This is a genomic window from Burkholderia pulmonis (assembly GCF_984667975.1).
In genome coordinates this window covers 1,414,573-1,472,243 of the sequence record NZ_OZ480186.1, presented here as the reverse complement: position 1 = coordinate 1,472,243, position 57,671 = coordinate 1,414,573, and the positions used below count along the sequence as shown (strand labels likewise).

Below are 57,671 nucleotides of genomic sequence, written 5' to 3'. Positions count from 1 at the left end.
CGGCTGCGCCGGCGCGGCCGCCAGCGCCAGCGACGGCACGCCGAACGCGAGCACCAGCCCGCCGGACGCGAAGCCGAGCAGCAGCGCGCGACGGCTTGCGTTGTGGACGGAGAATTCGGGCGTGCTCATGCGGCACCTCCGCGGCGCACGGCCAGCCGGATCGCCGCGCGAATGCGCGTATAGGTGCCGCAGCGGCAGATGTTGCCGGACATCGCGTCGTCGATGTCGGCGTCGGTCGGATGGGGGTTCGTCTTCAGCAGCGACGCGGCCTGCATGATCTGCCCGGACTGGCAGTAGCCGCATTGCGCGACGTTCAGTTCCTGCCACGCCTGCTGCAGCGGATGCGTCAGGTCCGTCGACAGTCCCTCGATCGTCGTCACGCGCTTGCCGGAAGCCGCCGCGACGGGCGTGATGCACGAGCGGATCGCCACCCCGTCGAGATGCACGGTGCACGCACCGCACAGCGCCATGCCGCAGCCGAACTTGGTGCCGGTGTGGCCGAGGACATCGCGCAGATACCAGAGCAACGGCATGTCGGGATTGCCGTCGAAGTGCTGCTCGCTACCGTTGATGGTCAGCGTGATCATCGTTCACCTCCTGATCGAGGCGCCCGCGTCGCACCACGGGTGCCATGTGGGGATTCGAACGGTGCCGGGTACGTTCGACTGCGCCGCCCCGGCACCGCCTGGTGGACTGCTTCGCCGGCCGAACCGGCGATCAATGCGTTATCGATGCTGCCAACGGCCGGGAGTTGCCGCGCGCCCGGCGCGCCATACCGATCGAAAGCGGAAGCCTGCCGGTCCGGATTCTGCCCCACGAAACCATCACTCAGGCAACGCGACCCTGTCCAGACTGCCAGACACGACGCGCGGATCATCGGCGCCCGGGCGCGACGTCCCGCCCGGGCAGCGTCGGCAGCGCCCGCGACAAGCGGATTCGTGTGGTGAATGACCCGGGATCCAACTTTAACTGATGCGCGGCGGTTTTGCGCCGGACGCGTCCCGACACAAGATCTCGCGCGAGCCGGCGGCTCCCGCTATCCGGCGAGCACCACCGGTTTGCCCGAGAACCGCCGATCCCTGAGCCCTTCCAGTTGCGCTGGCAAGGTCTCGAAGTCGCCCGTGACGCGCGCTTCGGGTTGCATCCGGCCGTTGGCGATGCAGGCCAGCAGCATGCTTCCCGCCGCGGTCGTCTCGAGCCATGCCGCGTCGTCGCCGTACGTGTGCAGCGCGTTCAGCGCGACCTCGTGAAGCGACACGCTCGACGTGAACGGCGGCAGCGGCGGCGCGTCGAAGCGCCCCTGGATACACACGATGTGTCCGTTGGCAGACACCGCGGGTGCCCAACGGGCGGCGTGTTGCGCATCGACGCTGTCGAACACCGCGTGGAAGCGCCGCGCCAGCTCGTGCGTCGCGCCGATGGCTTCGTCGCCCGGGCCGGTCAGGAAACGGCTTGCCCCTCGCTCGCGCAGGCGCTCCCAATGCAGCTCGTGACTCGACACCGACACCACGAATCCGCGCTCGACGGCGATCTGCACCAGATAGTTGCCGACCGCGCCCCCTGCGCCGCTGACGAGGATTTCCCGCGACAGGCGACACGGCACCTTCTCGAGCGCCTGCCACGCAGTCAGCGCCGGACACGGAACGCTCGCCGCCGTTTCGAAATCGAGCGTTTCGGGCACCGTCAATAGCGTGGAAGCGGCAACGGGCGTGTATTCCGCGAAACTCCCGTGTTCGCCGAGCGCCTGATGATAGGCAACGCGTCGGCCCAGCAGGTGACGCATCGTGTCGTCCGCGACAGCGACCACCGTGCCCGCACCGTCGACGCCGGGCACATGGCCGGGACGCCAGTTCACCAGCGCGCCGCCCAGCACTTTCCAGTCGACCGGATTGAGGCCGACTGCATGGTTGCGGACCAGCGCCTGGCCGGGCTTCAGTACCGGCATCTCCCGTTGTTCGAGACGCAACTGCGCAGGATGCTCGCTGCCCTGCCAGGTCCACGCCCGATAGCGGGCCGGCAACGATGCTTGATGATTGGATTGAGTCATGGTGATTGGCATGGTGTGAGACGCGACAGCCGGCAACGACGAGGCTGTGCCGCATGCGTCGCGACGGACGATCGGCGATCGCGTGCAAGGCGTTCCCCGCATCGCGAATCCGGACGTCGATGCGATGCCCGGAAGATGCGGGGTGGATATCCGCTGAAGTATCCGTGCACGACGCTACACCGGGAAAGGGACTTTCCGCGAAAACACTTTTGAATGCGTCGGAAAAATGCGATCCGGTAACACGACTGCCAGGATCCGGCCGGCCTCGCGGCCGGACCGGATCCTGGTGCGTCGGTCTCGAGCGTCCCGGAAGGTGTTATCGCGCCATCCTGCTCACGGCGACCGCAACGCCTGCAACCCCAGCGTGAGCGCGTTGAACGGCATCTCCGTTGCCCCCATCGAGAAACTCGTCGTCTTCGTGGTCACCCCGGGCGTCCGCATCAACGCATGAACGATCCGCTCGCTCGCATGGCCATCGCCGTACGGATTGCTCGCGCGCGCCATTTCCTCGTACGCGCTATCGCTGTCGAACAGCCGCGACGCTTCCCACACGATCCGCTCCTGATCGGTGCCGACGAGCCGCGCGGTGCCGGCCTGGATCGCTTCGGGCCGCTCGGTCGTGTCGCGCGTGACGAGCACCGGCTTGCCCAGTGCCGGCCCCTCTTCCTGAATGCCGCCCGAATCCGTGATGATGAAATGCGCGCGTGACATCAGGAATACGAACGACAGGTATTCCTGCGGCTCGATCAGGTAGATGTTCGGCACGCCGCCGAGCCGCGCCCGGGCCGGCTCCCTCACGTTCGGATTCATGTGCAGCGGATAGACGAACTGCGCGTCGCGATAGCGGCTCGCCAGCGTGCACAGCGCCTCGCAGAAATGCTGGAACGGTTCGCCGAAACTTTCGCGCCGATGGCCGGTGATCAGCACCACGCGCCGCGATGGTTCGAGAAACGGGAAATACGCGGCCACCTTGTCCGAGAGCGCGGTGTTTCGATCGAGCATCTGCCTGACCTCGTGCAACGCATCGATTACCGTGTTGCCCGTCAGCGAGACGCCACCGCCCGGCACCCCCTCGCTCAGCAGGTTGTCGCGAGCCTGCCCGGTCGGCGCGAAATGCCATGACGACACTGCGTCGGTCACACGGCGATTCAGCTCTTCCGGCCACGGCGACCAGATGTCGCCGCTGCGCAAGCCGGCCTCCACATGCCCGACCGGAAGATAGCGGTAAAACGCCGCGAGACTGACCGCGAGCGTGGTCGTCGTATCGCCGTGTACCAGCACGACGTCCGGACGCAGTTCGTCGAAGACCAGACCGATCGCCTGAAGAATGCCTGTCGTGACATCGGTCAGCGTCTGGCTTTGCCGCATCACGTTGAGATCGTAGTCGGGCTTGATGTCGAACAGCGTCAGCACCTGATCGAGCATTTCACGATGCTGCGCCGTCACGCATACCCGGGCGTCGACATCCGCCTGTGCCTTCAGCGCACGGACGAGCGGTGCCATCTTGATGGCCTCCGGCCGAGTCCCGAACACAAGCAAAATCTTCTTCATCGTTATCCTCGTTTAGCCGCTTCGCGCCGAATGACCCCGCTCGTCGCGCGAAGCATGTATTCAGGCGGCGCCTCCCGTACTCGCATGCGGTCGACACGTAGCCGTGTCGCGAAGCGAGCACACCGTCCTGTCCCCGCGGTCTCCGCCGCGCGAATCGTCGTACTACCGGCGTCCCGTTACGCTTGATCAGTCATGTCATGAGCGGTTCCTCGCCGTGTCGGGCGCGACGTCCGTTCGTCGCATCACCTTCACTACAGCAATATTCAAACCAGCCGCCCTGCGGCCGCATCCGGTTCGCGCGATGCACGCGACACACATGCCGCATGTGACGGAATGTTTCACAACTGCTACGAGCGTCGCATCGCCGATGGAGCACGTACAGGCAAACGTCCGGCCGGTTGCGCGATCCATCCGGCGACCACGTCCGATCAATCGCGATTTCATATCGCCCGTGCGCCGCGCACCGAATCGAGCGCATCTCTCGAAGCGCTTTTCGTCGCCTCGATTCGCACCTTTTGTCTGTGCAGCGCGACGCGCGCAGTCGCCGTCCGGCCACGCGCGCGCAGGCGGATTTTCCGGACACGCCATGCTGTTCACGTCGCACGAATCGACGGGCCGGAAATGTTGCGAATGTGTAACGCCTGCCCGGAACCGACGGTTGCATCGAAGTCCGCCCATCCCGTGCGCACCGCCGAACGAACGGCATGCACGCTATATAGATGCGTACACAACCATCAAGGCCACGCGACCATTCAATCGAAGTCCCGCCCGGCAAGGCATTTCAGGTTTGGCAGACAAATCGTTCACCGCATGATGCGTGCGGAGTTCGACATCGACCGGACGCGCTCGCCGCTTGCGCTCACGCTGATTCTTCGGTGAATCAAAACGTGCCGTCGCCACCCGCAACGCGCGCACAACCAACCTCGCGCTCCTTGCTGCGTACGGTATCGCGGCCGATGGCTCGCGCCTTGCTTGATTCAGGGCAGGTGCGTCCCTGAACGCTCGCGCGACAGACGAGCGCAGGACACACCCACGCATCGAGGCCGGGACGCGACGTATCCGGGCGGACGAAATGACCGCACCGCGACACGCACGTACTGCCGCTTCACGTTGACACAAGCGCAATCGAGGGGCCGTCTTCACGTTCTCATGTGAAGAACGGACGCGGGATCGCAAATAACGGCACCAGCCTCGGTTTCAGCGGCGCCACGATGAAACCGAGCCACCACGTCGACACGCTCGCCGGGCGCGACGCGGCCAACGCCGCGCCCGGCGATGATTGCGCAGGAGCCCACGATGATGAACCGGCCCGCGCTGCGCCCGACCGCACGCTCACGCGTCGCCGCCGTGCTGCTGCGTCGCCTGTCGCGCGTTGCCTGCTGGATCGCCGCGTGCGGCTTCATGCTGCACGCGGATGCTGCCGAACTCCGGATCGGCGGGCGGTACCAGCGCCCCGACGGGGCCATTACCGTTCGCATGAACGGCGCAGGCGTCGATCCGTATGTCGCGGCGAAGGCGCTGCTCGCCGCGGACGACACGCGACTCGACGCCCATCAGGCTGCGCTCGCGTGGATTGCGTGGTTGTTGTCGCGCCAGCGCCATGACGGCGGCTTCGATCGGTACTGCTTGAAGCACGACCGGTACAGCGCATGCGCGGACGCCGACACCGACGATGCGATGATGGCGACCTGGATCGAACTGCTCGCCCGCTTCGCGCCGCCCGACGGCCTGCCCGCCGCATGGGAGCTCAGCCTGAACCGCGCGGGCATGCATCTGGACACCCTGCTCGACAAGACCGCCGGCGTCTATCAGGCCTCGTCGTCGCTGCACGTCGCGCTGCTGATGGACAACGTCGAGGTGCACAGCGCGTTCCAGGCGCTCTCGACGTACTACGTCCGGCACGCCGACTACACGCACGCGGGCCCCTGGAGCCAGCGCGCCGACCGGCTCGCGGCGGCCATCGTGAAGGTGTTCTGGCGCGGCGCGCAATCCGGCTTTCGCGCCAGCACGCAACAGATCAGCGATGCGAGCTTTTATCCGGCGAAGATCGCGCAAATCATTCCGCTCCTGTCCGACATCCAGGTGCCCGAACAATCGGGCGAAACGATCTATGCGCAATGGATGCAGAAATATGGAAAGACCTGGCAACAACTCGCCGGCAGCGACTATCCGTGGGGTTTGATCGCGCTGGTTGCGGCCAGGATGAACGACTGGAGCACGATCGCCTGCTGGCAGATTCGATCCGGTCCGTACCGTCACGGCCCGCACTGGAACGTCCTGGACGAGTCGCTGTATCAGGCATTCGAAAGCCGGACGGTCGACCCCGTCGCGCCCGCTCGATGCGGATTCACGACGGCGGCGGCAACGGCACCGCGCTGGCGCAAGGGCCTGCGCGGTCCATGATCACCCTTGGAGAAGGAGACGTGTCATGTGTGGCATCGTCGGCGCGGTCGCGCAACGGGACATCATCCCGATTCTGATTGAAGGTCTGCGTCGCCTCGAATATCGCGGCTACGATTCGTGCGGGGTCGCGACGGTCGTCGACGGCCAGGCGCGCCGCGAGCGCAGCGTCTCGCGCGTTGCCGATCTCGACGCACATGTCCGCAGTGCCGGCCTGACCGGCAGCACCGGCATCGCGCATACACGCTGGGCAACCCATGGCGCGCCGGCGACCTGCAACGCGCATCCGATCTTCTCGCGCGACGAAATCGCGCTCGTTCACAACGGCATCATCGAAAACCACGAAACGTTGCGCAAGCAACTTTCTGACGAACACTACGAATTCGACGGGCAGACCGACACGGAAGTCGTCGCCCACCTGATTCACAGCAAGTATCGCGGCGACCTGCTCGCCGCCGTGCGCGATGCGACGTCGCAGCTTCACGGCGCCTACGCGATCGCGGTATTCAGCAAGCACGAGCCGCAGCGGCTGATCGGCGCGCGGGCGGGCTCCCCGCTCGTCGTCGGCGTGAAGGACGGCGAATGCTTTCTTGCATCCGACGCACTCGCGCTTGCCGGCATCACGGATCGCTTCATCTTTCTCGAGGAAGGCGACATCGTCGAACTGACGCCCGGCGGCGTACGCGTGCTCGACCACGGCGGCAAGCCGGTCGAGCGCGCGATACAGACCGTCTCCTCCACTCAGGGCGTGGTCGAACTCGGAGCGTACCGGCACTTCATGCAAAAGGAGATCTTCGAGCAGCCGCAGGCCGTGGCCGCGACCATCCCGGACGCCGGGCTGTTCGATCCGGCCGTATTCGGCCCGGACGCCGCGCGGGCCTTCGAACAGATCGACAACGTGCTGATTCTCGCGTGCGGCACGAGCCACTACTCCGGCCTGACCGCGCGTCGCTGGCTCGAAACGATCGCACGCGTGCCCGCGCAGGTCGAAATCGCGAGCGAATACCGTTACAGCGACGCGCTCGCGACGCCGAACACGCTGGTGGTGAGCGTGTCGCAATCCGGCGAGACGGCCGACACGCTCGCCGCGCTGAAATATGCGCAGGCACTCGGCCACGTCGACACGCTGGCGATCTGCAACGTGCCGACCAGCGCGATGATGCGCCAGACCGGCCTGCGCTTCCTGACGCGGGCAGGCCCGGAAATCGGCGTCGCGTCGACCAAGGCATTCACGACGCAGCTCGTCGCATTGTTCATTCTCGCCGTCACGCTCGGGCGGCTGCGCGGCTACGTCGACGATGCTCAGCTCGCGCGCTACACGATGCAGTTGCGGCGCCTGCCCGGCGCGCTCGAGGACGTGCTCGGGCTGGAGCCGCAGATCGAACGCTGGGCGGCGGAATTCTCGCAGCACGAAAACGCGCTGTTTCTCGGGCGCGGGCTGCACTACCCGATCGCGCTCGAAGGTGCGCTGAAACTGAAGGAGATTTCGTACATCCACGCGGAAGCGTATCCGGCGGGCGAGCTGAAACACGGGCCGCTCGCGCTCGTGACGCACACGATGCCGGTCGCGACGATCGCGCCGAACGACGCGCTGCTCGAAAAGCTGAAGTCGAACATGCAGGAAGTGCGCGCGCGCGGCGGCCAGCTTTATGTATTCGCCGACGCCGATACGCGCATCGACAACAGTGAAGGCGTGTCGGTGCTGCGGATGCCGGATTACTACGGGCTGTTGTCGCCGATCCTGCACGTCGTGCCGTTGCAGTTGCTCGCGTATCACGCGGCGTGTTTGCGCGGTGCGGATATCGACAAGCCGAGAAACCTCGCGAAATCGGTGACGGTCGAGTGACGTACTTCCCGGGCAACGCCGCTTCAGTGCTCCGGAGCGGCGGGCCCGGCCGCGGGCGCCGTGGCCTTCCAGGTTGCAAGCGCGTGGACGAGATCGTCCGATACGTAATGTGGACCATCGAACAGGTAGGCCGGGTAGCCGCGATAGGCGAGTAGCTGCCTGCTCAACTCCTCGGCGCTGGCCGAGCGGAATCCTCCATGCTCGGACGGCCGGAAGGCCTCCGCGATGACGCGCACGCGCCGCTTGCCCAGCCGTGAAGCCAGCTCGTCCAGATAGGTGCGCGCGACATAGGGCTCGCGCGCATAGACACCACAGCCGTCCTGGAAGAACACACCGACGTCCGACGGCAGCCACGACGCGAGCCAGTCCGCGAGTGCCTTCCCGCCGATATTGGTCTGGTCGTACACGCTCACCCACAGCGGACGGGGCAACCGCTGCAGGACCGCGGCAAGCTTCGGCGCATCCTGCCAGGTCGGATCGATTTCGACCGGAAAGTAGTAGCCGGTGACATGCAGCGGAACCGCCGCGCGCACGACCGCGTCGGACTGGTCTGCCAGTGTCGACAAATGAGTGCGCGCACGCTTTTCGTCCTGGTAGCCGGCCAGGCCCAGGATGACGTTGCGGGCCCATGGCTCGCGGTCGATGCGCGCCCAGTCGGGAAGGTGCGCCGCGGGACGGAGATGCGTGCCGGCAACGTACGCGGTATCGTCGACGACGGTCCACTGGATCAGCAGATCGTGCACGCCGAGCTGCTGCCAGTTTCCGACGGGGTTCGTCGTCGCGTTGTCGATCTGCCAGACGATGCCGTCAGCATGCACGTCGTGGGCCGTCCAGCTGCAAGCGGCCAGCGCGAACGATGCACCGACCGCCGCGAGCATCGTCGCCCGGGACGAACGCGGCGCAGGCTTGCGCCGGCACGGCAGGCAGGCCTGCCGGAACCGGCCCATGCGCTGTCGAAGGCGGCGCAAGGCCCGGACGGCGTACGTGGTCATCGCTGCCTCCCCGGAAGCATTCCCGCGCTTCATCGTAGCCGATCAAACGCAAACGTGCGACCCGCGTTGCCCATGCGGGTCGCACAAGACGGCTTCCGGCTCGCGTCACTGTCACTTGGCCGTCGTGCCGTCTACCCACGTGTAGCCGAGATTCGTGATGCCGGTCACGAGGCTCTGGAAGTCCTGGTAAGCCGGCAATCCGAGTTCCGGTTCAAGCCAGTACGGGTGGAAGAAGAACGACGCGAAGCCGTCCCGCACCGCGAGGCCATATTGCGCATTGGTGACGATCTGCTGCCACGTGTACGTGATGCACGAGAACGGGTCGATATTGCAGATGTCGTACTGGACGCTGCCCAGGTTCTCCGGAACGATCCGCTCCCCGTAGTAATCGGAGTTGATGATGTACGGGAAGAACTGCCCGGCCGAAAAGTCCTGGTTGGCTGCCCCCGTTCCGAGTTGCGGATTCGTCGACGTGTAGTAGACGGCCCGCTGGAACGTCGTCGGGAACGTCAGGGCCGTGGCTGCCGCTGCGTTCGGCGACATCTGGTACTGCGGCGCGGCCCAGCCGACGATCTTGTAGCCGTTGGTCGTAAATTCGAGGAGGCCATCGGCCATTCTGCCTTCCGCCCATTGCACGGAATCCTCGTCGACCGGACGATTCTGCACCGCGAACCAGAACTCGTAGTCGCTGCCGCTGACTGCGTTCTCGAGATTCGGCGTCGAATCGTACTGGTGCGTGTACCCGTGCATCACGATCGAACCGCCGTGCGTGATTGCATAGTTCAGCGCACTCTTGAGGCCCGTCGCTTGCGCGAGGTGAATCGTCTCCGGAACACCGCCGTTGTAATAGCCGTTCGGATCCGTGTACAACGGAATGGTGGCCATCGTGAACGGGATCTTCTTCGAGTACAGGTAATTCGTCAGCGTCTTCATCGAAATCGTCGTCGTATAGGCATCCAGATCTTCGAGGCGGACAAGCGCACGGTGATTCACCGGCGCATTGGTCTTCAGGATGTCGTGCAGGATGTCGCAGATCACCAGGTATCGATCCGTCGGGCCGATGTACGAGAACGGCATGTCCGCGAAGTACCAGAAATTGCCCGAGCGAATGATGTACGGCGTGGTTGCACCGCTCTGGCTGTTCTTGATGGTGACGAGCGTCTGCGCCTTGGTCGTGTCGAGAACCTGCGTCAGGCCGACATCCGGATCCGCGTTGATCGCACCGGTCGACGCGTTGTACGCGTAGTACTTGACCATCGACAGGTTCTTGTACGTGACGGTGTCGTAGAAACCGGGATTCGGATTGCTCGATGAAGGTGTCGCATTCATCCCGGCAAGGCCCAGGAAACTGAACCCGAAGGTCTGGTTGAACGTATAGGCCGTATTCCATGCAAGCTGCCACAGGTTGTACTTGAACCAGACGACGGTCTTCGTGGTGGCCATCACGTCGCTCATGAACGCCGCCGGAATCGGGTTGTTGTAGTAGTCACCGATGTAGAACGTGACGTCGTGGCTCCCGACCATGCCCGACGTGTAGTTCTGTATCGGCACCATGTCGACCGTCGTATTGAAGTGGCCGAGCAGGTTTCTCAGCATGATGCTGTACATCAGGCCCAGCTTCGAATACGGATCGTTGGCCGGGTTGTCGTACAGCACGAGCGTATGGGCGGTCGTGGCCTGCGCATGCGCGGTGCCCGGCAGGGTCATTTGCGCGAGTCCGGCCAGCAGGGCGATGACGATCAAGATCTTTTTCATGGCCGTTTCTCCCTAGTCACGTTCCACGTTGCCGTTGGTTTTCTTCACGGATTTCCTGTCGAACTTGGGACGCCCCGTTTCCTTGTAGGCCTTGTCCCAATCCTCGTCCGACATGCCCGCCTTCACGTTGACCTGGGCCGAGCCGTTCGGCAACGGCGGCGGCTTGATCTTGCCGGAAGACGACTTGTTCGTCTGCTGCGCACTCGCATCCTGGATCGCGCCGGTGACGACGAGCGCTGGCATCAATGCGAGGAGTAGCCCGACGGTGCTCAACCCGTTTCGAAAAGATTGATTGCGATGCGAAGGCATGATGTTCATCCTTTGATATGCAAATTGAGTTCATCTCGTTCACGAAACGAGCATGGCGAAGTGCCATTCAGAATCGGGGCGTCATGTTGTTTTTTTCGCGCCTGATACCGGATAAAAACCTGCAACCGGATAGTTTTCATTTCAAGCTAGATCCGTACCATCCACGGCAGACGGGCACGTGGCCGACGCATCGGATTCGATTCGTCTTGGCAGTCCTGAATTGATTCGATAAACGTTTCAGGCATGCAACGCGGCCCCGGCTGCGAGTTTGGTCCGGCCCATGCATCGGGCTTGTTCGGACGATTCAGGGAAAACTCGCGATACACCTCACCCGACAGTCGGCCATGCCGCCGACCGGCTCGAGTAACGCGCACGTGCAATGCAGATCGACGCGCCGGATGTGCGGGTTCGACACCACCCTTCCCACCTGTGACCACGGAATTCGCGTGACGTGTGTCCGATGACGGCAACCGAAGCTCACGGAACGATCCACCTGCGTCGCTTCATCCGGGCAGTCGACCGCACGTTTCAGCACTGAAACATTTGGCCGGGATTCGATCGACCGATCCCGCGCGGCCCGTCTCGACGCGCCGAAGGTCAAGGGTCACGCGATGATGGCGCACGACTTGCTTGATGATCGATGCACCGGGCGCGTTGCAATTCTGGTGACGTTGCGTGGTCGTATCAATCGCGCCCGAGGCCTGACGGAACCTCTGGGCGCGAAAGAAATACGTGTGGCGCCAGCCACCGAGTGGACGTGACGGGGTCGACGGGGACGGGGAGCGTTCGTCTTGCGTTGGTACGAGGGGGAAGTAACACGGACAAGAGAAAATCGCGGAAAAAATGATGGATAATATGATATGGAGTGCGTATCTATATGCACTCGACATTGTCGCCATTGTCACCGCAATCGTCATCCTGGTGAGCACGCTGGACGACCTTACGCTGGACGCCTGTTATTGGTCGTTTGAAATCGGGCGGATCTTGCGTCGCGAGAAATCGCAGACCATCGACATCGGCATGCTGCGCACACTGGAAGAACGCCATCTGGCGCTCATGGTGCCGGCCTGGAAAGAGTATGACGTAATCGCCAAAATGATCGAGAACACGTTGGCGACCATCGAGTACGAGCGCTACGTCATCTTCGTCGGAACCTATCACAACGATGCAGAAACCACCGCCGAAGTCGAGCGGATGGTTCGCCGGTATCCCGGCCGGGTGACGCGCGCAACGGTCATGAACGACGGGCCGACCTGCAAGGCCGACTGCCTGAACTGGATCATCGAAGCGATCCTGCGCTACGAAGCGGTCCATCGCATTCAGTTCGCAGGTGTCGTCATGCACGACTGCGAAGACGTCATTCACCCGATTGAACTCAAGTACCTCAACCATGCGGTGGCGGACAGCGACCTGGTCCAGCTCCCGGTGCTGTCGTTGCCGCGCAAATGGAACGAGTTCGTGGCGGGCTGCTATCTCGATGATTTCAGCGAAACGCACCAGAAGGACGTGCCGGTGCGGGCCCGCCTGACCGGCGTCGTCCCGGGCGCGGGCGTTGCGTCGTGCTACAGCCGGCGCTCGATCGAGGCGGCGATGAAAGAGCGCGACGGATGTCCGTTCAACACCAGTTCGTTGACCGAGGACTATGACTTCAGCTTCCGGCTGAGAGACCTCGGCATGAAGGAAACCTTCGCGCGCTTTCCGCTTTCGGATATCGCGCACGACGCCGGCAGCGCGCGAACAGGAGGCAGGGTCGCCCATCGAAACCTGCTGGCCACGCGCGAGTATTTTCCCAAGACGTTTCGCACCGCGTACCGGCAACGCGCGCGCTGGATCCTCGGCATCGCCTTCCAGGGCTGGGAGCAACTCGGCTGGAAAGGCAGCCTCCTCACCCGCTACATGTTCTTCCACGATCGCAAGGGCATCGTGACGTCGCTGTTTTCGGTGATTGCCTATGGCGTGCTGCTCAACTTCATTCTGCTCGCCGCCCTTCATCGAGCCGGCTACGTCATCCCCGCCAGCGCGCCGCTCGCCGCGGCCGGCGCATGGGTCGCGCCGCTGCTTTGGGTCAACACCGTCATGCTGCTCGCCCGCGCCGGGCAGCGTTATCACTTCGTCAGCAGACTGAACGGACCGGTCCAGGGGCTGCTCTCGATTCCGAGGATGTTCGTCAACAACCTGATCAATTTCTGCGCGGTGAGCCGCGCGTGGCGCATCTATCTCGGCCACCTGGCGAGCGGCAAGCCGATCGCATGGGACAAGACCAGTCATACCTACCTGTCGAACGAAGAGCTCGGCAAGGCACGCCTCAAGATCGGCGAGATCCTGGTCGGCTGGGGCGTGGTCACGCTGGAGCAACTGCAGGTCAGCCTCGAGAAGCAACTGACCTGCGGCAGGCGGTTGGGCGAACTGCTGATCGAAGGCAGCGCGCTGTCGTCGGAGTCGCTGGCCGACGCGCTCGCCGAGCAGGCTGACCTGCCCCGGGTCAGCCTGGGCAACGTCGCGGTGGGCCACTTTGCGGACTCGCTCGCCTTCGAGCTGCAGTACGCGTACCGGGCCGTCCCGTTTTCGACCGCGGACGACGGGACACTGAATATTGCGGTCGGACGCCCGCTCACGCAGGACGAACAGGATGTCGTGCGGCGCGGAGCGAGGTCGAACGTTGCGTATTTCATTGCGTGCGATGCGGAGATCGCTGCCGAACTCGCCCGGCACTCGCGCTTCGTCGACATCGCCCGGGTACGTGACGGCGATGACGGGGCGCCGCACGCAGCTGCGGCAAGGAAGCCGTCGGGAGAACAGGCATGAAACGCTCGACACGACCGATCGCGACTGCCCTCAAGCGCTGCGTGAGGTTGAGCGCGCTGGCAATCGCCCTGTCACTCGCCTGGCAGGCGCCCGCATTCGCCACCCAGCATCTGACGCCGAAGGCCTATCGACTCGCCGACGGCGCATACAAGGCAATCAGCGCAGGCGACCTGCCCCGCGCTGAATACTATGCATCGCGCGCCATCAAGGTTCAGCCTGGAAGCGAACAGCTCGGGCTGCTGCTCGTGGACGTGTACCGGCGAGAAGGAAAAGTCGACGAAGCGGATGCGATGACCGAATCGCTGCTCGTCCGCTTTCCGAAAAGCGCGGCCGTGCTGGCGCAGCATGGTTATCTGGCACAGCGGCAGATGCGGTACGACGTCGCGTGCCGCGACTTCTCGGAGGCCGTCGCGACCGGAAAATGGAGCGCGGACCAGCAGCGCAACCTGCGTCTCGCGTGGTCGGACAGTGCGCTCGCGGCGAATCGTCCGCATGAAGCCGGCGTTGCGCTGGCGCCGCTGGCCGACGAGAAGTCGACCGTGATCCAGGTACGCATCGCGCAACTCAGCCTGCAGGCCGGCGACCGCGACAGCGCGATCCGCATGGCGGACCTGGCGGCCAGCGACGCGGCGACGGATGCCGAGCGGAACATGGCAGCGTCGATCGCGGCGCAGGCGCGGCAAGTCGATCCCCCGCCCCAGGCGCCCGTCGACGATACCGCGCAACAAAAGCTGCAACAGGCCTACGACCTTCTGCGCGAACACAAGGATCGCGAGGCGCTCGACGCATTCCAGGAAGGTTTCGCCGGCGGCGCCGGCAACGCGATGAACTACGCGGACGCAGGCTATGCCGCCAAGCGGATCGGATTGAACGAGCAGTCCGTCCAGCTGTTCGAACACAGCCTCGACGCCGACGAGAACGAACACACGTTCGATGCGCAGCGCAAGTTCGGCTATCGGCGAGAGGTCGAGCAACTCGAGCGCACCTGGGGCTTCGTGCTGAGCGCGCCGTACCAGTCGGCCGCATTCGGCCCGCAAGGCACCATCAGCGTGCTCCAGCCGGGTATCGAGGTGTACTGGCAACCACCGAAGATCGGCTATCAGAACGGCAGGATCCTCCAGTTCTTCGTGCGCGGATACGGTACGGCCTACGACGGCACGGGCAACGTGACCGGCATGCCGACCGTGCAGGGGTCGGTGGGCGCGCGTTACAAGCCGATACCCGACCAGAACGTCGTGGTGACCGCCGAGCGGCTGTTCCATATCGGCAGCCTGTCGACGACGGACTGGCTGATGCGCCTGGGCTATTCGTCGGAAGCAGGCACCGACCTGCGGGTCACCGAGCCGAGCTGGCGCAGCTGGCAGGCTTATGTCGAAGGCGCGTACTTCATCAAGGCAGGCCGCTACATCATCTATTCCGAACTGCGTTACGGGCACACGTGGCGGTTGCCGACGATCAGCGATCGGCTGACCGTCTACCCGCACGTGGCGGTCGCGGGCGATCACGACAATCGTCAGCCGGACGAGACGGCGATCGGCGCAGGGCCGGGTGTGCAGATCAGGTACTGGTTTCGCGAAGGCAGGTATACCGCGCCGGCAAGCTATCTCGACGTGACGGTGCAGTACCGGTTCCCACTCACGTCAGCGGCCCGCGCACGTGGTCTCGTGGTGCGCGCGACATTGTGGTTCTGAGGGGCTTCGCTGACGCCTGGATTACCCGTGGACGGGGTGATCAGTTGGGCGATTTGAGGGTGATGATCGTTTGACGCAGCAACTGGAAATAGCTGCTCGTCGAGTACGGGAGCATTTGCTCGACGTAATTCCACCAGAAGAAGCCGCCGATGAAGCGCGGATCGGTCATGCTGTTGACCATCGGGTAATAGGTTTTGATCAGGTTCTGCTGCACCGACGCCGGCGCGGACGTTTCCGACGTCCCGATTTCACCGAAGCCGACCTTCGCGTTCGGGAAGATGCTTTCCAGCGCCGCGAAATCGCTGTTCCACGACGGATTGAGCCCCGGGCAATCCTGATACGGGTAGTAGCTGAACAGCGCGTAGTCGGCCTGCTGGCGAACCGTCGACGGCAGGAAGGCGGCCGGCCACGTCTTCCAGTAATCCTGCGGCTTCTCCCAGCAGTTGTTGCCCTTGCTGTCGTCGTTGTAGTACAGCGTGATGGCCGTCTTGCCGCCGTTCGATTTGACGATGGTATTGGCTGCCGCGACCATCTGGCCGATCTGCTGCTCTTCCGAATTGACCACGGCGTTCGTGCCGCTCGGGTCGTTACGCAGCCATTCGCCGTTGATTTCGTTCGCGATCTCCCACACGTCGACGGTGTTCTTCAGCTGAGACACCAGTTCTTGCGTGCGCGCCTTGTACGTCGCGAGATCGGTCGGAAAATAGTACGAATCGTAGACTTCGCCCATCACGTACGCGACGGCGTGCAGGCGCAGCAGCGGCGCATAGTAGTCGGCGGCCGACGTACCCGGATCGAACACGACACGCACGGTCGGCCGGTACGGCAGGTTCTGCAGCGACGCGATGATCGCATCCAGTTTGGTCAGGTCGTCGAGCGTCACGCCGTAGACCGGATTCTTCAGAGGCTCGACCTGGGCCTCGGCCGGCCGGGATAAAGGCATCAGCCCGGCATAAGCAACGCATGCGGCGATGGCTGTACGCGAGATACATTTCGTCAGGTTAATCAAAACGTCTTTCCGTCCAAAAGTAAGAAGAAGCGCGATTTTAGACGAAAATAAATGTGAATTATCTGACGATATGTGAACCGCGCCGCGAGCACCGGAGGCTGGTAGCGCGTACGCACCGCGCCGGCAAACGTGTGCGTCACACTGTCGGCGAGCAGATGCAGGTCGTCGCCATTCTTTCCTCGTGACATGGAAATTTGGCCAACCCGTTCGCATTGCACATCAACTCAGGGGATATCGTCGCGTGGCTGCACAGCGCCTCGACACGCCTACGATCGGCATGGCTGCCGGATGGGAGCGGCGCAACAGAATCGCCGGATGTTCGTTCGGATATCCAACGATGCGCGTTGCAATGGACGCCGGCTCCCGCGCCGATCGAGTCGCGTGACTTGCGGCTGCAGGAAGCAGCACCGAAGAACCCGCTATCGACGGGAAACCCTGGAAAGGCTCGATGACGTGGAGCCGCCCTGCTCGACCGCCAGGTCTGGGACCGAAGCGGCGCGGCAGCAGCGGCCAGGGGTACGCTGCCAGGCCCAAGAACGGACCGGAGCTTAAAAGCTGACGGCCCTCACCTGAATTTTGGCCCGGAGTGGGCGACCGGCTATGAGCGCGGTGTCACGATGCAGCCAACACCGGTCGTTTGTTCGGATGGCACCGAAACACAGGTGAATGCTCCGCCGCGATTGAATGCTGAAACCGGCTGCCCGATGGACGCGTCGGTATCGCCCCTCGTCAGGCTTAGAGACGCGAGGAAGTCCGTTTTCGCTTTTTCATCCAGGCCCGGGTTCAGCATGTTATTGACGATGCCCACGGCACCGATAAAGGTCATGAGATTGACGGGATCGGATCGGTCGCCCACCACACCAATTCTTGTAATCCTGTCAGCACTGTCGACAAAGAGATGAATTCCAAGATCGCTCTCGAAATGCCCATTCGCCAAATCGAGCTTCTTCAGTTCGGCCACCCCTCGCTGAAAATGCTTGTCATTGAACGTTACTTGAATTCCATCCTTCGTCTTGCTCATCCGCCTGATCGTGTCACTCCCATTGCTCGTTGCCAGCTCGTCGTACTGCTTTCGGAATGTGTCCGGTTTCAGGTCAGCCCAAACGTCCACTGACTGCGGCTGCGCGCCAACTTCCGAAACGGTTGCCGCATTAGGGCCGGACGCTCGCGATTCCGCAGTCGTTTGATCGGATTCACTGCACGCAGCAAGAGCAACTACAGCCGAACATGCCAAAATCAACGCTTTCAAGATTCCCCCGTCGTGTGGTTTAGAATTATCTGCTCACAGTTTGACTCAATTGCTCAACATATTGCAACGCCCAATTCAAGCTCAAGCTGCTCCCAGGCAAGGCAGCAGAAGATATCGCATTTGCATACCGAAAAATTCGGGCATTCCACACGGAATTGGTCATTGCGCTTGCCGATTGTGAACAGATGAACGGCGACGAGATTAAGCGACGGCTTGCGGAATGCCTTGAGGCGATAAATAGAGGAAACCAGCGTATTCAAGAACCGGCAGCAAATCTGAAGACGCTCACCGATCGGCGGCACTTGAATGCCAGAACGAATCGACTGCGCGCAATGTTCTCGTCAATAGGCTGACTTTGGTCTGCGGTATGCAACGTCACGATCAAGCCGGATTGCGAGCACACGCTGAGCACTGTGAGTGCCGCGTCGCATGCTGATCATGCGCGCAACCAAGCCATGCGCTCGATCGCCACTCGTCGATCTTTCATGGAAGTCTGGCCCGCCCTACTGGATTCGAACCAGTGACCTACGGCTTAGAAGGCCGTTGCTCTATCCAACTGAGCTAAGGGCGGTCGTGGAGAAAAGACACGGCCTGCCACGGACCGCATTTGGCGTCGGACTTTCGAGTCACGGGCAGCAGCAACTGCCCACCGCCAAACTCGAAGCCCTGAAACAAAACGGGCCCGGTACGAAACCGAGCCCGAAATTATACCCGATCATCGCGCCAGATCACGCGACGCGAGCCATCACCGCGTCAAACCGGCTGCGGATGCAGCATGAACCAGCCGAGGCAGAACACGCCGGCGATCACGCAGTACAGGCCAAACGAAGCGAGCCGGCCGCGCCCTTCGAAATAGCGCATCAGGAACCGCACGCTCAGGTACGCGGCGATCGCCGTCAGCACGCCGCCGAGCAGCGCATCGGCGAGCTGGCCACCCGCATGGAACAGCTTCGGCAGTTCGAGTACGCCCGCCGCGAAGATGATCGGCGTGCCGAGCAGGAACGAGAATTCCGCCGCCTTCTCCGCCGTCAGCCCTGCCGCGTTGCCGGCGATCATCGTCAGCCCGCTGCGCGAGAAACCCGGAATCAGCGCACCGATCTGCGCGAGACCCACGAAAAACGCCTGCTTGAACGTCATCTTCTCGGGCGCCTGGTGTGCGCGGCTGCGCTGGATGCGATCGCCGAGCCACAGCAGCACGCCGTTCACGATCAGCGCGATCGCAACGATCCGCAGGTCGTGAAACACGCGTTCGATGCGCTTCTCGAGCAGCAGCCCGACGAGGCCGGTCGGGATCGTGCCGATGATGAGCGCCCACATCAGGTGCCCGTCGTCGTTCTTGCGGCCGCCGAGCTGCGCGAAGAAACCGCGGATCAGCGCGATCCAGCGTGCGCGGAAGTACCACAGCAGCGCCAGCGCGGTGCCGAGGTGAAGTGCGACCAGGAACGGCAGCAATTGCGGCGCGTGCTTGTCGATGTGCATGCCGAACAACGCCGGCACGAGCAGCGTATGGCCAAGACTGCTGACGGGGAAGAGTTCGGTGACGCCCTGCAGGACGCTCAGGAATACCAGAAACCAGAGACTCACGCGTCGGTCCTTTTAGTCGAGATTGAGCGGAAAGAAAGACGGACGACGCGATGCGCGTCCGAAAAAACGCGCCCCGATTATGCCGAGCCAGCATTACTGCGCCAAGGCATTTGGCAGGTTATTGCGGCAATGCACACAAACGCTTGCAATTTGTAAGCACACAGAAAGCAAAAGGCCCGCCATTTGCATGGCGGGCCTGTCGACTTCGGCAGGAATTGCCGTCAGCGGCCGAGCTGATAGAAAAATAATACCGTGCTTCCGGTAAACATCCCGAACAGAGCGATACCCATTGCCATTGCCAGATCCATGGCCCCTCCACGAAGTGTCATGACCCGGCAACTTCACCGGTTCAGAGGCATTATCCGGACGGTTGGCAATCTGTAAAACTCGCGATTTCCCCGAGAAGGGTTTTCCCCGACCGGCTGCGGCCCGATAATGGAACGCGCTGTGCTCCGTCCACCTGCCCAACCCGATTCGCCATGCCGATCTTCCAGCAACACGACATTCACGAACTTCACGCCGGCCCGTCGCTCGTTCGGGTCGCCCCGCAATTCGGCGGCCGCCTGCTGTCCTGGCACGTCGACGGCGAACCGGTGATCTTCTGGCCGGAAGCGGCCGACTGGAGCAACCTCGCACGCGTGCGCGGCGGCAATCCGCTGCTGTTCCCGTTCCTCGGCCGCCACCGCGTCGACGGCGAACTCGGCCGCTGGCGCGACGCGGCCGGCGTGGTCCGCGACCTGCCGATGCACGGCTTCGCGCGCGACCTGCCGTTCGACGCGCACCCTTCGGCCGACGGCGCCGCGCTGTCGATGACGCTCGACGCGAACGACGCACTGCGCGCGAGCTACCCGTTCGACTTCCGGTTCGAAACGACCTACCGGCTGGCCGACGCGCACACGCTCGACGTCGCGCTGACGACGACCAATCGCGGCGACACCCCGCTGCCCTACTACGCCGGCCACCATTTCTATTTCGCGCTGCCGCACGGCGAACGGGCCGAAACCACGCTCGAGCTGCCGCCGACCCGCAGCTGCCAGCAGCGCGCCGACGGTTCGATCAGCCCGCTCGAACCGGGCGAAGCGCGCTACCGCCTCGACGATCCGGCCATCCTCGACCGCTTCCATTGCCTCGACGGTGAACCGTCGGCGCCCGTGCGTATCGTGATGCCGGGCCGCCGCCGCACGATCGAGATCGCACTGGACGTGCCGGGCTCGATCCCGTGGTATGCGGTCACGACCTGGACGGAAAAGCCGGATTCCGACTTCTATTGCGTGGAGCCGTGGCTCGGCCTGCCCGATGCGATCCACAACGGCCTCGGGCTGCGCATGCTCGCGCCGGGCGCGACCGAAACGGCCACGCTGCGGATTCGCGTGACCCCGCTCGCGGGCTGATTCGGCGTGCACCGATCGGGGGCGCGACGGCCCTGTCGCGACCGAAACTGCGGTGCACGGGTCGAACCCGTTAAAATCGGACGTTTTGTGTTGCCTGCCGCGTCACGCGCGGCGGGGTTTTGCGAGGTTCAATGTTCGGAACAACAACGAAGCGACTCTTCGCAGCCGCCTGCGCCGCCCTGCTCGTCGCGTGCGGCTCCGCGCCCGTCGGCCCCGGGTTCTATCGCGTCGAGCGTGGCGACACGCTCTACAAGATCGCGCGCGACAACCGCACGTCGGTACAGAACGTCGTGCGCTGGAACCAGATGACGAACCCCGATGCGATCGAAGTCGGCCAGGTGCTGCGCGTCGCGCCGCCGCCCGGCACGACCACCGCGTCGACGCCGTCGACCACCGGCACCGGCAGCGCCGGTCGCGCACGCCCGGCCCCTTCCGCGCCGGTCGAATCGGCCGTCAAGCCGGCCACGAGCATTGCGCTGATCTGGCCGGCGGCCGGCAATGTGGTCCGCACGTTCGACGGCTCGAAATCGAAGGGCATCGACATCGCGAACTCGCCGGGCACGCCGGTGGTCGCGGCCGCGCCGGGGGTGGTGGTCTATGCGGGTAACGGGCTGCGCGGCTACGGCAACCTGATCATCCTGAAACACAACGCCGATTACCTGACCGCCTACGCGCACAACCGCGCGCTGCTCGTGAAGGAAGGCCAGTCGGTCACGCAGGGGCAATCGATCGCGGAGATGGGCAACAGCGACAGCGATCGCGTCGCGCTGCATTTCGAATTGCGCTACGGCGGCCGCTCGATCGATCCGTCACGCTACCTGCCGGCGCGCTGAGCAGCCGACAGTCGACACGCGATGCCGGCGCGCATCGCGTGCCGTCGCGGCGAAAAACGGGAAAGGTAGAGTCAGCGCTTGCGCAGACGTCCGGTGAACCGGCCGGACAACGGATCGACGTGACGAGCAAACGCCACCAGCACACCGATACCGATCAGGCTGAACCCCGCAGCTATCAGAAGCAAATCCATGGTCACATCACTGTTTTGTTGTGATCTTATGCGTCATTGTGGAATCGTGCACTGAGCCTTGGCTATTGGACGAGTCCGAACATTCCCTATCAGCAGACGCCATTGTGGATTCGTCTGCGTGAAACGCTGATGTAAGCCGCGCGACCGACGCGACGTTCGACACCAGGAGACAACGCGATGCTGCCCGACGCCGACCGCTACGACGACCTGCTCTCCCGCTTCCGGTGGGACATTCCGGCGCGCTACAACATCGGCGTGGACGTCTGCGACAAATGGGCCGACGGCAGCGGACGCCTCGCGCTGATCCACGAAACGGCGCAAGGCGACGTTTTTCGCATCACGTTCGACGATCTGAAGAATGCTTCTAACCGACTCGCGAACAGCTTTGCGCGTGCCGGCCTGCGACGCGGCGACCGGATCGGCATCTTTCTCGCGCAAGGCCCCGAAACGGCCATCGCGCACCTCGCCGCCTACAAGCTCGGCGCGATCGCGGTGCCGCTCTTCACGCTGTTCGGCGTCGATGCGCTCGAGTACCGGCTCGCGAACAGCGAGGCCGCCGCGCTCGTGACCGACGCGGCCGGCTACGCGAAGATCGCGCCGCTGCGCGCGCAACTGCCAGCCCTGCATACCGTCTACTGCATCGGCGACGATGCACCCGACGCGCCGGGCGTACTGCGATACGACGCGGCGCTCGCCGCCGAAGCGCCGGATTTCGTGCCGGTCGATACGGCTGCCGACGATCCGGCGGTGATCATCTACACGTCCGGCACGACGGGCAAACCGAAGGGCGCACTGCACGCCCATCGCGTGCTGCTCGGCCACCTGCCGGGCGTCGAGATGTCGCAGCAGTGCTTCCCGCGCGACGCACGCCTGTTCTGGACGCCTGCCGACTGGGCATGGATCGGCGGCCTGCTCGACGTGCTGCTGCCGTCATGGCATCACGGCGTGCCCGTGCTCGCCCGCCGCTTCGAGAAATTCGACGGCGACGCGGCGTTCGCGCTGATGGCGCGGCACGGCGTGACCCACGCCTTCCTGCCACCCACCGCGCTGAAGCTGATGCGCGCCGTCGCGGCACCACGCGAGCGCTACGCGCTGTCGCTGAAATCGGTCGCGAGCGGCGGCGAATCGCTCGGCACCGAGCTGACCGCCTGGGGCCGCGACGCGCTCGGCGTGACGATCAACGAGTTCTACGGGCAAACCGAATGCAACATGGTGCTGTCCTCGTGCGCGGCATTGTTCGATGCGCAGCCCGGCGCGATCGGCAAGGCGGTGCCCGGCCACGCGGTCGCGATCGTCGATGCGGACGGCACGCCGCTGCCGCCCGGCGTCGAAGGCCGCATCGCGGTGCGCCGCCCGGACCCGGTGATGTTCCTCGAATACTGGCGCAATGCCGACGCGACGCGCGACAAGTTCGCGGGCGACTACCTGCTCACCGGCGATACGGGCACGATCGACGCCGACGGCTTCGTGCGCTTCGTCGGCCGCGACGACGACGTGATCACGAGCGCCGGTTACCGGATCGGCCCGGGCCCGATCGAAGACTGTCTGCTCACGCATCCGGCCGTACGGATGGCCGCCGTCGTCGGCGTGCCCGACGCGACGCGCACCGAGATCGTCAAGGCGTTCGTCGTGCTGAATCCCGGCCACGTCGGCGACGATGCGCTCGTCAGCGCGCTGCAGGCACATGTGCGCACGCGGCTCGCCGCGCACGAGTATCCGCGCGCGATCGCGTTCGTCGACAGCCTGCCGATGACCGCGACCGGCAAGATCGTGCGCCGCGCGCTGCGCGACGCGTGAGCGGCCTGCCGCACGCTCGGCCTGCCCGGCCGGATGGTTTATAGTGGCGCCACGCAGTCTTTCCAAGAATCCGATGTCCTCCGAACACCACTCCTCCGCGGGCGCGTCGCACAGCCCGCTCTACGCCAAACTCCTCGGCGAGACCGCCAAGATCGACTGGTGCGATCTCGAACGCTTCTTCGCGCAGGGCAAACTGCTGTCCGTCGCGCGCGACCTCGATCTCGTCAGCGTCGCGGAAGCGGTCGCCAGCGACGATGCCGAACAGGTCACGCGCTGGCTGTCGGCCGGCCTCGTTGCCCGCATGCCGGCCGAAACTGCCACCGACTACGCGGCGCGCAACCCGGAGCTGTGGGCGGTCGTCGTCTCGCCGTGGGTCTGCGTGCAGGAACGCGCCTGACGCGTCCGCCATGTCCGAATCCGCGTTACCGCACGGGGCCGGCACCGGCTCGGCCACCGTCACGCACCGGCGCGTCCTCGCGCTCGCGTTCCCGATCGTTCTCGCGAACCTGACCCAGCCGATCCTCGGCGCGGTCGACACGACCGTCGCGGGCCACCTCGACGGCGCGCAGTATCTCGGCGGCGTCGCGCTCGGCGGGCTGTTCTTCAATTTCGTGTTCTGGGGGTTCGGTTTCCTGCGGATGGGGACGACCGGCCTCGTCGCACAGGCGCACGGCGCCGGCGATGCCGCCGGGATCCGGCTGAACCTGCTGCGCGCGCTGATCGTCGCGTTCGCGCTCGGCGCCGCGGTGCTTGCACTGCAGGTGCCGCTGCTGTCGTTCGCGCTGTCCGCGCTCGGCGGCAGCGAGGCCGTCCGCGCGACGGCGCTCGCGTACAGTCACGCACGAATCTGGAGCGCGCCGTTCGCGCTCGCGAACTACGTCGTGCTCGGCTACCTGCTCGGCATGCAACGCGTGAGGCTCGCACTCGTCGCGCAGGTGTTCATCAATGCGGTGAACATCGGCGCCGTGCTGCTCTACGTGTACGGCTTCGGCTGGGGCATCGCCGGCATCGGCGCCGCGACCGCCACCGCGGACGCGTGCGGCTTCGCTCTCGGCGCGTGGATACTGTGGCGGCTGCGCCCGCGCGGCCTGGCGCCGCTCGCGGTGCGCGCGCTCGCCGACCGCGTCGCGCTCAAGCGGCTGATCGCGCTCAATCGCGACATCTTCCTGCGCACGCTGTGCCTGCTCGGCGCCTTTGGCTGGTTCGCGCACCTCGGTGCAAAGCAAGGCGACGCGACGCTTGCCGCGAACGCGCTGCTGCTGAATTTCCAGACCTTCATGGCATATGGCCTCGACGGGTTCGCTCACGCAGCCGAGGCGCTCGTCGGCGCGGCGGCCGGTGCGCGCGACCGCCGCGCATTCCGGCAGGCCGTGCGCGTCACGCTGTTCTGGTCGGCACTCGGCGCGCTGCTGTTCGCGCTCGTCTACTGGGCCGCGGGCGGCTGGATCATCGCGCGCCTGACCGACCAGGCGGAGATCCGTACCGTCGCACTGCGCTACCTGCCGTGGGCCGCGCTCTCGCCGATCGTGTCGGTCTGGGGCTTCCTGCTCGATGGCGTCTTCATCGGCGCGACGCAAACGCAATCACTGATGCGTGCGATGGTCGCGTCGTTCTCGATCTTCATCGTGGCCACGCTCGCCGCCGTCGGCACGTTCGGCAATCACGGCCTCTGGTTCGCGCTGCTGCTGTTCATGGCCGCGCGCGGCGCGACGCTTGCGCGCTACCTGCCGGGGCTGTTGCGGCACATCGGCGCCGACGCGCAGGCCGCATCCACGGCGCGCGCCTGACAGCAGGCCTGACGCGCGTTACTGCACCGGCTTCGGCGGCGGCGCGTCGAGCATCGACGGCGGCGTCATGTCGGTCGGTACGCCGTGATAGTCGGCCGGATCTTCCGGCGGGTGGCCACGGCGCGCCTGATGGGGATCACTGGTGCAGGCGGCCAGGAGGGATGCGGCCAGCACGGCCAGCATGAAACGGGTCATCGGGAATGGCTCCGGAAAATGGCGCACGCTATCGCGCGCCGGACCGCGCCGAGTCTAGCGGAAATCCGGTTTCAGGGTCGCGCCGCGCATGTCCTACTATGTACGCATGGCGCTGTGCCGTGGAAAGGAGGCAGCCATGTCGTCTGAGGAAATTGCAGGCCTGATCGGCCTGTTCATCGGTCTGATGGTGCTGGTCGCGCTGTCGTTCTTCGAGTCGCGCGAATACAAGCGCAGCCATGAAGGCGAAGGGATGATCCACCACTGGATGGCGGAACATCACCTGCTCGACTGGCGACGCAAGCACTGAGCGGGCCGTCCTGCAGTCCGGCCCGCATCAAACCCGGGCCGTTTCAACGTGCCATCGCGTGGCACGGCAGGAACCGCGTACCTTCGAAATTAACAGGGCCGAATGCAAGAACGCCGCCGCGTGGCAGTAGCCGCGCGACGGCGTTCGCTTGCGCGCGCCACCCCGGGCGCGACGCGATCCGGACGGCTCAGCCCAGGAAGTGGCGGGCGTAGCGTGCGTTGATGTCCGACAGACGGAACAGCGTCAGGAAATCCGCGCAATTGAAGTCGGGATCCCAGGCCGGTGCACCGCAAATCTTCGCGCCGAGACGCAGATAACCCTTGATCAGCGGCGGCGGTGCGACGACGGTGCCCGTCTGCAGTTCGTCGACCGGCAGTGCCGTGTGCGGGAACGCGCGGTACTCGGGCGCCGTCAGCGAGCCCGCCGACAGCGACTGGTACAGGTTCGCCGCGTAGTGGCCGCCGTCGGCCATCGACACGCTCGCGCAGCCGAGCATCGTCTCGTAGCCGTTCTGCATCATGTACGCACCGAGGCCGCCCCACAGCGCCATGATGACGGCGCCGCTGCGGTAGTCGCTGTGCACGCACGACCGGCCGACCTCGACCATCTTGCCGCGCAGGTGCGTGAGGCGCGACAGGTCGAATTCGCCTTCCGCGTACAGGCGACCGACACGCGCCGCCTGGTGCGGCGGCAACACACGGTAGGTGCCGACGACCTTCAGCGTATCGAGATCGCGAACCAGCAGGTGGTCGCAGTACGCATCGAACGGATCGACGTCGAGACCGGAGGGGCCGCTGACCTGCGCGCCCATCTCTTCGGCGAACACGCTATAGCGCAGGCGCTGGGCTTCCCGCAATTCGTCTTCGGTACGCGCCCATGCGGCACGCAGGCGATACTCCGACGTGACGGTTTCACTGGCGCGCGGCAGGTGGCGCCGCGACGTGTCGAGGGGCAGCGAGGCAAAAGGGAGCGTAGGCGTCGGCAGTTCTCGCATTAGGCTTTCCTGATCGTAAGGAATAGGACGACATGCCCGCCAATGTAGTAATCGGCCGTGACCGTTATGTGGCACGACCATGTCCTTTCAATGACGTGTCGCCGAATTGACTTTAGCAGAAAGCTTGCGAAACCGTATGATGAATGCCTTCAATCCCATTCCAGCGGGCTTTACACCAGTTCGGGCGTCAAAACCGCTCGCAACACGGCCTGCCGGCTGCCGTCACGCGAGCGGCTCGCGAGCCACACGATGCCGCCCTTCTTGACGCTCCAGCTGTCGTCGCCGCCGGCGATCAGTTGCGCCGCGACGCTGCCGAGCGTCGGCTGGTGCCCGACGATCACGACCGTCGGCGCGATGCCCTCCGGCCAGCCGGCCGCCGTCAGCACGTCGTCGACGCTGCCGCCCGGCGCGAGCGCATCGACGGTCCGGTACTGGTCGGTCAGCGCCTCGACGGTCTGGACGGTGCGAGCCGCCGGGCTCGCGAGGATCACCGAATTCGTTTCGAGCCGGCTGCGCAGCCATTTGGCCATCGCCTGCGCGTCCTTGCGGCCGCGCACGGTCAGCTGGCGCGCGAGATCGCTCGTCGCATAGTCTTCAGCTTCGGCATGGCGCCACAGGATCAGGTTCATCATGATGTTCTCCTTGCTTCGGCGAGCAGCCGCGCGCACATGCGTCCGGGCCTGCCGATCATCCCGTGGATTGTCGCAAATCGCGGCCGCTTCACCGCCGCGGCATTTACCCGCACATCGTGATTGACCGAACCGGGCATGCACCGATATAATCTTTGGCTCGTCGGAGCGTAGCGCAGCCTGGTAGCGCATCTGATTTGGGATCAGAGGGTCGTAGGTTCGAATCCTATCGCTCCGACCAAAGGAATCAAGGGGTTACGGTTAATACCGTAGCCCCTTTTTCTTTGGCGCGCTGTCGGGCCATTGCTACCATTTTGCGGCCCTCCAGGGCGATTCCATAAGGAACCGCGCCCGGTGGCGCCCGTCTTGCCCCCGTCCAGCACCGTCGTTTCATCCCTCGCGCCGACTGGCGCGACGCCGGACAACATCCCGCCCCCCTCCGCTATCCGTCCATCTGGATCAGAGAACTGCACACCCGAAGTGCCAGGATATTGAAGGCCACAACGATCATGACGGATGGGACGATCGCGCAGGCGTCTCGTTTCCCTTTCCTCACTTCGTTCAAACCTCGATATACGATACCGACTGAGAGGCCACCAGCTTCGGCGGCGTTGGACATGCGCACCGACAGAGGTCGTCACTCAATGCCGCCTGTCGACCGTCCGGTCCGGTGCTCGAATGCCGTGGGCCGTCGCACTCAATCGCACCGAGGGTCTTGCACACCGGGCACCACACCGGATCGTGTTCATACGCTTGTTCGCGGTCGTGCAGAATGTCTTGTCCGTCACCACCCTGCACGATGCCTCCAACGGTCGTCGCGTCACCTTTCACGATGTCGTAGCGTCGCATGTCGCCTCCCCGCTCAGACTGCGCCCGGCCGCAGTCGCAGGCTGTTCAACAGCGTGTCCCACGTTTGCAGGGCGCCAGCCTCGTCCACCGGCGAGCTTGCCTGATCGGGTGACAGGTCGGGGCTGGGTGCGCCCAACAGCAATTGAATCGCCGTATGCGGCTTCGCCAACGTGCTCGGATCGCCCGGCGCGAGGAGATAGAAACGGTACGACGTGATCTCGCCTTCCTTCAACGCGAACAGCACTTCCTCGGCATCCATCCCGGCCACCGTACGTTTGCCCTGCCGCAGAATGCGGTAGCTCCCGCTCGACATCTGATCCATCTTCGCGCGCAGATCAGGCAACGTCTTGGTCAGTGGCAATTTCTGATCGGCGCTTACCGATTCGCGCATCTGGATAACGAGCAACGCTGGCCGTCCCGGCATCAACGCGAACGACTGGCTGACCTCCTCGGAGAAGGTCGACGAGCCCGTGGCTATGCCGCCATCGAAGCAGAACCCCGATTCGGTCGGCACCGACCAATTGTCGCGCGCCTTGATGCGCCGATAGAGGTCCGTGTAAACAGGTTCAAACTTGTCCAAACCGGTTGAACCAAATGACCCGGTTGTATGGAATAACGTGTTGTTTTCGTAGATATAACCCTCCGTATCGAAAGGTAACTTTACACCCTCCGTATACGCATCCACGTAAGCAAATACCTTTGCATTTGCTCTTGGAGAAATCTCTCTCTCCAGCCATACATGATTCAATTTGCTATTATTATTTCCGGGATCAATTCTTTTTTCTGTTTTTAATTTTTTCTCCAAACCTCCGACTTTTGCCTGATATGCAGCAATAGCAATATTGTGCTGTGTCTCCAGTTTATCCCCCCAAAACCCATATCGCTGATTCGTGAGTTCGCTCGTCGTAGGTCGATTGAACACGAAGCGCCCGACACACCACGGGCGCGGCTTGGACAGCAGAGGATTCGTCATCGTCGGTTCCACTGAAAAGGTGATCGAACAGGCGCAGATGCCCGCTACAAAAAACAGCAATCGTCCAATACGTGTCAGCATTGCGGCTCCTTCGCATCTTGTGCGATTTGCACGATACTGTAGAGCAACGCCCAGCGAGTCCATGGATGGTTGTAGCTTTCCTGATGCACGTAGCCCCCTTGATCAAATACCACTTGTACACCGTGGGCCGCCCCACCATTCACGCCGTACGCCGGAGCTTCGGCCGACCAGACCGGTACGGTCCCATCACCTGGGATGATGCCGTTCTTCTTGGGATCGGGGGCTTTGCTGCCAGGCGGCAGCTTAGGCTGTTTCTGAACCTCGAATTCGATGGTGACGTTGCGCGAATCCAAGTGCACGCGTAGCGTACCGCTGTGTGTATCGTGCAAAAACCGCGCTGCGCCCAGTTCTTCCGCCGTTACCCCTGCGGGCACGTTCCCCTTCCAGATCACCGTGCCCCAGGCTAACAGTTCGGTCAGCTTCTTGCCTTTCTCGATTGTGGATTTGCCGTGGTTGTCGCCCGATTCAGTTGCGCCCTTGGGTTTCAACTCCCCATCCCCGTAAGCCACATATGTATTATCGTGGTAGGCATACTTTATATTGGTTTGATTCTCAACCACCTTTTTCATTACCTTGCTGAAGTTTTCAGATACGGTGGACTTTATCGGATTACCGTCGAGTCGCGCCTGGATGATCCCTGCCGGGTCGAGCAACGATACCGACTGCTCCGGCACCAAGCCGTACCATTTTGAATTGGCATAGATCTGCGTGTATGCGCTCCCATTTTTCGGAAACTCCATGACTGGAGTGCCATCAAGCCGTGCAAAGATCCACCATGCTTCGCCGTTGTGGTAATCCGGCATCGGCAACAACTCGAGCGCCCCCGGTGCATTCGCGGCCACCGCCACGAATTCGTTCGCATTACTCCCGAGCAGGGCGCCATTTATGAAACCATCTATCGAGCCCTCGCTTCCGCCACCGGTACGGAAGCGCTTCGCCGCAATCGGTGCCCCGGTCGCTGGCAGCACGTTGTGGAATACTCCGTGCAACATGCTCCCTGCCCCGTGCATGGCAATCGCCATCCGAGCCACCAGCCCGCCCATCGAGTGCGTCAGGATAATCGCCTTGCCGCTATGATTCTCCTCGATGATCTCCTTGATGCCCATCAAGCGCGTGATCTTGCCGGTCTTCTTGTCCTTGAAATCGGAGCCATCAATCACCTGTTGCGCCGATTTTTCATTCGATTGCAACCAGTTGTAGCCGATGGCATACACCCGGTACTGGTACTTCATGAAGTGCTTGAACACCTCGGAATCTTTCGTGATTGCCTGCCCACGGCCTTGCGCACCGGCGTCGATCGCCCCATAGTCGGTCGGCTCGGTATCTAACAATGGTTTAAGCGCCCACTTCTCGCCGTCCGGGTCGCCGTGAATCCAGGGCCCTTGATGTCTACCCAGATGCATGGGCTCGTTCAGTTGCTCCTGCAGCCACGCCAACATCGGCTGATAACTCGACCGGTACACAGAACCCCAACCCCGCCGAACGGCTTCCTTTTCGTCCACATACTGGCCTGGTTCGTCATCCTTCTCGTGCTTGCCGGCGCTGACCGGCCCGAACGGGGTGACGGCTGCCTGAGTCGGGTCGAACTGCGTTTCCCGGGTAGACGCCCCCTTAAACCACATGCCGATCAATGCTGGCAACGCGCCCGCCTTCCCAAATAGGCCATCCGTCTCCGGTGCAAAGAACATCTCGTCGCCGGTTTCGGTGTTGACAAGCGGCGAACCCATCACGCCTGGCAGGAAGATCACCGGAATGATCGGCCGCACGTCGCACAGCAGTTCTTTGGAGCGCGTGTCACTCGCCGGCGTCAACGTAAAATGCCCGACCGACGCCCCGTCCTTGTCCGGGCGACCAGCCTGCTGGACGACTTCGTTCTCGGCATCGTCACTGAACGGCGAACCGCCGCCCGATTGATCTGTGTTTTCGCTCATCATCGTTCTTCAGATTCGACCATCGGTTATCGGGTTCATGCCGTAGGGCCCTTCGGTGTTGGCCGCAATGCGCGCAGCGCAAGCCCCTCGACGTCCTCGCTCTTCTGCTCGGCCACGTGCCCCAGCTCGTTCGTCATCCCACTGAGGCGTGTGCCGTCCCCGCGAATCAGTTCGTACGGGTGGTTTTTCAGCACCTCGCCCGTGATGCGATCGCGCAGCACATACGGATCGTTGAACTTCGCCTGCGGCAGGCTGTTCATGTGTTGAGCAATCGAACTCGGCCCCTGACGGCTGAGCGATGCCGATTTGATCGTGCGGGGGCCTTGCGTGCCATCTTCAATGCCAGCGGCCACCCACTTTGTGTACGAGCCGCCGGCCTTGATGATGATTTCATCGGCATCCAGCACAATGCGCTTGGCCTTCACGGTCACGTCTTTACCCGCGTTGACGCTCACGTCATCCGTGTTGGCCGACAGCTTGATCGGACCTTTCGCGGTCACGAAGTACGCACCGAGTTTCTGCGCGAAGAAGCTCACCTTTTCCGCAGCCGCCACGACGAACGACTTGCCGGTCGCAACGTACGTGTTCTCGTTACTGACAACGTTGACCTCTTTCTCCGCGACGATATGCGTCGAGCTGTCCGCGACCAGTGCGATGTCCTTCGGCGTCGATACCAAGATGTTCGGCTGTGCAAATCCGTTGGCGTTGCCCGTACCACCGCCTGCCGTCACGCCACCCGACGTATCGCCCGATACCGGGTGCTGGATATCCTTCGACAGCGCCTTGAGTGCATCCTGTCCGATTTGCAGCGATTCCGCCTGAGCAGTCGTGCTTGCGCTGGAGAGCGACTCGACCAACATTCCTGCCTGTTGCAACTGCGATCGCGCCTCGTCCACGCCCATCTGCTCATCGTCGTAGGATTTCGAATGCGCACTGATGGACAGCCCCTTGCTGGCACGAATCGCACCGAACTCGTCGGCGTGCAAGATGAAGCCCGCACCCAAGTACTGACCTCGCGAGTTGCCGTCGTGCTTGATCAGGTAGCCCTGCGTCAGCGCCGCATAACTCTTGCCCGTATAGCTGACCAGCCGCGTCCCGCTTTGATTCGTTGAATCATCGTGAACGAACGAGTTGTAGGCGCCCGTCTTGCCGAACCCCTCCGACTTGAACCCGGACAGCAACGCGTTCGAATGCCATTGGGACGGAGTCGTCCCACCATTGATCCGACCCAACACGAACGGCTTATCACAGTCCCCGTTCCAGTAACCGACGATGACCCATTCCTGCGCCCTTGGCACGTGAACCGCTCCATAACCGTTACCGGTATCTGATTGAAGCGACGACAACAGAGGTGAAGAGTTGAAGGCGTCCTGTGGATTCTTGCGATCCCATGCGAAATGCACCCTGATCTGGTTCCTGTCGTTCGTCCACGCTTCCGCACCGTCCGGCGTCACGACAAGCGCATGTTCGATCGACATGACCGGTTTCGGATGTTCCAACGGGCTCCGGTATTCGACCGCCGTGGGTTGTGCCTCGACTTCGAGCACGAAAAATCCGGCCGAACCATCCGCTTCATGTCCAGGCGTATTGAACCGCTCACGGTGAATCGCCTGCTGCTCGGCCAGCGTCGCGCGAAGACTTTGCGGAAACTCGGCCGTCTGCGGGCCGATCGGGACGTTGTTCTCGATAAACCAACGGGCCTCGACCACCACAAACTCTCGCTTCTTCGAGTCGCCGTCCCCGTGGCGGGGATGACCGTTCAGCACGAACCGCAAACCGGCATCCAGCCACCGCACACCACCTACGCCGAAATATCGACTTGCACGCGCATCCCATATCTGCACTCGCCGTTGCGCTCGCGCTTCGCCATTGTCCGAACTGGAATAGCCATAAGCCGTCGATTCATAGACCGTCATCGGTGCGTCAGGAACGCTATGCTCGACTTTCTGACGGTGGTCCTCTGCGACATAGCTCGTCGCAACAAGCCCACTCTCAACCTGAAAATTGGACGCGGGCCGCTTGTAATCGAACGCACGCGACATGTATCGCGTGCTCTGCATCGTCTGCACCACGGCCCAATGGGCGAAACCGTCAGATTCGTTGCTGTCGTTCGCCCGAATGAATTCAACTGACTTTGCGTCTGGAAGTGTCGAGACGCGGTCAACGATGACAAGTGTCGTCTTGGGGGCGTCACCTTCGCTGACGTTTTCGTGGATCCAGTAGAAATACCAGCCCTCGGCTTCGGCCAAGCGGTTCACGAAGTGAAGATCGGATTCGCTTTGCCTGCACCACGAACGCTTGGCAGGATCGGACGACAGCGAGAAACGGTACTGTCCACGTAGCTGCGGATACCGATCAAGCACGTCGGAAATGATCTCGCGGGCGTCCTTCTCGAGCCAGCCTTCTTCGTTGTGGGTTTTCTCAAGAAAAACCAGTGCCGACGAAAATTCGATCTGGTATGTGGAAAGACCACCGTTTCCACCCAAATAGGCGACCCGATGCACGAAACCGTGGACCGGGCGATAGACGGGAACCGCAAAGGGAGCCGTGACTTGCTGAATCTGCAGGGTGACAGGCTGGTGCATCAGCGACAGCAGCGCAGTATCATCGCGCGTTGACACAACGTCGATCGCGTACGAGTAGTCACGCCCAATTCTCGCCGATCCGCGTGCACGTAGCGGCACCAACGCGTTCTTGCCAAGCGGCGTATTCAACATCAACAGCCGCCCCTGCTGCAAAACGCCCTTACCGATGGCCTCATGGAGGTCGCGAATCTTCAGGTCCCCGGGTGCGGACGGTCTGATATCCATTTTCGTTTTTTCTCTCAGGTTCGACCGCCAAGACAGTGGCATAAAGATAGTCAGCCATTGCGACGGCAAGTCACTCGCGCGAGTTTAATCTAAAGTCTGAGAAATAGGGTTTGGCTTGACAGAACTTGACGCCGGTGCCTGGCGGAGCACGACTGTCGCTTCGTGAACCTAGTACGCACCACATAGACGGCGTATTAAATCCAGGCGGTGAAGAGACAGTTGCTGTCGCCAGTCGCGCGAGAATCGCCGCTCTCGTTACTAGTACAGATCGTCTAGTTTTTCTCGTTCCAACGCCACCGCACGCCTAACAAATTCCCCAATCCAATCGATCATGATTTCGAGGTCATCGGCCAACTCGTCGACTCCGGGAAGGGAGCGTCAATCTCGTCGGACTGTGAGGGCTCACACCCGAGAATATTTCGTCACCATTTGATCAACGAACATACATTCTCTTGCGTGATTTTTGCGAGCGAGCGAATTTGCCGAGCCTGAAATCGCTGGGTAATTCGATTTGGGGTCATATGATCGCAGATTAAAACCATATCGCTCCGACCGAAGGGATCAAGGAGTTACGAATAAACACCGTAGCCCCTTTTCCGTTTGCGGGCCGCCGGGACATCGAGACAACGATTCCCACGCCACCCGGCGGCCACGACTCGGCGGTCAGCGCAACGCAAATGGCTTGTGCCCGGTCGCCTTCAACGCGCTGTTGATATCGGCGCGTGTCTCGACGATGCGACCATCCACCTTGCAATCCGATTGAACCGGCTTTGCGCCGGCAGCAAACCCCACGCCGCCGAGTTCGGTCGCCACCCATTGCGGATTGCGCCTTTCCAGCGCGAACGACATGATCTCGGCCTGGTTGTCCGTCATCTCCACGCTGCCGTCCTTGTCCGCCAGCGCCACGCACGCGAACGCGACATCACGGTCTTTCACCAGATCGACCACCACGTAGCGATAGTCCCTCAGGTCCGGCTCGCGGTCGTTCAGCCGATGGACGGCTGCCAGTATCTGCGCACGGTCGGCATCGTTCCGGTCGAGATCACGGGCATGTGCCACGGTGACCGAGGTCGCGGCGAAGAGCAGCGCGCATGCAGCAAGTCTGTTTGATTTCATCATCGGCAATGCCGTGTGGATGGAGGGGCCGGAAACGCGCGCCCGGCCCGCTTGCCCGCCAACCCGCGCGCGACACTTCCAGGAACACGCGATAATGCACGCGAACAACTCGTATCCGCGCATGAAAAACAACATCCTCACCACAGCCCTCTGCGCATCGCTGCTCGTGCTCGCCACCGCCGGCACCGCGTCGGCGAAAGCGCTCGACAACGCGCTCGACTGCCATTCGACCGGCCACAAGTTCGTCGCGCCGCTGCTTGCCGCCGGCGACATCCAGTCGGAGCCGATGCACGTCGAATCGAACTCGGTCAACGCATTCCGCACGAACCGCTCGCTCACTGCGTACGGCTTCGGCGTCTATGTCGTGCTCGGCTACCAGGCGAACGACCCGATCTTCCGTCCGGGCGACGGCACGCCGATCGGCGACTGGGCCTACGGCGTCGTCGTGCGCGGCACGAAGAGTTCGGTGGAGGAAGCCGTGCGCAAGGCCGGCAGCGACGCGACCGTCAAACAGGCGTTCCCGTTCCTGACCGCGATCGTCTGCTCGTCGGATTGAGCAGGCCACCGGGGCGGTGATGCGGCACACCGGGAGCACCGCAGTCACCAACGGGCACCACGCCCCGCCATCGGCCGGTTACGCGCCGGTGTACACCACGCGATACGGGATACCGACCTTCTCCCACTCCGCAGCCTCCTGGCTGAGGCTGTAGTCGGTCAACGGGTTCTGCTCGACCCAGGCGCTCGGCAGGCGCACTTCGTACCCGCCCTTCTTCATCTGCGAAACGGAAATGTCGGGCAGCCCCGCATCGGTCCGGCGCCGGCACAGCAGCGCCGCGAGCCGCAGGCAGAACAGCAGCGGCCACTCGACCTCGCGCGCCTGCGACAGCTTGCCGAGCTTGCCCGCATGGCCGAGCACGAGCGCGGCGAGCCGCGCCTGGTCGGTACGCGAAAAACCCGGCATGTCCGCGTTGCTCGCGATGTAGGCCGAATGCTTGTGATACGCGCTGTGCGAGATCGACAGGCCGATCTCGTGCAATGCGGCCGCCCAGCCGAGGAACATCCGCCCTTCCTCGCGCGCTTCTTCGTCGCCTTCCTCGAGCTCGTCGTAAAAACGCCCCGCGAGCGCGCCGATCCGCTCGGCCTGCGCACGATCGACACCGTAGCGGCGCGTGAAGCCCTCGACGGTTACCGCGCGCATGTCCTCGTGCTGCGTCCGGCCGAGCAGGTCGTACAGCACGCCGAGGCGCAGCGCGCCGTCGGTCGTATCGACATAGTCGACGCCGAGCTCCTCGAACACCGCGAGCATGATCGCGAGGCCGCCCGCGAGCACCGGCACGCGATCGGGCTTCAGCGCGACCAGCTTCAGCCGGTTGACGTTCTCCGACTTGATCAGCGCCCGCTTCAGGCGCTCGAGGCCGCCGCGCGAAATGCCGTGCGTGATGCCCGGATCGTTGAAGCCGTTCGCCTCGACGAGCTCCGCGAGCGCACGCGCGGTGCCGGATGACCCGATCGCCTGGTCCCACCCCGCTTTCTTGTACTCGCTCGAGATGATCTGGATCTCGCGCTTGGCCGCGAGTTCGGCCTGCCGCATCGTGTATTCGTCGACGTTGCCGGCCGGAAAGAACGTGCGGCTGTGGCTCACACAGCCGATATAGAGGCTCTCCATCACGATCGGCGTGTAGTGCGAGCCGATGATGAATTCGGTCGAGCCGCCGCCAATGTCGACGACGAGCCGCTTGCCCGCGCTCGCCGGCACCGAGTGCGCGGCGCCCGCATAGATGAGGCGCGCCTCTTCGCGGCCCGCGATCACTTCGATCGGGAACCCGAGCGCCGCTTCGGCCTCGCCGAGAAACTCGCCCGCGTTCTTCGCGACGCGCAGCGTGTTGGTCGCCACCGCGCGCACGTGATCGGGATGGAAATCGCGCAGGCGCTCGCCGAACCGCTTGAGCGCCTCCCAGCCACGCTCCTGCGACGCGCGGTCGAGCATCTTGTCGCTCGACAGGCCCGCGGCCAGCCGGACCGGCTCGCGCAGCGCGTCGACGGGATAGATCTGGCTGCCCGCCGGCGTTTCCTCGACGCGCCCGACGATCAGCCGGAAGCTGTTCGAGCCGAGATCCACGGCAGCCAGCAAGTGGGGAGTTGTAACCATCAGAAGGGGGCTCCGTGCGCGTTCACCCGCGGCAGCCGGACCGGCAGCCCAGGGCGATCAATCAAAGGCGACATTTTAAGCGTGGAACGCTTGGCGTTGCCATGCTTCACGGGCATGCACACTGCTTGATTCCATATAGCCGAAACATTTATGAGACGAAATGGTTACAGCGTAGAATTTCCCGATATAAATACATTATTGTCATCAGCAAGTCATCGTACCGTGAGAGTTTCCGAGCGTCCTTTCGAATCATCGCCCGAATCACCCCCTACTCTGCCGATGTCCGTCCGTTATCCGCTTCTCAATCGTGAACTCGGCATCCTCGGCTTCAACGAGCGCGTGTTGGCCCAGGCGGCCGATCCGCAAGTCCCGTTGCTCGAGCGCCTCCGCTTCATCTGCATCACCAGCAGCAACCTCGACGAATTCTTCGAAGTCCGGATGGCCGGCCTTCAGGAGCAGATCCGCGACAACCCCGGCGCGCTGACGCCCGACGGCATGTCGTTACAGCATGCTTACGATCTCGTCGTCGAACGCGCGCAGCGGCTCGTCCATCGACAGTACACGATGCTGCACGAAACCGTGCTGCCCGCGCTCGAACAGGAAGGCATCTACTTCCACGCGAGCGATACGTGGAACGACGAGCAGCTCGAATGGGCGCGCCACTACTTCCTCGACGAGCTGTTGCCCGTGCTGACGCCGATCGGCCTCGATCCGGCCCACCCGTTCCCGCGCGTGCTGAACAAGAGCCTGAACTTCGTCGTCGAGCTCGAAGGCCGCGACGCATTCGGCCGCCAGGCCGTGATGGGCATCGTGCAGGCGCCGCGCGCACTGCCGCGCGTCGTGCGCATGCCGCATGCGCTGTCGGGTTTCGAACACGGCTTCGTGCTGCTGAGCTCGTTCATGCAGCGCTTCGTCGGCGAACTCTTCCCGCAACTCGTCGTGAAGAGCTGCAACCAGTTCCGCATCACGCGCAACAGCGAGCTGTTCGTCGACGAAGACGAAATCACGAACCTGCGCGTCGCGCTGCAGGGCGAACTGCCCGCGCGCCACCTCGGCAATGCCGTTCGACTCGAAGTGTCGGCCGACACGCCGCCGCACATCGTGCGGCGCCTGCTCGAGGAAAGCGAGCTCGGCGACAAGGACTGCTATCGCGTGGCCGGCTCCGTGAACCTCGTGCGCCTGATGCAGATTCCCGATCTCGTCGACCGCCCCGACCTGAAGTTCGCGCCGTTCACCGCATCGATCCCGGCCGTGATCACGAACGCGCCGACGATGTTCGACGCGATCGACGACGGCGACATCCTGCTGCACCACCCGTACGAAAGCTTCCAGCCCGTGCTCGAGCTGCTGCAGCAAGCCGCGAAGGATCCGAGCGTCGTCGCGATCAAGCAGACGATCTACCGCACCGGCACCGATTCGCCGCTGATGGATGCGCTGATGGAAGCCGCGCGCAACGGCAAGGAAGTGACCGTCGTTGTCGAGCTGCTCGCGCGCTTCGACGAGGAAACCAACATCAACTGGGCGTCGCAGCTCGAAGCCGTCGGCGCGCATGTCGTGTACGGCGTGGTCGGCCACAAGTGCCACGCAAAGATGATGCTGATCGTGCGTCGCGTCGTGCAGGCCGGCAAGGCGTCGCTGCGCCGCTACGTGCACCTCGGCACCGGCAACTATCATCCGCGCACGGCGCGCCTCTACACCGACTTCGGGCTGATGACGGCCGACCAGAAGATCTGCGAGGACGTGCATCACGTATTCCAGCAGCTGACCGGGATCGGCGGCGAACTGACGCTGCACGAGCTGTGGCAATCGCCGTTCACGCTGCATCCGCGCATCATCGACGCGATCCGCGTGGAAATCGACAATGCGCAGGCCGGCAAGCGCGCACGCGTCGTCGCGAAGATGAACGCGCTGCTGGAGCCGTCGGTGATCGCCGCGCTGTACGAAGCGTCGCAGGCCGGCGTCAAGGTCGACCTGATCGTGCGCGGCGTCTGCGCGCTGAAGCCCGGCGTGCCCGGACTGTCGGAAAACATCACGGTCCGCTCGATCGTCGGCCGCCTCCTCGAACACCACCGGATCTACTACTTCCACGCGGACGGCGCCGAGGAGGTCTACCTGTCGAGCGCCGACTGGATGGACCGCAACCTGTTCCGCCGCGTCGAGGTCGCATTCCCGATCCGCGATCGCAAGCTCAAGCGGCGCGTGATCGCCGAAGGGCTGTCGGTGTGTCTCGGCGACAACCAGTCGGCGTGGCAGATGCTCAGCGACGGGCACTATCGCCGGCGTCGCACGGGCAAGACGATCCGCAACGCGCAACTCGGTTTGCTCGCGAAGTTCTGCACGTAAAACGGTCGCGCCGCGCCGGGCGCGCACCGCACGGCCAACAAAAAAACGCAGCCCGCGGGCTGCGCTTTTTCGTTGCTCGGGCAACCCGCTACGCGATCATGCCTCGTAGGCGGCCGGCCGGATCGCGATGATGCGCGAGCCCGGGAACCGCGCGGTGAACGTACTGCCGCGCCCTTCCTCGCTCTGCACGTACAGATGCGCATCGTGCCGCTGCAGCACGTGCTTGACGATCGCCAGGCCGAGGCCCGTGCCGCCCGTATCGCGCGAGCGGCTGCGATCGACACGGTAGAAGCGCTCGGTGAGCCGCGGCAGGTCGGCGGCCGGAATCCCGAAGCCGCTGTCCGTGACGGAAAACACGCCCTGCGCGCCCTCGCGCCGCCACGTGACGACGATCTTGCCGCCGTCCGGCGTATAGCGGATCGCGTTCGTGACGAGATTCGCGAACGCGCTGAACAACTCCGTCTGCGCACCCGTGACACCGAGCGTCTCGTCGATCGAGAACGCGATGTCGTGATGCCCGCTCGACAGCGTCTGCGCGTCCTCCTTCAGATGGTCGAACACGGCGCGCATGTCGATCGCGCGATCGAGCGGCGGCTTGCTCTCGCCCTCCAGCTTCGCAAGCACCAGCAGGTCGGTCACGATGTGTCGCATCCGCGATGCCTGCTGCTCCATCATCTCGAGATAGCGCGCGCGATCTTCCTCGTTCAGCGGCAGCTCGCGCATCGTCTCGAGAAAGCCCGACAGCACGGTGAGCGGCGTCTTCAGCTCGTGCGACACGTTCGCGACGAAGTCGCGCCGCATCGCGTCGGTGCGCTCGAGCTCGGTGATGTCCTGCGTGAGCAGCAACTTGCGGTTCTCGCCGTACGGAAACACCTGCACGGCCAACACGTTCTGCCGCGAGTCGCCCATGCCGCGCATCAGGAGCGTCTCGTCGTAATGCTGCGCATTCAGGTAGCGGACGAAATCGGGGTGGCGCACCAGGTTCGTGATGTGCTGGCGCAGGTCGCGCTTCGCATCGAGGCCGAAATGAACCTCGGCGATCGCATTGCACCACTCGATCTGGTCGTGATCGTCGAGCATCGCGACGCCGTTCGGCGACGCCTGGATCGCCTGGATGAAGCGCGAATGCTGCTGCTCGACCTGCCGCACCTGCGCATGCCACTGCTTCGCGAGCTTGTGCAGGCGATAGTAGATCTCGCCCCAGATGCCCGGCGCACTCGGCACTTCGCCGTACACCGGCGCGTCGAGCAGACGCCACAGACGCTGCGTATGGAAGGTGCTGAAAAAGCCCTGCGCGACCAGCATCACGACCACGAACACGAGGCCCGCGGTCGGGCCGGCGAAGACGCCGACCAATACGCCGATCAGCACGAGCAGCACGAGCGACACCAGAAAGCGCGCCCAGATGATGTTCATGATTCAGCGTCCGAAAGAATGAACGGCATGCCGTGGCACACGGCACGCCCGGATACGTTACGCGTGCTTGGCGAGCCGGTAGCCGCTGCCGCGCACGGTCTCGATCATCGCATCGCAACCGGCCGGTTTCAAGGCCGCGCGCAATCGTTTGATGTGCACGTCGACGGTGCGCTCCTCGACGAACACGTGGTCGCCCCACACCTGGTCGAGCAGTTGCGTACGGCTGTGCACGCGCTCCGGATGCGTCATGAAGAAATGCAGCAGGCGGAACTCGGTCGGGCCGAGATCGAGCTTGATCTCGCTGCCGTCGCCGTGCGCGGCGACGCGGTGCGTGGCCGGGTCGAGGCGCAGCCCGTTGATCGACACGACGTCCTCGGTCAGCTGCGGCGCACGGCGGCGCAGCACGGCCTTGATCCGCGCCATCAGTTCCTTCGGCGAGAACGGCTTCGTCACGTAGTCGTCCGCACCGATTTCGAGGCCGAGCACCTTGTCCTGCTCGTCGCCGCGGGCGGTCAGCATGATGATCGGGATGTGTTTGGTCCGTTCGTTGTTGCGCAGGTCGCGCGCGAACGCGATACCGGACTTGCCCGGCAGCATCCAGTCGAGCAGCACGAGATCGGGCAGCACATCGCTGATCAGGTTCTGCGCCTGTTCGGCGTTGTACGCACGGATCGGGCAGTGACCGGCGTGCTGGAGATTCACCGAGATCAGTTCGGAAATCGCGGGCTCATCTTCAACGACGAGAATGTTGCTGGGCATCGGCACCTCTTTTTTTCCTGTTCTGGGTCGTATTAACTGTTGGCTTCACGGTCGAGCGTGTCGCGCGGCTGGTGCCGCACGTCCGTGCCCTTCACGATGTAGATGATGAACTCGGCGATGTTCTTCGCGTGGTCGCCGATCCGCTCGATCGCCTTCGCGATGAACAGGTACTCGAGGCCGACCGAGATCGTGCGCGGATCTTCCTGCATGTACGACACGAGCTTGCGCACGAACGCGCGGAATTCCAGGTCGATCTCCTTGTCGTCCTTGACGATCTGCGCAGCCGCGACCGTGTCGAGGCGCGCAAACGCGTCGAGCGCGCGGCGCAGGATCGTCACGGCCATCTCGCCCGACACCTTGATCTCGGCGATGTTGACCGCGCGCGCGGCCGGCTCGTCGACCAGGCGGCGCACGCGCTTCGCGATCTTCTCGGCTTCGTCGCCGGCACGCTCGAGGTTCGTAATCGTTTTCGAAATCGACATCAAAAGGCGCAGGTCACGCGCGGCAGGCTGTCTCCGCGCGATGATGTTGCCGCACTCCTGGTCGATGTCGACTTCCATCGCGTTCAGCGTTTCCTCGGCCACGATCACCTTCTCGGCCGCATCGCGATCGAATTCGTTCAGCGCGTGCATCGCACCGACGATCTGCGACTCGACGAGCCCGCCCATTTCCAGCACTTTCGACGACACGGCATTGAGATCCGCGTCGAACTGGCTCGACAGATGTTTATCCGACATGACTGTTGTTCTCCGTCATCAGCCGAAGCGGCCGGTGATGTAGTCTTCCGTTTCCTTGCGCACCGGCTTGATGAAGATCTTTTCGGTTTCGCCGAACTCGATCAGCTCGCCCAGGTACATGTAGGCCGTGAAATCCGAGCAGCGTGCGGCTTGCTGCATGTTGTGCGTGACGATCACGACCGTGTAGTCGCTCTTCAGCTCCGCGATCAGCTCTTCGATGCGGCCCGTCGAGATCGGGTCGAGCGCCGAGCACGGTTCGTCGAGCAGCAGCACTTCCGGACGGATCGCGATGCCGCGCGCGATGCACAGACGCTGCTGCTGGCCACCCGACAGCCCGTAGCCGCTCTGGCCCAGCTTGTCCTTCACTTCGTTCCACAGCGCGGCCTTCGTGAGCGCCCACTCGACGCGGTCGTCCATTTCCGAGCGCGTGAGCTTTTCGAACATCTTCACGCCGAACGCGATGTTGTCGTAGATCGACATCGGGAACGGGGTCGGCTTCTGGAACACCATGCCGATGCGCGCGCGCAGCAGCGAGATGTCGCGCTTCGTCGTCAGCAGGTTCTCGCCGTCCATCAGGATTTCGCCTTCGGCGCGCTGCTCCGGATAGAGCGCGAACATCTTGTTGAACGTGCGCAGCAGCGTCGACTTGCCGCAGCCCGACGGGCCGATGAACGCCGTCACCTTCCCTTCCGGGATGCGCAGGTTGATGTTCTTCAGCGCGTGGAACTTGTTGTAGAAGAAATTGAGGTTGTTGACCTCGATCTTCGCGTTCAGCGGCGCGAGCGGGCGGCCGTGCGCCGCATCTTGCGTACCGGCGGGCGCAGCGGTGCGCTCGACGGGATTCAGGTGGCTTTCTGCCATATTCATCGGATTGCTCCGCCGTTACTTTTTCGAGAAGATCGAGCGCGCCAGGACGTTGAGTCCGAGCACCCCGAGCGTAATCAGGAACACGCCCGCCCATGCGAGCGACTGCCATTCCGCGAACGGGCTCATCGCGAACTTGTAGATCGTGACGGGCAGGTTCGCCATCGGCTGGCTCATGTCCCACGAGAAGAACTGGTTCGACAGCGCGGTGAACAGCAGCGGCGCCGTTTCGCCGGCGATCCGTGCAATCGCGAGCAGCACCCCCGTCACGATCCCGCCGACCGACGCGCGCAGCGTGATCTTCAGCACCATCCGCCACTTCGGCGTGCCGAGCGCGACGGCCGCTTCACGCAGCGCATTCGGCACGAGCTTCAGCATGTTCTCGGTCGTGCGGATCACGATCGGAATCTGCAGCAGGGCGAGCGCGATGACGCCGGCCCAGCCCGAGAAGCGCCCCGACTTCGCCACGACGATCGCGTACACGAACAGGCCGATGACGATCGACGGTGCCGACAGCAGGATGTCGTTGATGAAGCGGATCGTGCCTGCCAGCAGGTTCTTCTGGCCGTATTCGGCGAGATAGACACCCGCGAGGATGCCGATCGGCGTGCCGACCAGCGTGCCGAAGCCGCACAGCAGCAAGCTGCCGACGATCGCGTTCGCGAGACCGCCGCCTTCGGTGTTCGGTGCCGGCGTCGATTCGGTGAACAGCTGCAGCGACAGGCCGCCGATACCGAGATGGATCGTCGTGTAGAGAATCCACACGAGCCACAGCAGGCCGAATGCCATCGCACCGAGCGCCGCGGTGAGCGCGAGCGCGTTGACCGCCTTGCGCTTGCGCTGCAGGCGGGCGCGCATCGCGTCGAGCACGGCGCCGTCCGGCCCCGGGAAATTCATGATGGGCTCGCTCATTTCTTGCCCTCTCCCTTCTCGAGACGAAGCAGCAGCAGTTTGGAGATGGTCAGCACGATGAACGTGATCACGAACAGGATCAGGCCCAGTTCCATCAGCGCGGACGTATGCAGGCCCGGCTGCGCTTCCGCGAATTCGTTCGCGAGCGCCGATGTGATGCTGTTGCCCGGCGCGAACAGCGACACGCTGTCGAGCAGGTTCGTGTTGCCGATCACGAAGGTCACGGCCATCGTTTCGCCGAGCGCGCGGCCGAGGCCGAGCATCACGCCGCCGATCACGCCGGTCTTCGTATAGGGCAGCACGACCTTCCACATCACTTCCCAGGTCGTGCAGCCGATCCCGTACGCCGATTCCTTCAGCAGCACGGGCGTGACCTCGAACACGTCGCGCATCACCGACGCGATGTACGGGATGATCATGATCGCGAGGATCACGCCGGCCGCGAGGATGCCGATGCCGATCGGCGGGCCGGCCGTCAGCGGGCCGAGCACCCAGACGTCCTGGAACAGGCGGCCGAGCGGCTTCTGGAAGTATTCGGCGAAGATCGGCGCGAACACGAGCAGCCCCCACATGCCGTACACGATCGACGGAATCGCGGCGAGCAGCTCGATCGCGATGCCGAGCGGGCGGCGCAGCCACACGGGCGACAATTCGGTGAGAAACAGGGCGATGCCGAAACTGACGGGCACCGCGATGACAAGCGCAATGAGCGACGTCACGATCGTGCCGTAGATCGGCACGAGTGCGCCATAGACGTCCGAGTTGGGATCCCACTCGGATTGCCACAGGAAGCCGAGGCCGAACTTCTGGATGGTCGGCATCGACGCAACGATCAGGGAAACGATGATCCCGCCCAGCAGCAGCAGGGTCACGATCGCGGCGAGCCGTGCAAGGCCGCCGAACAGGACATCCCCAAGACGGCTCGGCGCGCGCTGCGCACCGTCGGGCGATCGGGAGGACGTGTAGGAAATATCAGACATGGGTGCCTGCTTTTGATTGCCGGGCGCCGTGACGCCCGGCTTTACCGCACACACTGCCCGACCGGTACGGCCGGGCAGCGAACCGCTGCAATGCTTGTTACTCGGCGGCGACCGGCTTGCCCGAAGCGTCCGTCACCTTCGCCTTCCACTGCTTGCGGATTTCCGTCTCGACCGCCGACGGCAGCGAGATGTAGTCGAGGCCGTCAGCCGCCTTGCCGCCGTTCTTGAACGCCCAGTCGAAGAACTTCAGCGTTTCGGCGCCCTGCTCCGGCTTGTCCTGCTTTGCGTGCAGCAGCACGAACGTCGCGCCGACGACCGGCCATGCTTCCTTGCCCGGCTGGTTCGTCAGGATCTGGTAGAACGACTTCGACCAGTTCGCGCCGGCAGCAGCGGCCTTGAACGTTTCCGTCTTCGGCTCAACCACCGTGCCCGTCGAGTTCTTTAGGGCCGTGTAGACCATGTTGTTCTTCTTCGCGTACGCCCATTCGACGTAGCCGATCGCGCCCGGCAGGCGCTGCACGAAGGCTGCGACGCCGTCGTTGCCCTTGCCGCCCGTACCCGTCGGCCAGTTGACCGTCGTGCCTTCGCCGATCTTCGACTTCCACTCGTCGTTGACCTTCGACAGGTAGTTCGTCCAGATGAAGCTCGTGCCCGAACCGTCAGCGCGGCGAACCACGGCGATGTCCGTGTCCGGCAGCTTGACCTTCGGGTTCAGCGCGGCGATCGCCGGGTCGTTCCACTTCTTGATCTTGCCGAGGTAGATGTCGCCGAGCACCGGGCCCGACAGCGTCAGTTCACCGGCCTTCACGCCCGGCACGTTGACGACCGGCACCACGCCGCCGACCACCGTCGGGAACTGGAACAGGCCTTCCTTCGCGAGTTCGTCATCCTTCAGCGGAGCGTCCGAACCGGCAAAATCGACCGTCTTCGCGACGATCTGCTTCAGGCCGCCCGACGAGCCGATGCCCTGGTAGTTGACCTTCGAACCGCCGGACTGCTGGTAGTCGGCAGCCCATTTCGTATAGATCGGCATCGCGAACGTGCTGCCTGCGCCCGTGATGTCGGCAGCGTGGGCGGCGACGGCGAAAAGCGCGCCAGCCAGGCCGGCAATCGCGGTTTGCATCAATTTCATGAGACCTCCAGTGTGTGAGCGGATGACTACGGCACCGCGAAGGTTAGGGGCTGCTCATGACGGTAATGTGACAATCGATGAAACTGGCGTGACAGTAACATGACTGGTTGAAAGGGAGTAGCGGGTGCGCTGCGGGCAGCGCCTGGACGGCGACGAAGCGGCGATGGCGGCAAGAATTGCCTGCCTGGCGAGGACGGTGCGGATACCCGTTTTCGGGCGTGCCGGCGGATCGTAGCGCAGTGTCGGCGGCGCGGGAAGCCCCGTCTGCAGCGAACTGGATATCCGGGGTCGGAGGAGTTATTTGATCGGCAGAATGCGTGTAGGGAAACGCGCCTCTATTGATATCGCAAACCTTTGCGTCTGACGAAATGGCGGCACCTCGAAGGCGCCGCCTGCCGGTTCACGGGAAGCCGGCGCGCGGGCGGCACGACTGCCCCGCGCCGGCATCCTGCGTCAGGTTGTCGCCGCGCGCACCGCGTCGGCGATCGTCTCCGCATGGCGCACCGCATCGGCCGCCTGCTGCGCCTCGACCATCACGCGCAGCACGGGCTCCGTGCCCGACGCCCGGATCAGCACGCGGCCGCTGCCGGCGAGTGCGGCTTCGGCTGCGTCGATCGCCGCGCGAATCGATGCGCTGCCCTTCCAGTCGGCGCCCGGCTTCATCCGCACGTTGATCAGCTTCTGCGGGAACAGCGTGACGCCGTCGAGCATCTGCGCGAGGGTGCGGCCGCTGCGCTTCAGCGCGGCCAGCACGAGCAGCGCCGACACGATGCCGTCGCCGGTCGAATGCCGGTCGAGCGACAGGATGTGTCCCGACCCTTCCGCACCGAGCTGCCAGCCGTTCTCGCGCAGCTGTTCGAGCACGTAGCGGTCGCCGACCGCCGCGCGGACGAACTTCACGCCTTCGCGCTGCAGGGCGACTTCGACGGCCAGGTTCGTCATCAGCGTGCCGACCGCGCCGTCGACCTTGCCTTCGGTCGCGATCCGGTCCTTCACGAGCACGTAGAGCAGCTCGTCGCCGTTGTACAAGCGCCCTGCTGCGTCGACGACCTGCAGGCGATCCGCATCGCCGTCGAGCGCAATGCCGAGATCGGCGTGGTTCGCGCGCACCGCGCGCACCAGCGCGTCCGGCGCGGTCGCGCCGACGCCGTCGTTGATGTTGAAGCCGTTTGGCGCGACACCGATCGGAATGACATCCGCCCCGAGCTCGTGGAACACGTGCGGCGCGATCTGGTATGCGGCGCCGTGCGCGCAATCGATCACGAGCTTCAGCCCGCGCAGGTCGAACGCGGCCGGGAACGTGCTCTTGCAGAATTCGATATAGCGACCGGCTGCGTCGTCGAGACGACGCGCCTTGCCGAGACCGTCGGACGACGCGCATTCGAGCGGCTTGTCGAGCCACGCTTCGATCGCCGCCTCGGTGTCGTCGGGCAGCTTGTTGCCATCAGCCGAGAAAAACTTGATCCCGTTGTCGTGATACGGGTTGTGCGAGGCACTGATCACGACGCCGGCCGACAGGCGCAGCGCACGCGTCAGATAGGCCACGCCCGGCGTCGGCATCGGGCCGGCCAGCATCACGTCGACGCCGGCGGCCGAGAATCCGGCCTCGAGCGCGGCTTCGAGCATGTAGCCCGACACGCGCGTGTCCTTGCCGATCAGCACGGTCGGACGCGAGCCTGCCGCCACGTCGGCCGAGCCGGCCAGTACCTTGCCGGCCGCATAGCCGAGACGCAATACGAAATCCGGCGTGATGGGTGCCTCGCCCACCGTGCCGCGAATGCCGTCCGTGCCGAAATAGCGACGTCCCATGGGGTTCTTCCTCCTTCGTTTTCTGACTTATCGTTGCCGCGCGGCTTCGCGCACGGCATTCCAGACTTTCAATGCATCGACCGTCGCCGCGACGTCGTGCACGCGCACGATCGCAGCGCCACGGCCGACCGCACACAATGCGGCCGCCACGCTCGCCGCGACGCGCTCCATCGGCGGCTTGCCGCCGATCACCGCGCCGAGCATCGACTTGCGCGACATGCCGGCGAGAATGGGATAGGCGCGCCCGTCGGGCCGCGCGGGCGCCGTGTCCGGCAACGCGGCCAGCAGCGCATAGTTGTCGTCGACAACCGCCTTGCCGAACCCGAAGCCGGGATCGACGCAGATCCGTTCCGGCGCAATGCCCGCATCGTGCAGCGCCTGCGCGCGCTCGGCGAGAAAATCGCGCACGTCGGTCACGACGTCGCCGTAGTCGGGCTCACCGACCTGCATCGTCTGCGGCTCGCCGAGCATGTGCATCGCGCATAGCCCGCTGTTGCCGTCGCGCACCGCGTCGATCGCGCCCGGCTGACGGAATCCCCAGATGTCGTTGATCAAGTCCGCACCGGCAGCCAGCGCCGCGCGCATCACGGCCGGCTTGTAGGTGTCGATCGACAGCGGCACGTTCAACGGCCGCAGCGCCTCGACGAGCGGAATCACGCGCGCGAGTTCCTCGTCGAGCGGCACGGGCGGCGCGCCGGGGCGCGTCGATTCGCCACCGATATCGAGCAGGTCCGCGCCTTCGGCGATCATTCGCTCGGCCTGGCGCAGCGCATCGTCGCGCACCAGGAAGCGGCCGCCGTCGGAGAACGAATCAGGCGTGGCGTTGAGGATGCCCATCACCAGCGGGCGTTCGAACGTCAGTTCGAAGCGGCCGCACCGGAGTGGCGCGGGAATGAACGGGGAAACTGCGGAATCGGACACGAGCGACGGGCGTGGATGAATGCAAAACGGGCCGGTGTGAAGTCACACCAGCCCGTGAACGGTGCTAAAGCGGAGATTACGCCGTCGGAGAAGCCGGCGCCGGCGTATTGCCGGGCTTGACCTCGGCGCTGCTGCCACCGCCCGACGAATCGCCGCCGACAGCCGGCGAGCTCTTCGGCGAGCGCGGCGGACGGCCTTCCATGATGTCGTTGATCTGATCGGCGTCGATCGTTTCCCACTCCATCAGTGCGGCCGTCATCGCTTCGACCTTGTCGCGGTTCTCGTCCAGCAGGCGTCGCGCGAGGTTGTATTGATCGTCCAGCACGCGACGAATTTCCGCGTCGACCTTCTGCTGCGTCGCTTCCGAAATCGTGCGCGTGAAACCGCGGCCGAACGGCGATGCATCGTTCTCGTCGTCGACGTAGACCATCGGTCCGAGTGCGTCCGTCATGCCGAAACGGGCCACCATCGCACGCGCCGTCTGCGTTGCCTTGTTGAAGTCGTCCGACGCGCCGGTGCTGACGAGGTTCATGAACAGCTCTTCCGCCACCCGGCCACCGAACAGGATCGCGAGGCGGTCCAGCAGGTAGTCCTTCGAATACGTCTCGTTGTCATGCTCCGGCAACTGCCACGTGACACCCAGCGCACGGCCGCGCGGGATGATCGTGACCTTGTGCACCGGGTCGGCCTTCGGCAGCAGCTTCGCGACCACCGCATGGCCCGACTCGTGATACGCGGTTGCGCGCTTCGCTTCTTCGCGGATCACGGCCGACTTGCGCTCCGGACCCATGAAGATCTTGTCCTTCGCATCTTCGAAATCCTGCATCTCGACGATCCGCTTGCCACGGCGTGCGGCGAACAGCGCCGCCTCGTTCACGAGGTTCGCGAGATCGGCGCCCGAGAAGCCCGGCGTGCCGCGTGCGATGACTGCCGCGTCGACGTCGTTCGCGATCGGCACCTTGCGCAGGTGCACGCGCATGATCTGCTCGCGACCACGGATGTCCGGCAGGCCGACATAGACCTGGCGGTCGAAACGGCCCGGACGCAGCAGCGCCTTGTCGAGCACGTCGGAACGGTTGGTCGCGGCGATCACGATCACGCCCGAGTTCGCCTCGAAGCCGTCCATCTCGACCAGCATCTGGTTCAGCGTCTGCTCGCGTTCGTCGTTGCCACCGCCCATGCCGGCGCCGCGATGACGGCCGACCGCATCGATTTCGTCGATGAACACGATGCACGGTGCGTGCTTCTTCGCCTGCTCGAACATGTCGCGCACACGGGCCGCACCGACACCGACGAACATTTCGACGAAGTCCGAACCCGAGATGCTGAAGAACGGCACCTTCGCTTCACCGGCGATCGCGCGGGCCAGCAGCGTCTTGCCGGTACCCGGAGGGCCGACGAGCAGCACGCCGCGTGGAATGCGGCCGCCCAGCTTCTGGAATTTCTGCGGATCGCGCAGGAAGTCGACGAGCTCGGACACTTCTTCCTTCGCTTCGTCGCAGCCCGCGACGTCGGAGAAGTTCACCGCGTTGTTGTTCTCGTCGATCAGCCGCGCGCGCGATTTCCCGAACGAGAATGCGCCGCCTTTGCCGCCCCCCTGCATCTGCCTCATCATGTAGAACCAGAACACGATGATCAGGATCGTCGGCCCGAGGTAGTACAGCGCGGACATCAGCGCGTTCGGCTCGTCGTCGGCCTTGCCGCTGACCTGGACGCCGTACTTCATCAGATCGCCGACCATCCAGATGTCGCCGGGCGACACGATCTGGTATTTCTGGCCATCAGCCGGAGTGACGGTGAGGTTGCGCCCCTGAACGATGACGTTCTTGACCTTGCCGTTCTTGGCGTCGTCCATGAACTGCGAATAGGACACGCCTTCCTGCACGCGGGGCTTGTCGAACTGCTTGAACACCGTAAACAGCACCAGTGCGATCACCAGCCACACCGCTGCCTTCGAAAACATATTGTTGTTCAAAGCACCACTCCTTCACTCGTAGACGAGCGCCTACATTTTCCTTGCGGCGCCCCTCGGTCATTCTAATCCAGTCCGACCACCCTCGCCATAAGCATTGACAACCGCCGCGATAGCGCTTCGCTTGTCTGGCAAGGGCCGGAGCCCGTTTGCGGCATCGTGCCCCGCTTCATCGCGGATGCTTCAGCTGCCGACCCAAAATGAACGTTTCGGACGATTTGTCGCGGGATGCCTTGGGCTTGCGCGGCGCGACAACCTTAAACTGCTGTTTGAATTTCTCGACGATCTGGCTGTAGCCGCTGCCGTGAAAGCATTTCACGAGCAGCGCACCGTCCGGCTTCAGATGGTTCTGCGCGAATTCGAGCGCCAGATCGCACAGGTGCTCGATGCGCGCCGCGTCCGCCGAGGCCACGCCGGAGAGGTTGGGGGCCATGTCGGAAATAACAAGGTCCACCTCGCGGCCTTCGAGCACTTCTTCGAGCTGATGGAGGATGTCGTCCTCGCGGAAGTCGCCCTGGAGGAAGTGGACGTCGGCGATCGGCTCCATCGGCAGGATGTCGAGCGCAACGATCGTGCCGTCGATGCCGCCTTCGCGCTCCGCGTCACGCTTCCTGCCCTGCGCGAGCTTGTTGCGGGCATACTGGCTCCAGCTGCCCGGCGTGGCGCCGAGGTCGACGATCACCTGGCCCGGACGGATCAGCTTGTCCTGCTCGTCGATTTCCTTCAGCTTGTACGCGGCGCGCGCGCGATAGCCCTCCCGCTGCGCCATTTTGACGTACGGGTCGTTGATGTGGTCGTGCAGCCAGTGCTGGTTGAAGCGGTTTTTTGCCATTCGAGAGAGAGATTGCTGCCAATTGCTTCGTGAAGCCGCGCTTTTAGCGGATAATACGCGTCTTATTCGCGCGGCTGCGGCCCCTTTTCAGGCCCAAGCCGCGATTTTACGTGGTTTCGGCGCACGGCTGACGCGGTAACTTTCCGCAACCGCCATTCAGTCAGCGCGCCCTTATATAGATTTCGACATTTCCATGCCCGCCCTTTCGCTTTCTCCCGCCGAGCGCTCCGCGCTGCGCTCCCAGGCCCATGCGCTCAAGCCCGTCGTGCTGATCGGCGCCGAAGGGCTCACCGACGCCGTGCTGAAGGAAATCAAGGTGCACCTCAACGCGCACCAGCTGATCAAGATCCGCGTGTTCGGCGACGAACGCGACGAGCGCATCGCGATCTACGACGAGATCTGCGACCGCCTGAGCGCGGCGCCGATCCAGCACATCGGCAAGCTGCTGGTGATCTGGAAGCCCGAAGCCGCCGCAGCGGCCCCGACCCGCGGCCGTCGTGCCGGCACGCTGCCGAGCGCGGCCGAAGCCGTCGACGACAAGAAAGGCCGTGCCCCGCGCACCGTCAAGGTCATCAAGGTGTCGCCGAACGCGAGCCCCGTGCGTCGCCCGAAGCCGACGAAAGTCGTCGTGCGCGGCAACGAGCGCGTGACGGCGGGCGGCACCGTGAAGCGCGCGAAAAAGCGTCAGGCGAGCACCAAGCGGCCGTTCCAGGACAAGTAAGCCACGCGTGCGGCACGGGGCATCCCGTGCCGCCCTGCCCGCGCGGCGCTCAGGCGTCGCGCGCCGGCAGACGCCAGATCAGCATCAGCCCCAGCACGCTCTCGACGAGATAGAACACGCTCGAGACACCGTGGAGCATGCCGAAGCGGCTCGCATACGGCGAGTTCGCGATATCGGTGCCCGCATCCATCGCGGCCACGCGCAGCGCGTTCATGAACGGCTGCAGCGCGAAATACCCGACCAGCACGCACACGACCATCGCGGCGACGACCCAGCGCACGCGGCGATATTCGCTGCTGCCGCGCCGCACCTGCTGGTTCGACAATGCGAGCAGCAGCACGCCGCACACGACACCGAGGATCGCCTCGATACGGAACAGCTGGGCGGCGACCGAACCGGCCGTCATCCGTTCCAGCGTCTTGAACAATACGGGCGCGACCGCATACCCGATCGTCAGCAGGCTGCCGACCCACACGGCCGACAGCAGACGGAACACGCGATGCGGCATCACGTCGCCCCGCTTCAGACGTAGCTGACCGAGATGATTTCGTACTCGCGCACGCCGCTCGGCGCCTGCACGGCCGCGACGTCGCCTTCGGACTTGCCGATCAGTGCGCGAGCGATCGGCGAGCTGACCGAGATCAGGCCGTGATCGATATCGGCTTCGTCGTCGCCGACGATCTGGTACTTGACGGTGTCGCCCGACTCGAGATCCTCGAGTTCGACCGTCGCGGCAAACACCACGCGACCATCGGCATCGAGCACCGTCGGATCGATGACTTGCGCGGCGGACAGCTTCGATTCGAGATCGGCGATTCGACCCTCGATGAAACCCTGCTTTTCCTTCGCGGCATCGTATTCGGCGTTTTCCGACAGATCGCCCTGTGCGCGGGCCTCCGCGATCGCGTTGATCACGGCCGGCCGCTCGACGGACTTGAGGCGCTGCAATTCATCGCGCAGTTGCTCTGCGCCACGCTTTGTCAACGGAATGGTGCTCATAAACGGCTCAATCGCTAAAAACGGCTATAAAAAAAATCACCGCGATTAAGCGCGCTTCCGATGCACTGGAAACACCGCCTAATCGCGGCACGTGTTGCTTCGACAGGTAACTGACTGCTTAGTTTAGGCGAGCGTGAAGACCTTGTAAATCATAGACTTCCAGATCCTTCAGGTAGCGCAAGCCTTCGACGGCAGCGCGCGCGCCCGACATCGTCGTGTAGTACGTGACCTTGTGCGCCTGCGCGCTCATGCGGATCGAACGCGAATCGGCGATCGCCTGGCGCGTCTCGTCGACCGTCGTGAACACAAGGGCGATCTCGCCGTTCTTGATCATGTCGACGATGTGCGGACGGCCGTCCTTCACCTTGTTCACGACCTTCACCGGCACGCCGGCCGCTTCGATCGCGGCAGCCGTCCCCTTCGTCGCGACGATCGGGTAGCCGAGATCGTGCAGCATGCGCGCGACTTCGACGGCCTTCGGTTTATCGGCATCCATCACGGTCAGCAGCACCGTGCCCGACTCCGGCAGGCGCGAACCGGCCGCGAGCTGCGACTTGAACAGCGCTTCGCCGAACGTCTGGCCGACACCCATCACTTCGCCGGTCGAACGCATTTCAGGCCCGAGGACCGGATCGACGGCCGGGAACTTGACGAACGGGAACACGGCTTCCTTCACGCTGAAGTACGGCGGCTCGACTTCCTTCGTCACGCCCTGCTGCGCGAGCTTCTGGCCGACCATCGCGCGCGCCGCGATCTTCGCGAGTGGCAGGCTGGTCGCCTTCGACACGTACGGCACCGTGCGCGATGCGCGCGGGTTCACTTCCAGCACGTAGATGATGTCCTGCTTCGAACCGTCCGCCTGCGGCACCTGCTGGATCGCGAACTGCACGTTCATCAGGCCGATCACGTTCAGCGCCTTCGCCATCGCACCCGTCTGGCGCTTCAGCTCGGCCACGGTTTCCTTCGACAGCGAGTACGGCGGCAGCGAGCATGCCGAGTCGCCCGAGTGGACGCCCGCCTGCTCGATGTGCTCCATCACGCCGCCGATGAACACGGCTTCGCCGTCGCAGATGCAGTCGACGTCGCACTCGATCGCGTCGTTCAGGAAGCGGTCGAGCAGCACCGGCGAATCGTTCGACACCTTCACGGCCTCGCGCATGTAGCGCTCGAGGTCGCGCGGCTCGTGGACGATTTCCATCGCGCGGCCGCCCAGCACGTACGACGGGCGCACGACGAGCGGATAGCCGATTTCTTCCGCGAGCGCGAGCGCTTCGTCTTCGGCGCGTGCGGTGCGGTTCGGCGGCTGGCGCAGGCCGAGGTCCTGCAGCAGCTTCTGGAAGCGTTCGCGGTCTTCGGCCGCGTCGATCATGTCCGGCGACGTGCCGACGATCGGCACGCCGTGCGCCTCGAGATCGAGCGCGAGCTTCAGCGGCGTCTGGCCGCCGTACTGGACGATCACGCCGACCGGCTTTTCCTTGTCGACGATCTCGAGCACGTCTTCGAGCGTCAGCGGCTCGAAGTACAGGCGGTCGGACGTGTCATAGTCGGTCGACACCGTTTCCGGGTTGCAGTTGACCATGATCGTTTCGTAGCCGTCTTCGCGCATCGCGAGCGCCGCGTGCACGCAGCAGTAGTCGAACTCGATGCCCTGGCCGATCCGGTTCGGGCCGCCGCCCAGCACCATGATCTTCTTGTTCGTGGTCGGCTGCGCCTCGCACTCTTCCTCGTAGGTCGAGTACATGTAGGCCGTCTTCGTCGCGAACTCGGCCGCGCACGTGTCGACGCGCTTGTAGACCGGGCGTACGTTCAGCTCGACGCGGCGCTTGCGCACGTCTTCCGGCGTCGCGCCGAGCAGCTTCGCGAGGCGGCGGTCGGAGAAGCCGCTCTGCTTCACGTAACGCAGCTCGTCGAACGTCAGCGATGCAAGCGTGCGGTCCGACAGCGCCTTTTCCTTCAGGACGATCTGCTCGATCTGCTCTAGGAACCACGGGTCGATCGCGGTTTCCTCGAAGATTTCCTCGGCCGTCATGCCGATGCGGAACGCATCGCCGACGTACCAGATGCGGTCCGGGCCCGGCTCGTGGATCTCGATCGCGATTTCGTCGCGGTTGGTCGACTTCTCGTCGAGACCGTCGACGCCGACTTCGAGGCCGCGCAGCGCCTTCTGGAACGACTCCTGGAACGTGCGGCCGATCGCCATCACTTCGCCGACCGACTTCATCTGCGTCGTCAGGCGCGAATCGGCTTCACGGAACTTCTCGAACGCGAAACGCGGGATCTTCGTGACGACGTAGTCGATCGTCGGCTCGAACGACGCCGGCGTCAGGCCGCCGGTGATTTCGTTCTTCAGCTCGTCGAGCGTGTAGCCGACCGCCAGCTTCGCGGCGACCTTCGCGATCGGGAAGCCGGTGGCCTTCGACGCGAGCGCCGACGAACGCGACACGCGCGGGTTCATCTCGATGACGACCATGCGGCCGTCCTTCGGGTTGATCGAGAACTGCACGTTCGAACCGCCCGTGTCGACGCCGATCTCGCGCAGCACCGCGAGCGATGCGTTACGCAGGATCTGGTATTCCTTGTCGGTGAGCGTCTGCGCCGGCGCGACCGTGATGGAATCGCCGGTGTGCACGCCCATCGGGTCGAGGTTTTCGATCGAGCAGACGATGATGCAGTTGTCGGCGCGGTCGCGCACGACTTCCATCTCGTATTCCTTCCAGCCGAGCAGCGACTCTTCGATCAGCAGCTCGCGCGTGGGCGACAGGTCGAGACCGCGCTTGCAGATCTCTTCGAACTCTTCACGGTTGTACGCAATGCCGCCGCCCGAGCCGCCGAGCGTGAACGACGGACGGATCACGACCGGGTAGCCGCTGCCGCCGGTGAGCTCCATGATCTCGGCGTGGACCTTGGTCGCCTCTTCCATCGAGTGTGCGACGCCCGACTTCGCGGAACCGAGACCGATCTTGGTCATCGCGTCCTTGAACTTCTGGCGGTCTTCAGCCTTGTCGATCGCTTCCGGCGACGCGCCGATCAGCTCGACGCCGAACTTCTCGAGCACGCCGTGGTGGTGCAGGTCGAGCGCGCAGTTCAGCGCGGTCTGGCCACCCATCGTCGGCAGGATCGCGTCCGGGCGCTCCTTCTCGATGATGCGCGCGACGACTTCCCACGTGATCGGCTCGATGTAGGTCACGTCGGCCGTGTTCGGGTCGGTCATGATCGTCGCCGGGTTGCTGTTGACGAGAACGACCTTGTAGCCCTCCTCACGCAACGCCTTGCAAGCCTGCGCGCCCGAATAGTCGAACTCGCACGCCTGGCCGATGATGATCGGGCCGGCGCCGATGATGAGGATGCTCTTGATGTCTGTGCGTTTTGGCATGGCTTGTGAATTCAGTAAGTAATCGTTGTCGTGGGTCGGCCGGCAGCGCTCAGCTCATGGTCGCGAGCGCAAGCTTCACCGAGAAACCGATGAACAGGCCGCCCACGCTGCTCGCCGCGCCTGCCGCGAGCTTGCGGCGGCGGCGGAAGTGCTCGGCGAGCCGCGCACCCGCGAAGATCAGCGTGCTCAGGTACAGGAAGCTCGCGCACTGCGCGATCGCCCCGAGCACGACGAACGACAGCGCGGGATGCGGAAATGCCGGGTCGACGAACTGGATGAAGAACGAGATGAAGAACAGGATCGCCTTCGGATTCAGCAGGCTCACGATCAGCGCCTTGCGGAACGGCCGCTCGCCGTCGACCGCGGGCGCTGCCTCGGCCGGCGCATTCGCCGGCGCGCGCAGCTTCTGCCACGCGCTGCGCAGCATGCCGGTGCCGATGTAGAGCAGGTACGCGGCGCCGCCGTACTTGACGACGGAGAACAGCAGCGGGTTCGCCTTCAGCAGCGACGCGACGCCCGCGGCGGACAGCACCATCAGCACGGTATCGCCGACGAACACGCCGCAGGCCGCGCGATAGCCGGCCTTCACGCCGCGCTGCGCCGCGAGCGACAGCACGTACATCGAGTTCG

The 57,671-nt window shown here is 63.9% G+C and carries 48 protein-coding genes and 2 tRNA genes (2 of these 50 only partly in view); 15 read left to right on the top strand and 35 right to left on the bottom strand.

The window, feature by feature from the left end:
- The 4 genes from AC5LXK_RS06900 to wecB all read right to left on the bottom strand — a co-directional run.
- Positions 1 to 129: the beginning of a xanthine dehydrogenase family protein molybdopterin-binding subunit gene (locus AC5LXK_RS06900; RefSeq protein WP_493390898.1), read on the bottom strand. The gene continues 2,196 nt to the left of window position 1, outside the view; only the first 129 of its 2,325 coding nucleotides appear in the window; it begins with the start codon at positions 127 to 129; its stop codon lies beyond the left edge, outside the window.
- The gene (locus AC5LXK_RS06895) at positions 126 to 587 is read right to left on the bottom strand and encodes a (2Fe-2S)-binding protein (protein ID WP_175844596.1); all 462 of its coding nucleotides are present in this window, start codon (positions 585 to 587) and stop codon (positions 126 to 128) included. The genes AC5LXK_RS06900 and AC5LXK_RS06895 overlap by 4 nt, the downstream gene beginning before the upstream one ends.
- Positions 588 to 1,036: 449 nt before the next feature.
- Positions 1,037 to 2,047: a zinc-binding dehydrogenase gene (locus AC5LXK_RS06890; RefSeq protein WP_493390897.1), complete on the bottom strand. Its 1,011-nt coding sequence runs from the start codon at positions 2,045 to 2,047 to the stop codon at positions 1,037 to 1,039.
- Positions 2,048 to 2,380: 333 nt separating this feature from the next.
- Positions 2,381 to 3,598: a non-hydrolyzing UDP-N-acetylglucosamine 2-epimerase gene (gene wecB, locus AC5LXK_RS06885; protein ID WP_493390896.1), complete on the bottom strand. Its 1,218-nt coding sequence runs from the start codon at positions 3,596 to 3,598 to the stop codon at positions 2,381 to 2,383.
- Between the two features lie 333 nt (positions 3,599 to 3,931).
- On the opposite strand from wecB, the gene AC5LXK_RS06880 reads away from it, so the two are divergent.
- The 3 genes from AC5LXK_RS06880 to glmS all read left to right on the top strand — a co-directional run bounded on the left by AC5LXK_RS06880 (position 3,932) and on the right by glmS (position 7,844).
- Entirely contained in the window at positions 3,932 to 4,477 is a 546-nt protein-coding gene (locus AC5LXK_RS06880) for a hypothetical protein (RefSeq protein ID WP_493390895.1), read from the top strand.
- A 420-nt stretch (positions 4,478 to 4,897) separates the two neighbouring features.
- Positions 4,898 to 6,001: a hypothetical protein gene (locus AC5LXK_RS06875; RefSeq protein WP_493391194.1), complete on the top strand. Its 1,104-nt coding sequence runs from the start codon at positions 4,898 to 4,900 to the stop codon at positions 5,999 to 6,001.
- 25 nt (positions 6,002 to 6,026) lie between these two features.
- The gene (gene glmS, locus AC5LXK_RS06870; RefSeq protein ID WP_493390894.1) at positions 6,027 to 7,844 is read left to right on the top strand and encodes a glutamine--fructose-6-phosphate transaminase (isomerizing); all 1,818 of its coding nucleotides are present in this window, start codon (positions 6,027 to 6,029) and stop codon (positions 7,842 to 7,844) included.
- Between the two features lie 23 nt (positions 7,845 to 7,867).
- On the opposite strand, the gene AC5LXK_RS06865 is transcribed toward glmS, so the two are convergent.
- The 3 genes from AC5LXK_RS06865 to AC5LXK_RS06855 form a co-directional block, all read right to left on the bottom strand.
- Positions 7,868 to 8,836: an alpha-amylase family protein gene (locus tag AC5LXK_RS06865; protein WP_493390893.1), complete on the bottom strand. Its 969-nt coding sequence runs from the start codon at positions 8,834 to 8,836 to the stop codon at positions 7,868 to 7,870.
- Between the two features lie 111 nt (positions 8,837 to 8,947).
- Positions 8,948 to 10,591 (bottom strand): DUF2334 domain-containing protein, encoded by a 1,644-nt coding sequence (locus AC5LXK_RS06860; RefSeq protein ID WP_493390892.1) that lies wholly within the window; start codon positions 10,589 to 10,591, stop codon positions 8,948 to 8,950.
- A 12-nt stretch (positions 10,592 to 10,603) separates the two neighbouring features.
- Positions 10,604 to 10,864 (bottom strand): hypothetical protein, encoded by a 261-nt coding sequence (locus tag AC5LXK_RS06855; RefSeq protein WP_493390891.1) that lies wholly within the window; start codon positions 10,862 to 10,864, stop codon positions 10,604 to 10,606.
- Positions 10,865 to 11,746: 882 nt separating this feature from the next.
- Between AC5LXK_RS06855 and AC5LXK_RS06850 the strand changes: the two genes are divergently transcribed.
- Together AC5LXK_RS06850 and AC5LXK_RS06845 are read left to right on the top strand one after the other, a co-directional pair.
- Positions 11,747 to 13,705, top strand: coding sequence for a glycosyl transferase family protein (locus AC5LXK_RS06850; protein ID WP_493390890.1), 1,959 nt, complete (start codon positions 11,747 to 11,749; stop codon positions 13,703 to 13,705).
- The gene (locus AC5LXK_RS06845) at positions 13,702 to 15,396 is read left to right on the top strand and encodes an NfrA family protein (protein WP_493390889.1); all 1,695 of its coding nucleotides are present in this window, start codon (positions 13,702 to 13,704) and stop codon (positions 15,394 to 15,396) included. The genes AC5LXK_RS06850 and AC5LXK_RS06845 overlap by 4 nt, the downstream gene beginning before the upstream one ends.
- A gap of 40 nt (positions 15,397 to 15,436) precedes the next feature.
- Here AC5LXK_RS06845 and AC5LXK_RS06840 read toward each other — a convergent pair whose 3' ends face one another.
- From AC5LXK_RS06840 to AC5LXK_RS06825, 4 genes are all read right to left on the bottom strand, one after another.
- Positions 15,437 to 16,339, bottom strand: coding sequence for a hypothetical protein (locus AC5LXK_RS06840; RefSeq protein WP_493390888.1), 903 nt, complete (start codon positions 16,337 to 16,339; stop codon positions 15,437 to 15,439).
- Positions 16,340 to 17,003: 664 nt separating this feature from the next.
- Positions 17,004 to 17,426, bottom strand: a complete 423-nt coding sequence (locus tag AC5LXK_RS06835) for a hypothetical protein (RefSeq protein ID WP_493390887.1) — start codon at positions 17,424 to 17,426, stop codon at positions 17,004 to 17,006.
- 722 nt (positions 17,427 to 18,148) lie between these two features.
- Positions 18,149 to 18,225, bottom strand: a tRNA-Arg gene (locus tag AC5LXK_RS06830).
- Positions 18,226 to 18,407: 182 nt separating this feature from the next.
- Positions 18,408 to 19,238 (bottom strand): undecaprenyl-diphosphate phosphatase, encoded by an 831-nt coding sequence (locus tag AC5LXK_RS06825; RefSeq protein WP_493390886.1) that lies wholly within the window; start codon positions 19,236 to 19,238, stop codon positions 18,408 to 18,410.
- A 479-nt stretch (positions 19,239 to 19,717) separates the two neighbouring features.
- On the opposite strand from AC5LXK_RS06825, the gene AC5LXK_RS06820 reads away from it, so the two are divergent.
- From AC5LXK_RS06820 to AC5LXK_RS06800, 5 genes are all read left to right on the top strand, one after another.
- Positions 19,718 to 20,629 (top strand): aldose epimerase family protein, encoded by a 912-nt coding sequence (locus AC5LXK_RS06820; RefSeq protein WP_493390885.1) that lies wholly within the window; start codon positions 19,718 to 19,720, stop codon positions 20,627 to 20,629.
- A gap of 131 nt (positions 20,630 to 20,760) precedes the next feature.
- Positions 20,761 to 21,462: a peptidoglycan DD-metalloendopeptidase family protein gene (locus tag AC5LXK_RS06815; protein WP_309287271.1), complete on the top strand. Its 702-nt coding sequence runs from the start codon at positions 20,761 to 20,763 to the stop codon at positions 21,460 to 21,462.
- A 368-nt stretch (positions 21,463 to 21,830) separates the two neighbouring features.
- Positions 21,831 to 23,450 (top strand): acyl-CoA synthetase, encoded by a 1,620-nt coding sequence (locus AC5LXK_RS06810; protein WP_493390884.1) that lies wholly within the window; start codon positions 21,831 to 21,833, stop codon positions 23,448 to 23,450.
- Between the two features lie 73 nt (positions 23,451 to 23,523).
- A complete protein-coding gene (locus AC5LXK_RS06805; RefSeq protein ID WP_493390883.1) occupies positions 23,524 to 23,847 on the top strand; it encodes a DUF2288 domain-containing protein in 324 nt (107 codons plus the stop codon).
- A gap of 10 nt (positions 23,848 to 23,857) precedes the next feature.
- On the top strand, positions 23,858 to 25,237 hold the full coding sequence (locus AC5LXK_RS06800; RefSeq protein WP_493390882.1) for an MATE family efflux transporter: 1,380 nt from the start codon (positions 23,858 to 23,860) through the stop codon (positions 25,235 to 25,237).
- 18 nt (positions 25,238 to 25,255) lie between these two features.
- Here AC5LXK_RS06800 and AC5LXK_RS06795 read toward each other — a convergent pair whose 3' ends face one another.
- Positions 25,256 to 25,432: a hypothetical protein gene (locus AC5LXK_RS06795; protein ID WP_493390881.1), complete on the bottom strand. Its 177-nt coding sequence runs from the start codon at positions 25,430 to 25,432 to the stop codon at positions 25,256 to 25,258.
- 136 nt (positions 25,433 to 25,568) lie between these two features.
- Here AC5LXK_RS06795 and AC5LXK_RS06790 point away from each other — a divergent pair, with 136 nt between their 5' ends.
- Positions 25,569 to 25,739, top strand: a complete 171-nt coding sequence (locus AC5LXK_RS06790) for a hypothetical protein (RefSeq protein ID WP_493390880.1) — start codon at positions 25,569 to 25,571, stop codon at positions 25,737 to 25,739.
- A 187-nt stretch (positions 25,740 to 25,926) separates the two neighbouring features.
- Here the strand turns inward: AC5LXK_RS06790 and AC5LXK_RS06785 are convergent, their stop codons facing one another.
- Positions 25,927 to 26,733 carry a GNAT family N-acetyltransferase gene (locus AC5LXK_RS06785; protein WP_034206968.1) on the bottom strand — a complete coding sequence of 269 codons (807 nt, stop codon included), beginning with the start codon at positions 26,731 to 26,733 and terminating at the stop codon, positions 25,927 to 25,929.
- Between the two features lie 170 nt (positions 26,734 to 26,903).
- The gene (gene sixA / locus AC5LXK_RS06780) at positions 26,904 to 27,365 is read right to left on the bottom strand and encodes a phosphohistidine phosphatase SixA (RefSeq protein ID WP_493390879.1); all 462 of its coding nucleotides are present in this window, start codon (positions 27,363 to 27,365) and stop codon (positions 26,904 to 26,906) included.
- Positions 27,366 to 27,526: 161 nt separating this feature from the next.
- On the opposite strand from sixA, the gene AC5LXK_RS06775 reads away from it, so the two are divergent.
- Positions 27,527 to 27,603 (top strand) — tRNA-Pro (locus AC5LXK_RS06775).
- A 320-nt stretch (positions 27,604 to 27,923) separates the two neighbouring features.
- Here AC5LXK_RS06775 and AC5LXK_RS06770 read toward each other — a convergent pair.
- The 5 genes from AC5LXK_RS06770 to AC5LXK_RS06750 all read right to left on the bottom strand — a co-directional run bounded on the left by AC5LXK_RS06770 (position 27,924) and on the right by AC5LXK_RS06750 (position 35,245).
- Positions 27,924 to 28,211, bottom strand: a complete 288-nt coding sequence (locus tag AC5LXK_RS06770; protein WP_493390878.1) for a PAAR domain-containing protein — start codon at positions 28,209 to 28,211, stop codon at positions 27,924 to 27,926.
- A 13-nt stretch (positions 28,212 to 28,224) separates the two neighbouring features.
- The gene (locus tag AC5LXK_RS06765) at positions 28,225 to 29,265 is read right to left on the bottom strand and encodes a T6SS immunity protein Tli4 family protein (protein ID WP_493390877.1); all 1,041 of its coding nucleotides are present in this window, start codon (positions 29,263 to 29,265) and stop codon (positions 28,225 to 28,227) included.
- Complete coding sequence (locus AC5LXK_RS06760; RefSeq protein ID WP_493390876.1) at positions 29,259 to 31,196, bottom strand: esterase/lipase family protein; 1,938 nt, start codon at positions 31,194 to 31,196, stop codon at positions 29,259 to 29,261. The genes AC5LXK_RS06765 and AC5LXK_RS06760 overlap by 7 nt, the downstream gene beginning before the upstream one ends.
- Before the next feature lie 35 nt (positions 31,197 to 31,231).
- Positions 31,232 to 34,006, bottom strand: coding sequence for a type VI secretion system Vgr family protein (locus tag AC5LXK_RS06755; protein ID WP_493390875.1), 2,775 nt, complete (start codon positions 34,004 to 34,006; stop codon positions 31,232 to 31,234).
- Between the two features lie 663 nt (positions 34,007 to 34,669).
- Positions 34,670 to 35,245 carry a hypothetical protein gene (locus AC5LXK_RS06750; protein WP_493390874.1) on the bottom strand — a complete coding sequence of 192 codons (576 nt, stop codon included), beginning with the start codon at positions 35,243 to 35,245 and terminating at the stop codon, positions 34,670 to 34,672.
- Here AC5LXK_RS06750 and AC5LXK_RS06745 point away from each other — a divergent pair.
- On the top strand, positions 35,244 to 35,678 hold the full coding sequence (locus tag AC5LXK_RS06745; RefSeq protein WP_493390873.1) for a hypothetical protein: 435 nt from the start codon (positions 35,244 to 35,246) through the stop codon (positions 35,676 to 35,678). The genes AC5LXK_RS06750 and AC5LXK_RS06745 overlap by 2 nt on opposite strands.
- Positions 35,679 to 35,756: 78 nt before the next feature.
- On the opposite strand, the gene ppx is transcribed toward AC5LXK_RS06745, so the two are convergent.
- Positions 35,757 to 37,271: an exopolyphosphatase gene (ppx, locus tag AC5LXK_RS06740; protein WP_493390872.1), complete on the bottom strand. Its 1,515-nt coding sequence runs from the start codon at positions 37,269 to 37,271 to the stop codon at positions 35,757 to 35,759.
- 279 nt (positions 37,272 to 37,550) lie between these two features.
- Between ppx and ppk1 the strand changes: the two genes are divergently transcribed.
- The gene (gene ppk1 / locus AC5LXK_RS06735; RefSeq protein WP_493390871.1) at positions 37,551 to 39,614 is read left to right on the top strand and encodes a polyphosphate kinase 1; all 2,064 of its coding nucleotides are present in this window, start codon (positions 37,551 to 37,553) and stop codon (positions 39,612 to 39,614) included.
- A 96-nt stretch (positions 39,615 to 39,710) separates the two neighbouring features.
- Here ppk1 and phoR read toward each other — a convergent pair whose 3' ends face one another.
- From phoR to AC5LXK_RS06680, 11 genes are all read right to left on the bottom strand, one after another.
- Complete coding sequence (gene phoR / locus AC5LXK_RS06730) at positions 39,711 to 41,030, bottom strand: phosphate regulon sensor histidine kinase PhoR (RefSeq protein ID WP_493390870.1); 1,320 nt, start codon at positions 41,028 to 41,030, stop codon at positions 39,711 to 39,713.
- 57 nt (positions 41,031 to 41,087) lie between these two features.
- Positions 41,088 to 41,789, bottom strand: coding sequence for a phosphate regulon transcriptional regulator PhoB (gene phoB, locus AC5LXK_RS06725; RefSeq protein WP_006750313.1), 702 nt, complete (start codon positions 41,787 to 41,789; stop codon positions 41,088 to 41,090).
- A 32-nt stretch (positions 41,790 to 41,821) separates the two neighbouring features.
- Positions 41,822 to 42,526, bottom strand: coding sequence for a phosphate signaling complex protein PhoU (phoU, locus tag AC5LXK_RS06720; protein WP_493390869.1), 705 nt, complete (start codon positions 42,524 to 42,526; stop codon positions 41,822 to 41,824).
- An 18-nt stretch (positions 42,527 to 42,544) separates the two neighbouring features.
- Positions 42,545 to 43,393, bottom strand: a complete 849-nt coding sequence (pstB, locus tag AC5LXK_RS06715) for a phosphate ABC transporter ATP-binding protein PstB (RefSeq protein ID WP_060011515.1) — start codon at positions 43,391 to 43,393, stop codon at positions 42,545 to 42,547.
- A gap of 15 nt (positions 43,394 to 43,408) precedes the next feature.
- A complete protein-coding gene (gene pstA, locus AC5LXK_RS06710) occupies positions 43,409 to 44,302 on the bottom strand; it encodes a phosphate ABC transporter permease PstA (RefSeq protein WP_493390868.1) in 894 nt (297 codons plus the stop codon).
- Entirely contained in the window at positions 44,299 to 45,282 is a 984-nt protein-coding gene (pstC, locus tag AC5LXK_RS06705) for a phosphate ABC transporter permease PstC (protein WP_493390867.1), read from the bottom strand. Before pstC ends, pstA begins: the two co-directional genes overlap by 4 nt.
- Before the next feature lie 97 nt (positions 45,283 to 45,379).
- Positions 45,380 to 46,414 (bottom strand): phosphate ABC transporter substrate-binding protein PstS, encoded by a 1,035-nt coding sequence (gene pstS, locus AC5LXK_RS06700; RefSeq protein WP_493390866.1) that lies wholly within the window; start codon positions 46,412 to 46,414, stop codon positions 45,380 to 45,382.
- 453 nt (positions 46,415 to 46,867) lie between these two features.
- Entirely contained in the window at positions 46,868 to 48,223 is a 1,356-nt protein-coding gene (glmM, locus tag AC5LXK_RS06695) for a phosphoglucosamine mutase (protein ID WP_493390865.1), read from the bottom strand.
- Between the two features lie 27 nt (positions 48,224 to 48,250).
- Positions 48,251 to 49,144: a dihydropteroate synthase gene (gene folP / locus AC5LXK_RS06690; RefSeq protein ID WP_493390864.1), complete on the bottom strand. Its 894-nt coding sequence runs from the start codon at positions 49,142 to 49,144 to the stop codon at positions 48,251 to 48,253.
- Between the two features lie 76 nt (positions 49,145 to 49,220).
- Positions 49,221 to 51,119: an ATP-dependent zinc metalloprotease FtsH gene (gene ftsH, locus AC5LXK_RS06685; RefSeq protein WP_493390863.1), complete on the bottom strand. Its 1,899-nt coding sequence runs from the start codon at positions 51,117 to 51,119 to the stop codon at positions 49,221 to 49,223.
- A gap of 166 nt (positions 51,120 to 51,285) precedes the next feature.
- Positions 51,286 to 51,948 (bottom strand): RlmE family RNA methyltransferase, encoded by a 663-nt coding sequence (locus AC5LXK_RS06680; protein WP_493390862.1) that lies wholly within the window; start codon positions 51,946 to 51,948, stop codon positions 51,286 to 51,288.
- A gap of 193 nt (positions 51,949 to 52,141) precedes the next feature.
- On the opposite strand from AC5LXK_RS06680, the gene AC5LXK_RS06675 reads away from it, so the two are divergent.
- Entirely contained in the window at positions 52,142 to 52,669 is a 528-nt protein-coding gene (locus tag AC5LXK_RS06675) for a YhbY family RNA-binding protein (protein ID WP_493390861.1), read from the top strand.
- Between the two features lie 49 nt (positions 52,670 to 52,718).
- Here the strand turns inward: AC5LXK_RS06675 and AC5LXK_RS06670 are convergent, their stop codons facing one another.
- The 4 genes from AC5LXK_RS06670 to leuE all read right to left on the bottom strand — a co-directional run.
- Positions 52,719 to 53,177 carry a DUF4149 domain-containing protein gene (locus AC5LXK_RS06670; protein ID WP_021163361.1) on the bottom strand — a complete coding sequence of 153 codons (459 nt, stop codon included), beginning with the start codon at positions 53,175 to 53,177 and terminating at the stop codon, positions 52,719 to 52,721.
- 14 nt (positions 53,178 to 53,191) lie between these two features.
- On the bottom strand, positions 53,192 to 53,668 hold the full coding sequence (gene greA, locus AC5LXK_RS06665) for a transcription elongation factor GreA (RefSeq protein WP_175842752.1): 477 nt from the start codon (positions 53,666 to 53,668) through the stop codon (positions 53,192 to 53,194).
- Positions 53,669 to 53,786: 118 nt separating this feature from the next.
- On the bottom strand, positions 53,787 to 57,041 hold the full coding sequence (gene carB, locus AC5LXK_RS06660) for a carbamoyl-phosphate synthase large subunit (RefSeq protein WP_493390860.1): 3,255 nt from the start codon (positions 57,039 to 57,041) through the stop codon (positions 53,787 to 53,789).
- Positions 57,042 to 57,090: 49 nt separating this feature from the next.
- A protein-coding gene (gene leuE / locus AC5LXK_RS06655) for a leucine efflux protein LeuE (RefSeq protein WP_175842762.1) crosses the window boundary here: on the bottom strand, positions 57,091 to 57,671 show its 3' portion. It continues 79 nt past the right edge of the window; only the last 581 of its 660 coding nucleotides appear in the window; its start codon lies beyond the right edge, outside the window — the gene reads right to left on this strand; it ends in the stop codon at positions 57,091 to 57,093.

Bases quoted from the DNA above. Each gene is read 5' to 3' on its own strand.
- AC5LXK_RS06805 (WP_493390883.1), top strand. From the start codon at position 23,524: ATGTCCTCCGAACACCACTCCTCCGCGGGCGCGTCGCACAGCCCGCTC.
- AC5LXK_RS06875 (WP_493391194.1), top strand. From the start codon at position 4,898: ATGAACCGGCCCGCGCTGCGCCCGACCGCACGCTCACGCGTCGCCGCC.
- wecB (WP_493390896.1), bottom strand. From the start codon at position 3,598: ATGAAGAAGATTTTGCTTGTGTTCGGGACTCGGCCGGAGGCCATCAAG.
- phoB (WP_006750313.1), bottom strand. From the start codon at position 41,789: ATGCCCAGCAACATTCTCGTCGTTGAAGATGAGCCCGCGATTTCCGAA.
- AC5LXK_RS06675 (WP_493390861.1), top strand. From the start codon at position 52,142: ATGCCCGCCCTTTCGCTTTCTCCCGCCGAGCGCTCCGCGCTGCGCTCC.
- AC5LXK_RS06750 (WP_493390874.1), bottom strand. From the start codon at position 35,245: ATGCGCGGATACGAGTTGTTCGCGTGCATTATCGCGTGTTCCTGGAAG.
- AC5LXK_RS06880 (WP_493390895.1), top strand. From the start codon at position 3,932: ATGTTTCACAACTGCTACGAGCGTCGCATCGCCGATGGAGCACGTACA.
- AC5LXK_RS06860 (WP_493390892.1), bottom strand. From the start codon at position 10,591: ATGAAAAAGATCTTGATCGTCATCGCCCTGCTGGCCGGACTCGCGCAA.
- AC5LXK_RS06790 (WP_493390880.1), top strand. From the start codon at position 25,569: ATGTCGTCTGAGGAAATTGCAGGCCTGATCGGCCTGTTCATCGGTCTG.
- pstA (WP_493390868.1), bottom strand. From the start codon at position 44,302: ATGAGCGAGCCCATCATGAATTTCCCGGGGCCGGACGGCGCCGTGCTC.
- AC5LXK_RS06670 (WP_021163361.1), bottom strand. From the start codon at position 53,177: ATGCCGCATCGCGTGTTCCGTCTGCTGTCGGCCGTGTGGGTCGGCAGC.
- AC5LXK_RS06840 (WP_493390888.1), bottom strand. From the start codon at position 16,339: ATGCCTTTATCCCGGCCGGCCGAGGCCCAGGTCGAGCCTCTGAAGAAT.
- AC5LXK_RS06810 (WP_493390884.1), top strand. From the start codon at position 21,831: ATGCTGCCCGACGCCGACCGCTACGACGACCTGCTCTCCCGCTTCCGG.
- AC5LXK_RS06890 (WP_493390897.1), bottom strand. From the start codon at position 2,047: ATGACTCAATCCAATCATCAAGCATCGTTGCCGGCCCGCTATCGGGCG.
- AC5LXK_RS06760 (WP_493390876.1), bottom strand. From the start codon at position 31,196: ATGAGCGAAAACACAGATCAATCGGGCGGCGGTTCGCCGTTCAGTGAC.
- AC5LXK_RS06815 (WP_309287271.1), top strand. From the start codon at position 20,761: ATGTTCGGAACAACAACGAAGCGACTCTTCGCAGCCGCCTGCGCCGCC.
- AC5LXK_RS06680 (WP_493390862.1), bottom strand. From the start codon at position 51,948: ATGGCAAAAAACCGCTTCAACCAGCACTGGCTGCACGACCACATCAAC.
- pstC (WP_493390867.1), bottom strand. From the start codon at position 45,282: ATGTCTGATATTTCCTACACGTCCTCCCGATCGCCCGACGGTGCGCAG.
- glmM (WP_493390865.1), bottom strand. From the start codon at position 48,223: ATGGGACGTCGCTATTTCGGCACGGACGGCATTCGCGGCACGGTGGGC.
- glmS (WP_493390894.1), top strand. From the start codon at position 6,027: ATGTGTGGCATCGTCGGCGCGGTCGCGCAACGGGACATCATCCCGATT.
- AC5LXK_RS06770 (WP_493390878.1), bottom strand. From the start codon at position 28,211: ATGCGACGCTACGACATCGTGAAAGGTGACGCGACGACCGTTGGAGGC.
- AC5LXK_RS06800 (WP_493390882.1), top strand. From the start codon at position 23,858: ATGTCCGAATCCGCGTTACCGCACGGGGCCGGCACCGGCTCGGCCACC.
- pstB (WP_060011515.1), bottom strand. From the start codon at position 43,393: ATGAATATGGCAGAAAGCCACCTGAATCCCGTCGAGCGCACCGCTGCG.
- sixA (WP_493390879.1), bottom strand. From the start codon at position 27,365: ATGATGAACCTGATCCTGTGGCGCCATGCCGAAGCTGAAGACTATGCG.
- AC5LXK_RS06845 (WP_493390889.1), top strand. From the start codon at position 13,702: ATGAAACGCTCGACACGACCGATCGCGACTGCCCTCAAGCGCTGCGTG.
- phoU (WP_493390869.1), bottom strand. From the start codon at position 42,526: ATGTCGGATAAACATCTGTCGAGCCAGTTCGACGCGGATCTCAATGCC.
- pstS (WP_493390866.1), bottom strand. From the start codon at position 46,414: ATGAAATTGATGCAAACCGCGATTGCCGGCCTGGCTGGCGCGCTTTTC.
- carB (WP_493390860.1), bottom strand. From the start codon at position 57,041: ATGCCAAAACGCACAGACATCAAGAGCATCCTCATCATCGGCGCCGGC.
- AC5LXK_RS06795 (WP_493390881.1), bottom strand. From the start codon at position 25,432: ATGACCCGTTTCATGCTGGCCGTGCTGGCCGCATCCCTCCTGGCCGCC.
- phoR (WP_493390870.1), bottom strand. From the start codon at position 41,030: ATGAACATCATCTGGGCGCGCTTTCTGGTGTCGCTCGTGCTGCTCGTG.
- AC5LXK_RS06850 (WP_493390890.1), top strand. From the start codon at position 11,747: ATGGATAATATGATATGGAGTGCGTATCTATATGCACTCGACATTGTC.
- AC5LXK_RS06895 (WP_175844596.1), bottom strand. From the start codon at position 587: ATGATCACGCTGACCATCAACGGTAGCGAGCAGCACTTCGACGGCAAT.
- AC5LXK_RS06785 (WP_034206968.1), bottom strand. From the start codon at position 26,733: ATGCGAGAACTGCCGACGCCTACGCTCCCTTTTGCCTCGCTGCCCCTC.
- ppx (WP_493390872.1), bottom strand. From the start codon at position 37,271: ATGGTTACAACTCCCCACTTGCTGGCTGCCGTGGATCTCGGCTCGAAC.
- AC5LXK_RS06820 (WP_493390885.1), top strand. From the start codon at position 19,718: ATGCCGATCTTCCAGCAACACGACATTCACGAACTTCACGCCGGCCCG.
- AC5LXK_RS06765 (WP_493390877.1), bottom strand. From the start codon at position 29,265: ATGCTGACACGTATTGGACGATTGCTGTTTTTTGTAGCGGGCATCTGC.
- AC5LXK_RS06755 (WP_493390875.1), bottom strand. From the start codon at position 34,006: ATGGATATCAGACCGTCCGCACCCGGGGACCTGAAGATTCGCGACCTC.
- AC5LXK_RS06745 (WP_493390873.1), top strand. From the start codon at position 35,244: ATGAAAAACAACATCCTCACCACAGCCCTCTGCGCATCGCTGCTCGTG.
- ppk1 (WP_493390871.1), top strand. From the start codon at position 37,551: ATGTCCGTCCGTTATCCGCTTCTCAATCGTGAACTCGGCATCCTCGGC.
- greA (WP_175842752.1), bottom strand. From the start codon at position 53,668: ATGAGCACCATTCCGTTGACAAAGCGTGGCGCAGAGCAACTGCGCGAT.
- AC5LXK_RS06835 (WP_493390887.1), bottom strand. From the start codon at position 17,426: ATGAGCAAGACGAAGGATGGAATTCAAGTAACGTTCAATGACAAGCAT.
- AC5LXK_RS06865 (WP_493390893.1), bottom strand. From the start codon at position 8,836: ATGACCACGTACGCCGTCCGGGCCTTGCGCCGCCTTCGACAGCGCATG.